Origin of the sequence: Sorangium sp. So ce693 (genome assembly GCF_051521375.1) — a bacterium.
GTDB lineage: Bacteria > Myxococcota_A > Polyangia > Polyangiales > Polyangiaceae > Sorangium > Sorangium atrum.
Genome location: NZ_CP150347.1, coordinates 3,282,570 through 3,325,000, shown reverse-complemented (window position 1 = coordinate 3,325,000; position 42,431 = coordinate 3,282,570). Strand labels below are relative to the sequence as shown.

Annotated in this window: 28 protein-coding genes and 1 pseudogene (1 of these 29 only partly in view); 17 read left to right on the top strand and 12 right to left on the bottom strand. The window is 70.6% G+C overall.

Annotated elements, in window-relative coordinates; translation table 11 throughout:
- The first annotated feature begins 464 nt into the window (after window positions 1–464).
- The 6 genes from WMF14_RS12810 (at window position 465) to WMF14_RS12785 (ending at window position 8,392) form a co-directional block, all read left to right on the top strand.
- Entirely contained in the window at window positions 465–1,478 is a 1,014-nt protein-coding gene (locus WMF14_RS12810; RefSeq protein WP_437801254.1) for a hypothetical protein, read from the top strand.
- Window positions 1,479–1,620: 142 nt separating this feature from the next.
- Complete coding sequence (locus WMF14_RS12805) at window positions 1,621–2,901, top strand: sigma 54-interacting transcriptional regulator (protein ID WP_437801252.1); 1,281 nt, start codon at window positions 1,621–1,623, stop codon at window positions 2,899–2,901.
- A gap of 1,443 nt (window positions 2,902–4,344) precedes the next feature.
- Complete coding sequence (locus WMF14_RS12800) at window positions 4,345–5,040, top strand: hypothetical protein (protein ID WP_437801250.1); 696 nt, start codon at window positions 4,345–4,347, stop codon at window positions 5,038–5,040.
- Window positions 5,041–5,240: 200 nt separating this feature from the next.
- A complete protein-coding gene (locus tag WMF14_RS12795) occupies window positions 5,241–5,645 on the top strand; it encodes a hypothetical protein (protein ID WP_437801248.1) in 405 nt (134 codons plus the stop codon).
- Between the two features lie 1,069 nt (window positions 5,646–6,714).
- Window positions 6,715–8,100, top strand: a complete 1,386-nt coding sequence (locus tag WMF14_RS12790; protein WP_437801246.1) for a CAP domain-containing protein — start codon at window positions 6,715–6,717, stop codon at window positions 8,098–8,100.
- Window positions 8,101–8,131: 31 nt separating this feature from the next.
- On the top strand, window positions 8,132–8,392 hold the full coding sequence (locus tag WMF14_RS12785; RefSeq protein ID WP_437801244.1) for a hypothetical protein: 261 nt from the start codon (window positions 8,132–8,134) through the stop codon (window positions 8,390–8,392).
- 327 nt (window positions 8,393–8,719) lie between these two features.
- On the opposite strand, the gene WMF14_RS12780 is transcribed toward WMF14_RS12785, so the two are convergent.
- Window positions 8,720–10,081: a twin-arginine translocation signal domain-containing protein gene (locus tag WMF14_RS12780; RefSeq protein ID WP_437801242.1), complete on the bottom strand. Its 1,362-nt coding sequence runs from the start codon at window positions 10,079–10,081 to the stop codon at window positions 8,720–8,722.
- 393 nt (window positions 10,082–10,474) lie between these two features.
- Complete coding sequence (locus WMF14_RS12775) at window positions 10,475–11,233, bottom strand: DUF3455 domain-containing protein (RefSeq protein ID WP_437801240.1); 759 nt, start codon at window positions 11,231–11,233, stop codon at window positions 10,475–10,477.
- 471 nt (window positions 11,234–11,704) lie between these two features.
- Between WMF14_RS12775 and WMF14_RS12770 the strand changes: the two genes are divergently transcribed.
- Complete coding sequence (locus tag WMF14_RS12770) at window positions 11,705–12,442, top strand: hypothetical protein (RefSeq protein ID WP_437801238.1); 738 nt, start codon at window positions 11,705–11,707, stop codon at window positions 12,440–12,442.
- Window positions 12,443–12,621: 179 nt separating this feature from the next.
- Window positions 12,622–13,215 carry an HdeD family acid-resistance protein gene (locus WMF14_RS12765; RefSeq protein WP_437801236.1) on the top strand — a complete coding sequence of 198 codons (594 nt, stop codon included), beginning with the start codon at window positions 12,622–12,624 and terminating at the stop codon, window positions 13,213–13,215.
- 43 nt (window positions 13,216–13,258) lie between these two features.
- Here WMF14_RS12765 and WMF14_RS12760 read toward each other — a convergent pair whose 3' ends face one another.
- The 3 genes from WMF14_RS12760 to WMF14_RS12750 form a co-directional block, all read right to left on the bottom strand.
- Window positions 13,259–14,377 (bottom strand): alpha/beta hydrolase family protein, encoded by a 1,119-nt coding sequence (locus tag WMF14_RS12760; RefSeq protein ID WP_437801235.1) that lies wholly within the window; start codon window positions 14,375–14,377, stop codon window positions 13,259–13,261.
- 447 nt (window positions 14,378–14,824) lie between these two features.
- Window positions 14,825–15,226: a YciI family protein gene (locus WMF14_RS12755; protein WP_437801233.1), complete on the bottom strand. Its 402-nt coding sequence runs from the start codon at window positions 15,224–15,226 to the stop codon at window positions 14,825–14,827.
- A gap of 159 nt (window positions 15,227–15,385) precedes the next feature.
- Window positions 15,386–16,300 (bottom strand): AraC family transcriptional regulator, encoded by a 915-nt coding sequence (locus tag WMF14_RS12750; protein ID WP_437801231.1) that lies wholly within the window; start codon window positions 16,298–16,300, stop codon window positions 15,386–15,388.
- Window positions 16,301–16,423: 123 nt separating this feature from the next.
- Here WMF14_RS12750 and WMF14_RS12745 point away from each other — a divergent pair, with 123 nt between their 5' ends.
- Window positions 16,424–17,032, top strand: coding sequence for an ATP-dependent Clp protease proteolytic subunit (locus tag WMF14_RS12745; protein WP_272103024.1), 609 nt, complete (start codon window positions 16,424–16,426; stop codon window positions 17,030–17,032).
- 84 nt (window positions 17,033–17,116) lie between these two features.
- On the opposite strand, the gene WMF14_RS12740 is transcribed toward WMF14_RS12745, so the two are convergent.
- The 5 genes and pseudogenes from WMF14_RS12740 to WMF14_RS12720 form a co-directional block, all read right to left on the bottom strand.
- Window positions 17,117–18,754 (bottom strand): basic secretory protein-like protein, encoded by a 1,638-nt coding sequence (locus WMF14_RS12740; RefSeq protein ID WP_437801228.1) that lies wholly within the window; start codon window positions 18,752–18,754, stop codon window positions 17,117–17,119.
- Between the two features lie 715 nt (window positions 18,755–19,469).
- A pseudogene (locus WMF14_RS12735) lies at window positions 19,470–19,571 on the bottom strand (DUF899 domain-containing protein); the annotation flags it as partial.
- A gap of 23 nt (window positions 19,572–19,594) precedes the next feature.
- On the bottom strand, window positions 19,595–20,086 hold the full coding sequence (locus WMF14_RS12730) for an SRPBCC family protein (RefSeq protein WP_437801226.1): 492 nt from the start codon (window positions 20,084–20,086) through the stop codon (window positions 19,595–19,597).
- Entirely contained in the window at window positions 20,083–20,412 is a 330-nt protein-coding gene (locus WMF14_RS12725) for an ArsR/SmtB family transcription factor (protein ID WP_437801224.1), read from the bottom strand. Before WMF14_RS12725 ends, WMF14_RS12730 begins: the two co-directional genes overlap by 4 nt.
- 123 nt (window positions 20,413–20,535) lie before the next feature.
- On the bottom strand, window positions 20,536–21,528 hold the full coding sequence (locus tag WMF14_RS12720; RefSeq protein ID WP_437801222.1) for a quinone oxidoreductase family protein: 993 nt from the start codon (window positions 21,526–21,528) through the stop codon (window positions 20,536–20,538).
- Window positions 21,529–21,619: 91 nt separating this feature from the next.
- Here WMF14_RS12720 and WMF14_RS12715 point away from each other — a divergent pair, with 91 nt between their 5' ends.
- The 3 genes from WMF14_RS12715 to WMF14_RS12705 are packed head-to-tail and all read left to right on the top strand — an operon-like array spanning window position 21,620 to window position 23,190.
- The gene (locus tag WMF14_RS12715) at window positions 21,620–22,588 is read left to right on the top strand and encodes a LysR family transcriptional regulator (protein WP_437801220.1); all 969 of its coding nucleotides are present in this window, start codon (window positions 21,620–21,622) and stop codon (window positions 22,586–22,588) included.
- A complete protein-coding gene (locus tag WMF14_RS12710) occupies window positions 22,585–22,713 on the top strand; it encodes a hypothetical protein (RefSeq protein WP_437801218.1) in 129 nt (42 codons plus the stop codon). Before WMF14_RS12715 ends, WMF14_RS12710 begins: the two co-directional genes overlap by 4 nt.
- Before the next feature lie 51 nt (window positions 22,714–22,764).
- A complete protein-coding gene (locus WMF14_RS12705) occupies window positions 22,765–23,190 on the top strand; it encodes an ester cyclase (protein WP_437801216.1) in 426 nt (141 codons plus the stop codon).
- Between the two features lie 1,272 nt (window positions 23,191–24,462).
- On the opposite strand, the gene WMF14_RS12700 is transcribed toward WMF14_RS12705, so the two are convergent.
- Both WMF14_RS12700 and WMF14_RS12695 read right to left on the bottom strand, forming a co-directional pair.
- Window positions 24,463–26,466 carry a bifunctional serine/threonine-protein kinase/formylglycine-generating enzyme family protein gene (locus tag WMF14_RS12700; protein WP_437801214.1) on the bottom strand — a complete coding sequence of 668 codons (2,004 nt, stop codon included), beginning with the start codon at window positions 26,464–26,466 and terminating at the stop codon, window positions 24,463–24,465.
- 202 nt (window positions 26,467–26,668) lie between these two features.
- The gene (locus WMF14_RS12695) at window positions 26,669–29,050 is read right to left on the bottom strand and encodes a glycoside hydrolase family 9 protein (protein ID WP_437801212.1); all 2,382 of its coding nucleotides are present in this window, start codon (window positions 29,048–29,050) and stop codon (window positions 26,669–26,671) included.
- Window positions 29,051–29,365: 315 nt separating this feature from the next.
- Here WMF14_RS12695 and WMF14_RS12690 point away from each other — a divergent pair, with 315 nt between their 5' ends.
- From WMF14_RS12690 to WMF14_RS12670, 5 genes are all read left to right on the top strand, one after another.
- On the top strand, window positions 29,366–29,632 hold the full coding sequence (locus tag WMF14_RS12690) for a hypothetical protein (RefSeq protein ID WP_272103018.1): 267 nt from the start codon (window positions 29,366–29,368) through the stop codon (window positions 29,630–29,632).
- Between the two features lie 52 nt (window positions 29,633–29,684).
- A complete protein-coding gene (locus WMF14_RS12685) occupies window positions 29,685–29,963 on the top strand; it encodes a hypothetical protein (RefSeq protein WP_437801210.1) in 279 nt (92 codons plus the stop codon).
- A gap of 119 nt (window positions 29,964–30,082) precedes the next feature.
- Window positions 30,083–35,902, top strand: a complete 5,820-nt coding sequence (locus tag WMF14_RS12680; RefSeq protein ID WP_437801208.1) for an AAA family ATPase — start codon at window positions 30,083–30,085, stop codon at window positions 35,900–35,902.
- A gap of 295 nt (window positions 35,903–36,197) precedes the next feature.
- Window positions 36,198–42,167: an AAA family ATPase gene (locus WMF14_RS12675; protein ID WP_437801206.1), complete on the top strand. Its 5,970-nt coding sequence runs from the start codon at window positions 36,198–36,200 to the stop codon at window positions 42,165–42,167.
- 111 nt (window positions 42,168–42,278) lie between these two features.
- Window positions 42,279–42,431 carry the beginning of an ATP-binding protein gene (locus WMF14_RS12670; RefSeq protein WP_437801204.1) on the top strand. It continues 1,596 nt past the right edge of the window, so the window shows 153 of its 1,749 coding nt (coding positions 1–153); it begins with the start codon at window positions 42,279–42,281; the stop codon falls past the right edge of the window.

The following is a 42,431-nucleotide window of genomic DNA, read 5'->3' as shown; positions in this document are numbered from 1 at the left end:
ATTTGGGCTCAAACAACTGCCCGTCTCCGCCCCGCGCGACGAGCCCCCTCCCCTCGGGCCTACGCTGGGAGCCGGGCGCGCGATCGTGAAGAGGCCCAGCGACGCCGCATGGTCGCAAGCCCGCCTGCCCGGACACCTGCCCGCCTCCGCCCCGCGCGACGAGCCCCCTCCCCTCGAGCCTACGCTGGGAGCCGGGCGCGCGATCGTAGAAGAGGCCCAGCGACGCCGCATGGTCGCAAGCCCGCCTGCCCGGACACCTGCCCGCCTCCGCCCCGCGCGACGAGCCCCCTCCCCTCGGGCCTGCCCTGGGAGCCGGTCGCTCGATCGCGATCGCGATGGGCAGCGCCGGGCGCGATCGCGATCGCGTGCGCGGGGCGAATCTCGGGTCTAAGTGATTGAATTTACATTGGATATTGTCGGCACACGGGCTGCTACGGGGGAGCTAGGAGAGGAGCCCGATGTCGATGATGAGCCGAAATACCTCCGATACATCCGTCACGTTCTCGCTCGCGGAGCTCGCGAAGCTCGAGGAAGCGCGCGTGCGGGAAGAGCACCTCCAGCGCGCGAGAGCGCGCGAGAAGGAAGCCCGCGAGCAGCGCGAGGAGGAGGCGCGGCGGCGCTCTGCAGAGACGACGCGGGCCGCCGCCGAGGCAGAGGCGCGGGCGCGGCGCGAGCGGGAGCAGGCCGAGACAGAGGCGCGCGCGGAAGCGCGGGCGCGGGCGGAGATCGAGGTGGCACGCATCGAGGCCGAGGCGAAGGCGCGCCTCGAGGCGGATAACGCGGCGCGCGAGCACGAGCTGGCCGTCGTCCGCGCTCGCGCCGAGGGCCGGCGCCGCAGCCTGGCGCACGCGCTCGCCGCTGCGCTCGGCCTCGTGGTGTGCGGCGGCGCAGCGGCCGCCTACGGGGTCGCGCGGCACGTGGCAGGCCTCCAGCAGGAAGCGCAGCAGCTCCGCGATGCACAGGCGGCAGTGGCAGCGGAGCGCGAGAGCGCGAGGGCGGCCGAGCTCGCGGCCCTCGACCGGCGCCACGCGGCGCTGCGAGGCCGGCCCCTCGCCCGCGACGCCGAGGAGGCACGGGCGACCGCGGAGGCGGCGCGGAACGCCCTCGATCCGCGGGCGCTGGACCACAACCGGCTGCGGGCGTTCGGGGACGCGCTCGATGCGCTGGAGACACGGCTCGACGCGCTCGAGAAGGTCGCGGCGCTCGATCGGCGCCACGCCGACCTCGCGGCATGGGCCGCCGAACGGCGGCGGCCCGAGGCCACGGCGGCGGCCCAGGTCGCCGCGGCGCGCGCGAGGACGCCGGGCGCCGACGAGGGCGCGATCCGCGCCTACGAGAGCGCGCTCGCTCAGCTGCGGGAGGCGCTCGCCCGGCCCGCAGCGCCGGGCCCGCGACCGCTGGTGGGGGTGGGATCCCGACAGCCGGAGTGCGCGAACCCGGGAGACCCGATGTGCGGGTTCGACGGGCGGCCTCTCTGAGGCGCTGAAGCCGCGATTCGCTGTGCGCTGAAGCCGCGATTCGCTGTGGGGAGCTGCGCTGCGCTGCGGGCGAACGACATCACCGTCGCCCCCCGGCGCGGCGCTTCCACGCTCCGGAGGTGCATGGCACCCTGCGAGGAGAATGGCCAAGGACGTGTCGAGCACCATCGAGCACCGGAGCCCGGTGCGGCCCGAGGCCGGGCGGCGACGGCCAGCGCTGGTGTGCGCGTTCCCGCGGCCCATGGCGTTCCCGCTGCCCGACTCGGGGACCACCATCGGCCGCACCTGGCTCGCCGAGCGCGGCCTCGCCGACGAGGAGGTGTCAGGCAAACACCTGCGGATCGATCGCGCCGGCGGCGCGCTGCGCGTCGCGGACGTCGGATCGCGCAACGGCACGTGGGTGAACGGGTCGAGGCTCGCGCCGCGCGACCTCACGCCGCTCGACGACGGGGCGGTGCTGAGGCTCGGGCGCGTCCTGTTCGTCTTCCGCGAGGAGCTCCTCGGCCCGCTCGATCCGGCGCCGCCCGTGGGCGGGCTCGTCGGGCCGTACGGCCTGCGCGCCGTGGCGCAGCCCCTCGCGGGCCTGCCGCGGAGCCGCCCCGGCAACGTGCTCATCGAGGGGGAGACCGGCGTGGGCAAGGAGCTCGTCGCGCGCGCCACGGCGGCGGCGCTCGGGCGCGCGGCGCCGTTCGCGGCGGTGAACGTGGCCGGCGTCGCCCGCGGCGTGTTCGAGTCCCAGATGTTCGGTCACGTGGCAGGGGCATTCTCGGACGCACGCAACGCCGCGCCCGGGATCGTCGTGGCCCACGACGGCGGGACGCTGTTCCTCGACGAGATCGGGGAGCTCGATCTCGATCTCCAGGCGAAGCTGCTGCGGCTCCTGGAGAACCGCGAGGTGCTGCCCGTCGGGGCGCAGCGGCCGGTCCACGTGAACGTGCTCGTCGTCGCCGCGACCCACAGGGACCTCGAGGAGATGGTGGCGCGCGGGGCGTTCCGGCACGACCTGTTCGCGCGGCTCGCGATGGCCCGCCTCCACGTGCCGGCGCTCCGCGAGCGGCGCGAGGACCTCTTCAGCGTGGCGTGCGAGCTCGCGCGGCGCGCAGGCGTCGCGCTCCCGGCCGATGCGGTCGAGGTCGAGGCCATGGAGCGGCTGCTGCTCGATCCCTGGCCGAGCAACGTGCGCGGGCTCGACGCGGCCCTCGCGGAGATGCGCCGCCTCGATCACGAGCCCGGGCTCCGGCTGTGGGCCGTCGAGGAGGTGCTCGGGAAGGCGCCGGACGACCAGAAGACCGCGCTCACGCAGGAGCGCGTCGAGTCCGCCCTCGCGGCCGCCGGAGGCAACGTGACGTCGGCCGCGGAGCGGCTCGGCGTCTCGCGCGGTAAGCTGCTGCGCTTCCGCAAGCGCACTCAACAAGGGGAGTGAGCGCGGCTGGCTCCGGGTGCCAGAAATCCGGCCAGAAACACCGGTCGGCAGCGAGCGGCGGCCGGGAACAGTAGCCATTTTCGTAGCTTCCGCCTGTTTCGTCGCGGAGGCCGGCTCCAGTGTGGCCCAACGGGGCGCCCTCCGCCGCCGCGTCGCCCGCGGTGAAAGGCCCGTGGCAACACCGAACCCACCGTCCGGCCACGCTGCACGCGCTGTTGACATAGAGAACCTTAAGCGACCCGCATCCCTCCTGAAAAAGTGACGCTGTATCAGCAACTTTATCATGCATTGAGGGGGCCGCGTTCACTCCACAGCCTGCGATGACCGCTGCGGCCCGGCGAGGACGTCGATCCCTGGGTGCGCCTCTGCTCCCTCGCTCTGATCGGCGTGCCTCGCCCCCCCTCGTCGACGGGACCGCAGGTGTCGTCGGAGGCGGGGTGGACGTTCCTGCTCCTGAGCGTCGCGGACCTGCTCGGGATCTACCGGGGGCCTGGATAGCCCCATGACCTTGCGAAAAGAGAGACGTCGCCGGTCGCTGCGCGCCCGGCTCCGGGGACCTCGACACGCTCGCGGTCTCGGGCATGGTCGAGGCCGATCACGTCGTCTCTCCCTGGCCGCATGACCCTGCGACGTGGCACTTCCCTTGCCGCCCTTGCGCCCTTGCGGTTGTCTCAGTCCCGTCTGGGCACCGATCTAGGCTACCCGTCCTCGAGCGAGGCGCCACGGCGGGGCGCCCTTCCGTTCTCACCGCTGCGCTATGCGGTGAGGGCCCCGCTCCCAAACGACCCGCGCTGCGCAACCTGCACGAGGTCGCCGAGGCGTTCCGCTGCGTCGCCGGCACCCCGATGCGGCCGGCGGAAGACCTGCAGCGCGCCGTGAGCACCGGGGCGGAGACACCGACCCGCGGCGCTTGATGCGCACCACATGACAGCGGATCGATGAAACCACCGCCGGCCGCGCGCGTAGTCACTTCAACAACAGAGGAGCGTGGGTCGCCGCGGTTCGGCCGACCCGCCGGGACATCACCAGCGGGTACGCCGGTGCGCCCGCGTTCCACCGCGTTCAACCCAGTATTCGCTGATGCTCCAATCGGCTGTGGTCGTATTCGGCGAATCGGAAGAAAGGAATCACCCATGTCAAGCCCCACGGGCCTCGCCCCCAATGCCTCGAAGGTCTACACGACGAGGATCGTCGGATCGGCTACCAGGCTGTACTTCGTCGTCCCGTCGCTCAACGAAAGTCAGCAAGGGATGCTGTCGTGGCATATCGAATTATGCTGTCAGGATACGCACCGCACGGTCGTCGGAACGCACGAGAGTTACCATGACATCTATGCCGCGGGTGCACTCATCACCGTTCGCAACATTGGATCTGTGCCTATCGTCGTCAGAACGGATTATCTCTAATGATTGGGCAGTTGCGATTGTATTCAAGGAGAAATCTATGCTGAACAGCGCTGCTCGTCTCGATTCCGACCCTGTGTTTTGTGAACGCGTCGTTGCACTCGATGCAACCGTCCCGCGAGACAACTTGCGCCCGCTGGATGGGATGATCGGCCACATGGAGCGCTTCGCCGCCGTTCGCCGCTGCGAGGTCCACGCGGCGCGCTTCGACGGCGCGAGTGGCGACGAGGCCGTGAGCTGGCGATCGCAGCGCGACGCCTTGCCCCAGGGGATTGCCGCTCTGATCGCAGCGATCGGCGAGCTGTCCGCGCTAGCCAGGATGCTTCGGCCGATCGTCACCCCGGCGCTCGACGATATCATCGCACTAGCCGCTGACCGTGACCACCCGCTTCGCGACGTGCTGTACGAGCTCGGGAGAACGCTCGGATTCGCCGACCTCGAGATCGACTGGGTGTTCAAGGAGCTGGCATCGATCGATTGGCGGCCAGTCCACCTCGTGTGCGCGGACGGCTTCGACGATCTCCTCGCTCTGCTCGAGGCGGTGTCCGTGGGTGAGTTAGGCCTGCTGGTCGCCGGTTTTGTCCGGCGGACTGGGGATCCTCAGATCGACGAGCGGGTGGAGAAGCTCATCATTCGTCTGCGATCGGTGAACGTCACCGCGAGCATCTTCCTGCCGCTGGTCATCGTCGCCACGGCGCACGTCGTCGCGACGCAGCACCTGCAGCCGCGGACGTGAGCCCCGACGAGCGCCGCACCAGCCCAGACCATTCACGAGGGTAGCGAGGAGGCGACCGTGAGCAGCGCCAGGAAGATCGCGGCCCCAGGGCGCGATCCTGAGCGCATTCTTTGAGGGGCGAGAAACGAAGCCCCCTCGGAAAACTTGGTCGAAGTCCTCCGAGGGGGCTCGCCTCCGAGTTGTCAGAAACGGAGGAGCCCTTGTTCGACCAATTCACGCTCAAGGGCGAGTTCTTCGCGACGTTGGAGGCCCTGGACCGGGCGATCGCGCAGCGGGTGGCGGCGAGCTGGTACCCGGCGTGCGGGGGCCCGCTGCACGCGGGCAACTACCCCCGCAAGCCGCGGAGCGCGCTCATCGCGGCGGAGCGTGACGCGTTCGTCGTCCGCTTCAGCTTCTGCTGCGGCCGCGAGGGGAGCCGGAGGCCTGCGGGGCGCTTCGGCACGCAACAACTGCGCACGGGCGATCTCAGCAGAGCCCGCTGGCGCTGGCGAGCGGCAAGGCTCCGGCAGCGAGTCCACGCGAGCGGCGAGCTCGACGTTCGGTCCAAGCTTGCTCATGCCTCCGGTGCCACCGGCAGCCCGAGCAGCCGACCGATCGCCCCGTGAACGACCCGGGCCGCCACCTCGTCCCCGAGGGCGATGGCGCGGCTCAGGGTGCTCGCGAGCGAGGCGACCACGGCCGCACGAGGCGACGGATCGGTCACGGCAAGCTCCCCAGGCCCGAGGCTTGACGCTTGGGTCCGGGTTGGGCCACGCGTTCCGAGGGGCTGCGATCCGTCGTCACCCCCTCCCAAAATCCCGGGGCATCCGACGGATCGCGACGGTTCGCCCCCGCGGAATTCTCCCGCCAGGAATCCCGGTGCACCACATGGGTCGCCTGCTTGGCAGCCTCTCGCTCGCGACCTCGCCGCGCATCGATTGGGCCAGGCTCCTTCGCCGGACGTTCGGCATCGACGTGCTCGCATGCGCAGTCGGCCATCACCGAACCGGCGGTGGCGCGGAAGATCCTCGAGCACCTCGGGATCTCAGCGACCGCGCAGGTACCTCGATATCGCCACCTAGCGGGGGACATCGGCACGGCGTGCACGAGCGCGGCGCCGGTGGCGAGGCTGGAGCGCACGATCTCCGGCTCCGATCCGACCTGACCATCGCGCGACGACCTAGCGCAAGCCAAGTTCGCGCCGCTGCAGGGCTCAGGGGCGTACATGTGTGCCCGCCTGACCGCCGACCGATGCCACGCGCCCGGCGGCCAGGCCCGATTGCAAAGGGGTCACGGGAGCTCACGGTGGTGACTTCGCTCGCAACAGGTCAGCTAACACATTGATTTTTCTAGGATTCCTCACGCGAGCGAGATCGCACGGGGGAGACGATGTCCACTCGACTCGGCCCAGAAGCAGGAGAAGCTGAAGCTTCTTGACATCCACAAAAGTGCTTGGGCCCGCTACCCGCTACCCGCTACGCGCTCACCGCGGTTGGGGAGGACCTTCGCCATCGAGCTCGACGATGGCGGCCGGACCGACCCGCGCGAGCGCCACGCGCGGCGCGTGGCATCGCCGGATTCGCCCGAGCCGCGCGAGAGGAAACGGGCACCGGAACGATTGACGCAGGAACGAAGGGTCGATTAAATTCAGCGCCAATGAAGAGCCTGGGGGGCTTCGGGCGCGCCTCGCGAGCGATGCAGGGGCGCTCCGTACAGAGAACCGCCGGGCACGCCCTGCTCGGCCTCATCTGGGTTACCGGCTGCGGGGCCGGCGCAGCCGTGATCCCAGGGCGCGTACTGCCGGAGAATGCAGCCGATCTCCTTCGCGCAGCGCCGGGCACCTACCAGCCGTCGCCCGCGCAGATGCAAGGATTCTCGGGCGGCAACGAGCTTGGCCAGATCCTCGAGGGCGCGGTGCCCCCTGAGGCGCACGCCAGACTGCGGCATGACCTGGCGCTCGACTGCCTCGCTGGCGCCACGGCCGAGGTGTACATCGAGGCGAACCGAGGACCGGTCGAATCGCTGAGACAGTGGCTCGCCTGGAAGTGCGGCGTGGCCTCCGCCATGCTCACATGGCGGGTTGACGCAACGCGCGGGCACGACAAGAGCGGGCGCCTCGATCGACGGCTCGCCGCGTTCGCGCGCCGGTTATGGGCGCTGCATCCAGCGGCTAGCGCCTACGGTGTCGCGCGGCGGACCCGGGGGCAATGGGGAGTCCAGGGCGTCGTGCTCGACAGTGGCGGGGTCGTGTTGGCCCCGACGCCGAAGCGTTTCTCCCCCGGAGACACCCTGGCGCTCGACCTGCGCGCCCCTCCCGGCCTGATCGATCCCGCGTTCTACATCGACGCGGAGGGGGGCAAGGTGACAAGACAGAGCGTCCAGCCCGGGCCGGACGGGAAGATCACGTTGCGTCACAAGCTGCCCATGAAGCCCGGACGCTACTTCGTCGAGCTGAACGCGGTTCAGGTCACGAGACCCGACGTGGCTCCCGACGAGCTCTGGCACCGGGCAGTCTTGCTGTTTCCCGTCCATGTCGGGGTCGCCGAGCCGGCGGCGCCCGACAGCTTCATCCTGAACCCATCGCCCAATCCGCCGGACCGCGCGACCTGGGCGGATGCGATCGTGGCCGCGTACAACGCGGAGCGGCGTCGGTTCGGCCTCGCGCCACTCGCTCTGGACCCGGCGGTGGGGGCGATCGCGGCGAGGCGGAGCGAGTCGACCGCGCGCGCGGACGAGGTGCTGCCGCCAGACGATACCCTCGCTGCACAGCTGAAGGCGAACGGGGTATTGCCAAGGCAAACCTGGCAGTTCACGGGGAGCGCTGAGTTCATCTCCGAGCACGTGGCCGTGATGCTTCAGAACCCTTCGTCGAGGTATGCTCTCCTTTCTCCCGGGGCGACCCGGATCGGGATCGGCATCACCGCCGGCGCTCCTCCTCCTCTCGCCGAAGATCCGTCTTCCGAGGAACCATCAGGCGAGGTGCCCAGCTGGTATGTCGAGCTGGTCGTGAACGAGAGACCGGCGCAACCAGGTGAAGCGCGACCAGCTCAACCAGTTGAATCGGCACGACCGGCTCAATAAGTGCAACCAGCTGAGCAGCGCTCCAGCAACGATGCGATCTCGCGCCGTGCATGGCGGCGGCCAGGAAGCTCAGGGGCACCTGCTGGAGCTCACGCGAGGCTTCGGCGCGCGGGCCCATCGCGAGGGGCATACGGCCGAGGAGCACCTCGAGGGGTGGCGGCTGCGCAAGCTCGCCTCGGGCGAGCAGCGCTCCCTGAAGCACCCGTTGGTGGAGGCCTCGAGTGGCGGGGTCGTGGAGGGGGCGGATCGGATGCGGCTGCTCCAGGAGGTCGATACTTTCGAGAACATGTAGTTCCCGCACACGCACGCGATCATCCGCCGCATCGTGCCGCGCGAGCGGCGCGGCGGGGTCGTGGCGGCGTTCTTCAAGAACCTGGAGCAGCAACCGGTCGGGCTCCGGCGCGGCCCGACGGGGCGCCCTGCGCCGCCGTGTCGCCCGCGGAGGCGGCCCAGCCTGTTCGCGGCGATCATCGTCAGGCGATCATCGTCAAGCGAGCCGTCGCGCAGACCGGGGCCAAGACCGCGGTCGACGAGCTGCTGCGGGCCCGAGCCCGGCGGCTGGCTTCAGGCCCGCGGGAGACCCTCCCCTACGCGGGATACGTGAAGCGCCTCCTGTCCTTCAGAGGCGGAACGCCTTCGGTGAGCCCGAGAGCTCCGTGTTGAGGTCGCCGGTGGCGTCGAGGCCATACGCGTGCAGCCGGTACTCGGTCCCGTTGCGCCACGCGTCCGGAATCCGGAACGAGAACCCGTGATGCCCCGCCATGTCGAGGTGGGTGTTCACGTCCAGCCGCGGCAGGTCCGCGCCCGTGCCGCCGACGAACTGGATGCCGTCGATGCCCGGTCCGCTCGCGTAGAAATGCACCGCCACGCTGGCCGGCGTGTCGGGGTCGGCCGCCCACCCCGAGGCCACCCCGGTCGTCGGATCGATGCTGTCGAGCCAGCCGACAGGGGTCTGCCGCAACCTCCCCGCGTTGACCCGCTGCGCATAGGCCGAGTCCCCTTCCCCGTAATACGCCGCGGCCCTGTCGCCCAGGAAGGGGTTGCCGTTGCCGTCGAGCTTCAGGTGGAAATAGCAGAATCCCCAGACGTTCCAGGGAAGGACAAGGCTGCTCTCGCCATAGTGCATGAACCCCGCCATGCGCTCTCCCTTCCGCGCCCTCGTCTCATCCGTGTGCAGGCCCACCTCGGTCATGATCCATGATTTCGTGGGCGCGTAACGGCCGTAGAGACCGTGCACCAACGGGAGATCTTGGCAGCGATACCAGGACTCGTCTACCCCGTCGCGCGTCCCGTTGTACGCGTGCACGGCGACGTAATCCGCGTTGTGAAGCGGGCTGTCCGTGCCTTGCGCGTAGATCTGCAAGAACCACTCGATATCGAGGTTGACGCGCGGGGCGAGCGAGCAGGTGACGATCTTGGCTTGAGGGAACCGCCTCCGGCAACGGGCGATGGCCTCCGCGAGATAGTACCGGTTCTCCCAGATGTAGCTCTCCTTCCACGCGCGGCTCTGGCCCGCCCAGAACGCGCCCGTGCCGTCCGAATCGTTCACCGTGTTGGGCTCGTTGCCCAGCTCGATGATGAGATCCCTCTTCTTCTCCTTCGCCGCGTACCAGGGGGCGATCTCCGCCTCCACCTCGTTCGGATCGACATGGTACCTGTCGCCGGTCTTCGTCCGGACGAGGGTGATGGGCGTCAGCGAGCAGAGCTCCGAGATAGTCGCCGGGTCGTAGATCGAGCGGTCGAGCAGCCCCCACCCGGTGACCACCTTCAGCATCTGATAACCGCCGCGGCGGATGGCGTCCTTGAGGTGGCCGATCGTCGCCTCCGTGAGCGTGAGGCCGGAGACGCGCGGCGTGAACGCCACCTGCGCTCCGGCTTCATGCTCGATCCCGGTCACGACCCCCGCCACGCCGGCCGCTGTCGCCGAGATGAAGGCGCGGCGCGACAGCGCGAATGAGTTCCCCTTGTCGATCCTACGCATGACAACCCTCTCCAATCGTGTTGGTTCAAGACGACAGCGCGCATCCCTCGGCAGCCGCTGGCCGAAAGCCGCCAGCGGATGGCTCGCGCGTCTCACCCGCGACCGATGCACGCGTCAGGCCAGGGAGCAGATTGCGCTCCGCTGGCCGCGCAGGCGCGCCCTCGATCCGAGGCTCCGGCCGCAGGCTGTAGGCGGGGACCAACACCTGTTGGCGTGCGCCTACGATCGCCTCCGCGGCTGCGCCGCGGCAGAGATCGCGCCGCTCGGACGGAGGGGCGATGAGCAGGTGCTGTTCGAGAGGATCGCAGCGAGCTCAGGGGTCGAGCGGGCTCAGGGATCGAGCGAGCTCACGGGTTCGCGTAGAACGAGCTCACGGGTTCGCGTAGAACGAGCTCACGGGTTCGCGTAGAAGTAGTAGGCCGCGCTGTAATCGACGCGCGCCTCGGCGCCATCGTGCGCTTTGTCGCAGCCGTCCGCCGGAGCCTTGCCGCCCACGGTCTGAACGCGCTGAATCCACGCGACGTGGCTGAGCACGCCTTGACCCTCGGTCGATTTGATTTCCAGGAGCAGCCAGGGGATCGCGGTGGCGTCGGGAGCATCGACCTTGGCCTTCATGGCGCCGACGACCTTGCTGCCGTCCGCCGCTTCCCACGTGGGGCCGCCGTAGTGCTTGCCCAGCGCTTTTCCTGCCTCGTCCGACAGCGTCGCGTCCGGGGCCTTGAGCGTCCATTCGAATTTCGCCTTGGGCTCCTTCTTCTTGCCGCACACATAGATCTGTGCGCCCTTGGCGTTCGCCTTCAATACGAGGTTGGCCGTGCTCGGCGCTTTGATGGCATCGGGTGTTTCGGGGGGCGCTGGCTTGGGGACGCTCGCAGTCGCCGCGGGCTCGGTCGCGGGCGTCGCTTGCACAGGCGCCGGTGCCGACGGCGGGGGCGCGACGGGCGCGGGAGCTTCGGCGCTCGCAAGCGGCTCGCTCGGCGGCGGGCTCGAGGGGCTCGGCGTCGACCCCGCGCAACCAAAACCAATGAAGACGAACCCAATCGCATAACGCGCATTCATGATGAATTCCTCTCTGATCGCGGCGGCACGGGGGTCAGGAAATCCAAACGCGATCCGAAAGTCAATCTCCTCGTAGTGGCCGTCCCACCGCACAGCCGCTCTGAAGGGCGGCCGTCCTCCGCGCTGGCAAGCGGCTCCGACGCCAGCGGCGGACGCGTGTTGCCGGGAGGCGGGCAACCTGGGGTAAGCCCGGGGGTGTGCATGGGGGCGCTCCGTGCGCTCGCGGCGCCCTCGCCAGCCAGAGGTGGGCAGGTGAAGCGCATCTCGTGGGCGAAATCGTCAACGACGGCGGAAGTCTTCACCTGCAAGGGTACCATCGGCCAGGCTGGCGACCCTGCTCGTGAGGGCCGGCGCGGCGCAGGCGGGGACTGACAGCCGACCGAGGTGCGGCGGAGGTGGCAGGAACACGATCTCGCCGGTGGCCGCGACGCTTGACGACGGGGGGCCGGACTCGATGTAGCGCGCATGGGGCGACCATCCACCGGGCGACGTCCGCAGTTCCCTTCCACGGTGCCACGACCGGTCCGGGCGCGCGCCGGGCGCACACCGACCGAGCAGACTCCGTTGGCGGTGCGGACCTTCGGCGTCGGCGTCGACGAGGCGACGAGAGCGCACGTGCGCCAGAGCCTCGGGGCGAAGCTCGGGCGGTTCGCGCGCAGCATCGAGCGGCTCACGGTGCGCTTCACGGACGTGAACGGGCCACGGGGCGGCGTCGACGTCACGTGCGACGTGAAGGTCGTCCTGAGCGGGCACCCCAGCGTCGTCTACCAGATGCGAGGCCACGAGCCGCGCGAGACGATCGACAGAGCCGTCCCGGGGATCGTACGGGCAGTGCAGAGCGCCCTCGAGCGCGCGCCGCGCGCCGCACCACGCGCGCCGGCGCGCGGCACGAAGCGCACGGCCCGAGCGGCGAAGCGCAGCGCCGCGGCTCCGGCGCGGCTCGGCCATCCGTCGCCCGAGGGCAGCTTCATCGGGCGGCGCGTGGGGCGCAGCGAGGAGAACCTCGAGAGCGCGCTGGAGCGGCCCGAGAAGTCGCGGCGTGACCTTCCGGTCGACACGGCCGCTCCGGGGCGGAGCGCGACCGACCGAAAGGCGGGCGGCGGCTCGACGGCGCGGCGTAACACGATGCGGAGGGCACGGAAGGCCACCGCGACGCTGGAAGACTCGGCGCAGGACCGCCCGTCGCGCAAGTCGACGCGCAAGAGCGCCAATCGCGCGAAGCAGGGCTCGAAGCTCCAGCGACGCCAGGTCCGGCAGGCGGCCACTCCGAGCGCCAGGGCCGCGAAGGCCACCGCCCGCTGATCCGGCGGTGCGCTCCTGGCCGCCCTCGGCCGTGACGCCTCCCACGAGCGCCAGGCACAATGTTCCCGCCGGCGCGCTGGCACGGACGATGCTCGAAGCGGACATGGTCCCGGCCACCTCGTCCGCGCGCGGCGGGCGACCGACGGGACACGCATGCTCCACGAACCAGAGGAGTGCCCATGGTCGGTCCGCTCGGAGAGTCCCCGAAGCCGCTGCGCTTCGCGCCCGTCGACGTTGCCACCGTGCGGGAGAACCGCGGTTGGTTCCTCGCGATCGGCGTGGCCTCGATGGTGCTCGGGGTGCTCGCGTTCCTCCTGCCCTTCGTCGCCCCTCGGGCCACCGCCATCGCCCTCGGCTGGTTGATCGTGCTCGCCGGCGTGGTCGAGGGCAGCCACGCCATCCAGAGCCGCGGCTGGGCCGGCGCCGGCGGGGAGTTCGTGAGCGCCCTCGTGCAGGTGGCGTTCGGGCTTCTCCTTGTGCTCTCCCCGATGACCGGCAAACTCGCGCTGATGGTGATCGCAGCGGCGTACTTCGTCGCCGAGGGCGCGCTCAAGCTCGTCCGCGCCTATCAGCACCGCGGGCTGCGGGGCTCGGGGTGGCTCGTGTTCGACGCCGTCCTGTCGCTGGCGCTCGGGATTCTGATCCTCACGGGCGGCGTCACCACCGCCGTGAGGGTGCTCGGCTTGCTCGTCGGAATCAGCCTCCTGACGGGCGGCATGTCGATGATCCTGATCGCGCTGGGCGCCGCTCGCGTGCTCCACACGCGAGCGTGACGGAGACGGGGATCATCGGACGCCAGCTCGAGGGCGATCTGCTCTAGGGCAGATTGGCAGAAGAGATGTTCCAGGTCCTGTCGCTGCAGAAGCGGCAGTTCGCGCCGACGAGCATGCCCTTGCCGGTGGCCGATTCGTCGCCCTTGAGCCACCAGTTGAGCCACGCCAGGCTGACCTGAGTGAACTCGCCGCCGTTCCGGGCCCACAGATCGCCGCCGTGGTCCGCGCCGACCTTGGCGAACATCATGACAGGGATATCACCCCGGGCGGCGATGTTCTCGAAGTCTCTCGCGCCGTTCGTGTTCGCGCCGAGGCTATCCGCGGTGCCCGTGACGATCAGTACGGGTGTGTGAATCGAGTTGTAGAAGGCCTGATTCACCGAGAAAGAGCCGCTGCTCGTGTGTCCCCAGGTCGTCATCCTGGGATCTGCGGCGGTCCCTGCCGCCATCAAGCCGCCGCAGGAGAAGCCGTTCGCGGCGACCTTCTTGGTGTCGATCCTCTGGTAGTAGGCGCTGCAAGGCTTGTCGTTCTCGGCGATCACCCAGTCGACGTAGGCGAGCAGCACGTCGCCTCCGCCCCCGAGCTCGCGGTTGGGCTCCTTGCCCCCCGGTGTCCCGTCCGCCACCACGAAGTAGCCATGCGAGGCGATCTCGGCCATGGCCGCTTCCGTCGCGAGCCCGTCTCGCGAACATGCGCCCTCTCCCCAGACGTAGATCGGATACTTGGCGTTCCCGTCGAGATCCGCCGGACGAAAGATGGTGCCCTGGTTGATGCCCGGGTCTGAATTCGTCTCGACGACCACCTTATGAGGGCCGCTCCCCGACACGTTTCGACCAGCCGATTTTGACGCGGTGCACGTGCCGGTGAAGGCGCCGCCGCTGCCGTCGCCCGAGCCTCCGTTCCCGCCCGCCATGTCCCCGCCGCCCGCAGGCGCGCCGCCCGAGCCGGAGGGCTCAGCCCCTCCGGCAGTGCTCTGTGAGCTGCTCGGGCCCGTGGGCAGAGGCCCTCCGGTGGTGCTCGCCTGCTCGCCGCCGGAGCCGCTCACGCTCCCTCCTGCGCCCGCCGTGGCTCCGCCGCTCCCACCAGGGTTGCCGTCGTCATTTGAACCGCTGCAGGCGCCGACGATCATGCCCAGCGCAGCGCAGGTGAAAGCCCAACTCAATTTGTTTTTCATTGCGACACCGTATTGGCTCGAACGACGGGGCACACGGTCATGGTCGTCAGGCGCCTTACGGACCCTGGCGGCACACCGTCGATCGACGAAGCAAAAGGATACCCCTCCACACAAGTGTGAGCGTTCACATTCTCGATGTCAATTCCAATCGACGGGCCTTCGACTGTCGTCGATCTCTGTTGACATCCACAAAGGCGCTTGGACTTCCCGCTCAAGGCTCGCGGCCAGCGTTGAGCCACCGCAGCTTGTCGGGATTGGCCACCGCCCGGATGGCGCGCACCACGCTGCCGTCGATCTCGAGCGAGCAGGTCGACCAGCCCGCGCAGGTCGCCCGAGCCCACGCTGCGGGCGAAGCGCGCGATCAGCTCGCGGTGGGCCTCGGGGGTGGGCGGAAACCGTGGCCGCTGCCGTTCGAGGTGCTCGCGGCACGTGAGCTCACAGGAGCTCTTTGGGGAGCTCGCTCCCGCTCATCACCTGCCGCACCTCGATGGCCATGTTGAGCGGCTCGCCGCCGGGCCCGGGCGCGGCGGACGCCTGCGCGGCGAGCTCGTAGGCGCGCTCGGGGCTGCCGACGTCCACCATCCAGAAGCCGGCGAGGAACTCCTTGGCCTCGGGAAACACGCCGTCGGTGATGGGCCTGCCGTCCTTGCCGGCGCGCACGAGCCTGGCCTGATCGGGCGCGGTCAGCGCTTCGATCCCCACGAGCTCGCCCGACTCGCGGAGCTTCTGGTTGAAGCTGTTCAGGAACGCGAGGTGCTCCTCCAGGTCCTTCGGCGGCCAGCTCATCAACTCGTAGGGCTGTCTGGTCGGCACGTGCATCATCAGGACGTATTTCATCGTCAGCTCCCTTTCAGCGGGCGCCCCTCGCGTCGGGCGCGCGTTCACAGACGAGTCGGAGCCCAGGCGGCGTTCTCGACATCGCGGAGGACGATACTCCTCAAAGGAGAAGTTCACGCGCAATCAAGGGCGCCCAGCCCAGGGAGCCGCCGTCTTGGCTCACGCCGCCGCGCGGACCGGCGGCAGGCGGAACGCTGCGCCCTCGGAGCGGCTGCGCCGGCGGAACGCGCCCGGCGCCTCGCCCGTGTGCCGCTTGAACGCGCGGCTGAACGCGAACTCCGAGTCGTACCCGACCTCGGCCGCCACGGCGGCCACGGAGCCGTCGCCCTCGGCGAGCAGCTCGGCCGCCCGTTGCATGCGGAGCTCGGCGAGGTAGCGGAGCGGCGGGACCCCCAGCTCGGCGAGGAACCGCCGCGCCAGCGCGGCGCGGGAGAGGCCCGCCGCCTTCGCGAGCGCCTCGACCCCCCAGCGCTCGGCCGGCTTCTCCTGCATGAGCCGGAGCACGCGCGCGACGCGACGGTCGAAGGCGCGCGCGCCGCGCCGGTCGAGCGCGCGCGCCGCGCGCCCTTCGCGCGCATGCTCGTGGCAGTGCAGCGCGTAGGCGAGCAGCGGCTCGAGGAGCGAGCGCGCCAGCTGGGCCTGCCCCGGGGAAGCATCCGCGAGCGCGGCGCGCAGCAGGCCCACGACCGCGGAGAGCCCCCGCGCGCGCCGCACCTCGCCGGCAGGCAGGTGGACCACGGGCGCGAGCGAGGCGAGCGCCCCGCCGGGCGCGGCGGCGTAGGTCGCCGAGATCAGCTCCGCGTCGGCGGGAGCGCGCCCGGGCGGCGGCGCGACGCAGCGGAGGCTCTGCTCGCGGGGCCCCGCGCCGCGCGGGCCGAACCCGAGGAGCACGACGTCGCCGGCGTCGAGCTCCAGCGCGCACACGCCGTCCTCCGAGAGGCGAAAGGCGCCCTGAACGACGACGTGGAGGCTCGGCGGATCGCCCGCGCTCGCGCGCCAGGGCGCGCCAGGATGGCCGTAATGCCGGGAGACCACAACGCCGCGGGGAAGCAGCCGCTCCATCTCGTCCGCCATGCCCCATGGTTGCCCGCGCCGAGGCCGCTCGTCCAGCGCTCGCTCGCGGATCGAGACGCGCGAGCATGACTCCGCGCCTCGCGGTCATGGCGCGCGGGCGAGGGCCGCCGGAAGCTCGGGGCCATGACGCGCCTCGATTCCACGCCGAACGATCCCACGCCGAACGACGAGCCGCACCCCCGCGCGCTGTCCGAGAAGGTCCAGAGCAGCCTGCTGAGGAGCCGGACCGTCCTGATCTTCGGGGAGATCACCAGCGAGCTGGCGCAGGCGACCACCGCGCAGCTCCTCGCCCTCGCGAGCGATGATGGCGAGAAGCCGATCCGGATCCTGATCCACTCGCCGGGCGGGCACGTGGAGTCGGGGGACACGATCCACGACGTGATTCGCTTCATCCGGCCCGAGGTCAAGGTGATCGGCACCGGGTGGGTCGCCAGCGCGGGCGCGCTGATCTTCGTCGCGGCGCGGCGGGAGAACCGGTTCGCGCTCCCGAACACGCGCTTCCTCCTGCACCAGCCGCTCGGCGGCGTGCGCGGCCCCGCGTCGGACATCGAGATCGAGGCGGCCCAGATCATGGCCGCGCGCGACCGGCTCAACCGCATCTTCGCGGAGGCGACGGGGCAGGCGCCCGCGAAGATCGCGCAGGAGACCGAGCGCAACCTGTGGATGACGGCGCGCGAGGCCCAGGAGTACGGCCTCGTGCATCGCATCGTCGAGAGCGCGCTGGAGGTCTGAGCGCGCCGACGTGCTGGTCGCGGAGGATGGGTATGCTGCGCCGCGCGCCGTGAGGGCGCGCGGCGCAGTCAGGGGCGGTATCCCTCAGAGGCTGCCGGAGCCGGGGAAGTCCACGCCCCACCAGGTGTGATCGCGGAACTCGTTCCAGAGCGCCGCGCGCGTCTGCCCGGTCTCCGTGACGAAGACGCTCTCGTCGTACGGGAGCGCGTCGTAGGGCGCGAGGCTCCTGTTAAAGGCCGGGATGAACCCGGGCTTCTTGAACTGCTCGATCCAGAGGAGGAACGTCGCCATCTCGCCGTCGTTCTGCACGAAGTCCCCGGCGGTCCGGACGGTGAGGTCGTGATGCCCGGCGCGCAGGCGCAGCGAGTCTGCGAGGCCCTCGATGATGTATCCGTTGCCGGTCCCCACGTCGTCGAGCTGATAGACGTGCGCGAGCTCGTGGTAGAGCGTGCCGATGATGACGCGCCGCACGTCGTCGCCGCTGTTGTACACATCGTTGATCCAGAACGCGCTGAACGACACCGTGGCCACGTCGCCGCTGTACTCCGCCCAGGCGTACCCCGGCTGGTCGACCACCCTGATGTTCAGGGTGTTCCTCCGCTTCCAGAAGGCGCCGGGCTGGGCATAGAGCCCCTCGACCACCTCGCGCGAGATCTCGCGCACGTCCCGCACGAGGGTGCTGCCGATCGCGTCGTTGAAGCGCTGTCCGCCCGTGGTCGTCGACTGGTTCTGGTACTGGACCGTCTGCGGGAGGACGGCGCGGTACGGATCGTCGGTCCGGAGGAGCTCGATCTCGCTGAGTTGCAGGACGGAGGTGTCGCTGGTGAAGTTGAACCGGTACTTCTTGTACGCCGTGGCGTTGTTGATGAAGTAATGGTTGCGCTGGAACCTGTTCGTGAAGCTCTGGCCCGCGCGGGTGTCGAGCGTCGTCCAGGTCACGCCGTCGTTGGAGCCCTGGAGCGTCCAGGACCTCGGGTCGCGCGCGGGGTAGTCGTTCGCAGAGGAGATGGCGTACCCGTCGATCGTGAACGCGGTGGGCAGCTCGTAGCGGATCCAGCCGGTGCTGCTGAACGTGAGCCACTTGCTGATGGGGCGGCCGTCGAAGGCCCTCGCCGCGGTCTCCTGCGGGCCGTTCTCTCCGCTCGCGGTGATCACGGGCGGCGTCGGCAGGACCGGCGTGCCCGGCGACCCGAAGAGCGCGAACTCGGAGAGCTGGATCTGGGCCCAGCCCCCGAGGTTCTGCTGGATCTCGAGGCGGAACTTCCTGTACGCCTGCGCGCCAGCGACCGTGTACGATTTCGTCTGGAAACGCGCCGAGAAGCTCTCGTTCGAGCGCGTGTCGAGCACCGTCCACGTCATGCCGTCGTTCGAGCCGAGGAGCCGCCAGGCGCGCGGATCGCGCTCCGGGAAATCGTTCGCCGAGGAGATGCTGTACGAGCCGAGCACGTACGCCTCATTGTTCGGCGAGTCGTACTGGAGGAAGCCCTGGCCCGCGAAGATGAGCCATTTCGTCCCGACATCCTCGTCGAAGGCGTTCTCGAGCCGCTCGCCCGCGGGAGAGTCGTAGGTGCTTGCATAGAAGGTGCCGCCCTCGAGCCGCGCATCCACGAGCGCCTGCTCGGCGGCCTCGATGTCGCCGTCGCCGAGCTCCTCGCCGAGGGCGCAGGCCGAGAGCGCCGCCATGGCTACCAGGGCCGCGGTGTGTTGAAGAATCTTCGTCATCGCGTTTGCCTTCCTTTCCTGTTCGGATCGCTCGGGGCCAGGGCGAGCGACATCGTCGCACGCCAGGCCAAGAGCGCCGGGCTGCCTCAGGTCAGCCAGACACGCCCCGCGGGCCGCACCGCCTCGACGAGGCTCGCAGATCGCGGGGATTGTCCCGTGGATGCATGCCCACCGGGCGCGACGAGCTTCAGCCGTCCCGTGTTCTCCCGGAGACGCCTCTCGAGCTAACGAGATGATCGCCGCGCCGCGCGAAGCGCGCTGTCCAACCTGGCAGGGCGGCAATATGGCACCTCTTGTCGGGGGCGCAAGGCGGCTCGGGCGCAAGGCTCGTTGAGCCACGATCTCGGCGTGAACGCGCGCCGATCCCCACGTCTCACACAGCTCTTAACAAGCCAGTTTCACACTTCTTAACGCGAGCACCAGATAAAGAGAGTAGAAGTCACCCGCCGTTCGGCGATACTCGGCGCCCTCATGACGCCGCTTCCTGGAAGAGAGTACCGCGCTCGACGAGATGTACGGAATCCGGGATCAGGGGAGGGCTGGACTCCGGCGCTCGCGGCGACGCGTCGCGGAGGAGCAGATCGCAGGGGCGAGAGCCCTCCCCCCATGGCGGAGAGCCATGGCGGGAGCGTCCGGCTCACCAGCCCGTGGTACTCGTGGATCGCTGCATATCCCCCGCTGTGGCCGCCGGCGCCTTGGCGATGCTCGAGCTCGCCCACAGGCCGTCCAGTCCGCGCGTATAGGCGGAATAGGTGCGGTAGGCGACGCCGTCCTCCAGCGCGAATGCTCTCAGGCCCGGCCTATCGCGCGAGTACGTGGGCGAACCCCGTGACGGTGATCCTATCCATTCGAGGCCTCCGCCGGCGCGGCGCCGTTCTCGCCGGTGATGGCGTCGATCTTCTGGAGAACCTTCGGCCATCCGCCGCTCATGTTGCGGAACGCATAGTCGTTCTTCGGGGTCTGGAAGCCGGAGTGCACGAGGCGCAGCCGGGTGCCGCCGCTGACCTTGGTGAGCGTCCAGGTAACGACCGTCTCCAGACGCGAGCCATAGTCGGCGTTGGCGACGTGTCCGCCCTTCCAGGTGTAGACCAGGCGCTCGTTCGGCGTGACCTCCAGCACTTCGCACTGGATGACGCCATCCCACTCGCCGGCCGGCGTGGTCTGGTAGGTGAAGCGGGCGCCCTTGGTCGGCTCGAAGCCGATCGGCTTCATCAGCCAGCGGCCCATCAATGCGGGCGTGGTCAGCGTCTTCCACATCATTTCGGGAGTGTGGGGAAACACCTCGTCAACGACGATCTCTCGGCTGTCGGCCACGATGGCGGCACTGTTCATGGATCAATCTCCTTCAGGAGGGTTCTGAGGTCGGCGAACCGCTCGCGCCAAAAGACGCCGTAGTGGCTCATCCAGTCGACCAGCGGCGCCAGCCCCTCCGGCTGGGCGCGGTAGTAGACCTTGCGCCCCTCGGGGCGCTCGGCGACCAGGCCGGCCTGCTTCAGGGACTTCAGGTGCTGGGAAATAGCGCCCTGGGTCACGCCGCTGCCCCGCGTCAGCTCCACCACGGTGATCTCGTCGGAGCTGACGATCCGCTCGAACACGGCCCGCCGAGTGGGATCGGCAAGCGCGCGCATGACGGCGTCGATCGCGGTGGCTTCGGCCATGCCTAATACATTAGTCACGACTCATCAATTAGCAAGAACTAATTGATCGTGTCGCACCCCAGAGCGCGGCCTGAGCCGGCACCTCTGCGCCTCGGCCCCCGGCGCGGTGCCTCCGTCGCCGCGTCAGGCAGCGCAGCGCAGCAGGATCTTCCCCTGAACAACGCGCGCCCGCAGCGCATCGAGCGCGTCGGCGACGCGCTCGAGCGGCCATGTCGCGTGAACGACCGGATCGAGCGCTCCGCTCTCGACGAGCGAGAGCACCTCTTCCATTGTGCGCGAGAACCGCTCGGGCGCCTCATCGACCACCGTGAACACGTCGCTCATGGCGAGCGATACGCTGCGTCCGAAGCCGTCCGCGAGCGCGGCGCCGAGCTCGACGCCTGGCGGCCCTTCGAGGAAGCCAAAGGACACGAGGCGGCCGAAGGGAGCGAGCAAGCCGAGATCGCGCGCGAGCGTGGCGCCGCCGGTCGCGTTGAGCGCTGCATCGACGCCGCGCCCATCGGTCAGCGCGCGCACCCGCGCCGCGACGTCCTCGCGGCCGTGGACGATCGCAGCGGCGGCGCCGTTGCGCGTCGCATGATCCACCTTGGAGGCGTCGCCGACGAGCGCCACCGCGCGCACGCCGAGGTGCCGCGCGAGCTGCAGAGCGGCGGTCCCAACGCCGCCGGCCCCGCCGTGCACGAGCACCGTCTCGCCGGGGGCGATCCCGGCGCGCTCGCGCAGGAGCACCCACGCCGTCGCGTAGTTGACGATCGACGCGGCGGCGCGGTCGAGCGGCACACCGTCGGGCACGAGCGCGGCGCGGCGCGCCTCGACGTCGGCGAGCTCGGCGAACGCGCCGGTGTGCGGCGTGCCCATCGCGACGACGCGCGCGCCCACCGCCGGCCCCCGCGCGCCCTCGCCAAGCGCCTCGACCGTGCCCGCGAGCTCGAGGCCGAGCCCCACGGGCCTCGGCGTGAGGGGGAGCTTCCCGTCAGCGAGGAGCAGATCGATGTGGTTCACCCCTGCGAACGCGACGCGCACGCGCACGTGCCCGCGTGGAACGGTGCCGAGCTCCCGCTCGCCGATCACAGCGCCGCCCGCGCCCGGGCCCGGCCCCAACAATGCAGCTCTCATCTGTGCTGTCCCTCCGCGTTGAACAGGCCCCAACGTGCGGGCACGCGGTCCGCCAGTCCAATGGATGCACCGGATGCTATGCATTCACGCCGTGAATCTCTCTGCGCTCGACCTCAATCTTCTCGTCGTCCTGGAGGCGCTGCTCGAGGAGCGCAGCGTCACCGCCGCCGGCAAGCGCGTGGGCCTGAGCCAGCCCGCGACGAGCAATGCCCTCGGCCGGCTCCGCGCGCTGCTCGGCGATCGCCTGCTCGTCCGGCGCGGCCGCGCGCTCTTCCTGACGCCCCGCGGGGAGCAGCTCCGGCGCGACGTGCGCCCGGCCCTGGACCGCCTGCGGGCGGCGCTCGCCCGCCGCCCGGCCTTCGACCCCGCGGCGCTCTGCGACGAGCTGCGGGTGGGCATGAACGACTACGCCGCGTACGTGCTGCTGCCGCGGCTCGTCCGGCGGCTCCGGGCGCGCGCGCCGAGGGCCAGGCTCGCGGTGCTGGCGTTCGAGACGCGCGACGCCGCCCGAGCGCTCGACGCGGGCGAGGTCCACGTCGGCCTCGCGGTGGAGGGGCCCGGGCTGACCGGGCTCGAGTCCCGGCCGCTCCTGCGCGACGACTTCGCCCTCGTCTGCCAGCCGCCCGCGCCGCGCACGCTGCGCTCGTTCCTCGCGCGGCCGCACCTGCTCGTCTCACCTCACGGCGGGCGCGTCGGGGTGGTCGATCGCGCGCTCGCCGCCCAGCAGCTCGAGCGCGACGTCCACGTCACGCTGCCGCACTTCCTGATGGCGCCGCACCTGCTTTCGGGCACCGACCTCATCGGCGTCCTTGCTGGCGAGGTCGCGCGGGACATCGCCCCGGCGCTGAAGCTCGTCGTCGCGCGGCCGCCGCTCGCTCTCCCGGGCTTCACGCTCTCGGCCGTCTGGCATCCCAGGCTAACGGACGATCCGGCGCACGCATGGCTGCGCGAGCAACTCGCGGAGGCCGCGGCCGAGCAGCAGGCGTCGCGGCCGGCCTCCGCGAGCTCCTTCGCGAACGCGAGGACCACGGGGCTGGTGGAGCGTTCGAAGAGTTCGTGAAAATCAGGCAGCTCGGCCATTTCCGCAACGCCGCGCCCGACACGATCCCGCGCGCGATCGAGCGCTACGAGATCATGGCGAAGCCGGCGGTCACCCGCGCGCTCGAGGCGAAGATCACGCCCTGAGAATGGCCGCGCCTCGGCGCGGGCCCCAGGTACAACCCGAGGAGCGGCAGCATGAAGGGCATTCACACGCTGGTGGAGAGGTGGGCGAACGCGTGGAGCGCGGGATCACCGGACGAGCTCCTGTCCCTCCTCTCGAACGATTCCATCTACGAGGACGTACCGACGCAGCACGTGAGCCGCGGCAAGGAGGAGATCGCTGCGTTCGCCAGGGTCACCAGGAAAGCGTTTCCGGACCTTCGCATCGAGGTGACCAGCAGCTTCGCCACGGATGAGGCGGCCGCCGCCGAGTGGATCGCGACGGGCACGCACGCCGGCGACTTCCCGGGGTTGCCCGCCACGGGCAGGCGGTTCCGGATGCGGGGCACCTCGATCCTGGTCTTCCGGGGCGACAAGCTGCGGCGGGTCAGCGACTACTGGGATCTCGCGTCGAGCGGGCTTCTGCCCGGGGCCCCATCCGGCCAGACCGGCTCGGGCTGACCTGCCGCGACACGCGCGCGGCGCGGAGGTGGGGCCGGAAAACGCGGACGGGCCGGCGCGGGGGCCGTGATAGAGGAGGTGCGCCCGATGCCCCTCCACAGGCAACTCTGGACCATCCGCCCCTGGCTCCACCAGTTCCGCGCGCGCCGACTGCCCGCCTCGATCCCCTGGGGCGCCACGGTGTCCGATCCGCAGCTCGGGGCCTACCGGCCAAGTGGGCGGCCAGGAGTGAGGACACGACAGACCCCGACCAAGAGTTTCCGGAGTTCTGCCTCGGGCCATGGTGCCAACCCTTTTCCGCCAGCTCATCTGCGATATTCCTATGAGTAATACCCACCCTCAACGTGCGTCTTGATCTGGTTGCCGAAGATAGCCGTACCACGGAGGGAAATCTTTTCCAGGTGGTTTTGAATCCACCTGACGACTTTGGCGATCTCGGGCGCGCCGCGCTTTCCGGAGCGCTCGGCTCTCGCGATTGCAGAAGGGCCGTCATGGAAGCTCCGCCAGGGCGTGCAGGGCGAGTAGCTCGATGCGCAGTCAGATGTCGTGAGGGAATCGGGCGCGAGATCGATCCGTTTGCATCCAGCTCCCTCCGCGGAAAACCGCGTCTGGCCTCTCGCTTTGAGCCGAACTTCCCGAGGGTGCGCCAGAAACACTGAGTGGCCGCTCCCGTGCCGGAACAGCGCAGGGCAATGTGCAGGAAGGGAACGATGGTCTCGCCCTCGATAGGCTCCAGGGAGGAGGTCAGGTCGGCGCAAGGGGGGTGCAGCAGGCAGGTATCCGCGAATCGTGACAAAGCGAGCACGGCTGTACCGGGAATGCGTACTCCGCTCCGCTCGGCCACCTGTTCCGGCTGCACCCGAGCAGCCATTCCGCTGCACTCGAGCACCTTCGGAGCGTAGCGACGATCCTCTCGCTTGCTGCCCGTACCTCCCGTTCACCATCCAGCCGTCTCCTCGGTTCACCGAGTCGAGCTCAGCGACGACTCTCTTGTCCTCCTGGCCACTTCACGTTCAGGTTTGTTCTTCATGCTTGTTTCCTTCTTTCATTTCTTCCCTCCAAATCTTCTTGTCTTCCGCTGCGATGGGCCGCGCAGCGCAATCACGTGAGCGTCGTGGACCAGCTCGGCCGTCGCCTTGAAGCGCCCGAGCCGACTTCGAGCGGATCCGCGCTCGAGGCCCGCCTTGCGCAGTCCTTCCTCTGCCGCGCAGGTCGGTCGCCTTGCGAGAAAGAAGCGGGCGAAGACGGCGCGACCAGCTCAGCGCCAGTAACCTACGGGTCCTTGGCGCAGCGGAAGCCGATGCTCCAGCCGCGCGCCGTGGAAGCGCTCGGGCGGCGGTGGGCGGAGCGCACGTACTGGCTCTCGACCGTGTCCCACCCGCCGCCGCGGAGCACACGGCGGGAGTCGTCGCAATCGTCCCTGTCGTAGGGGCAATAATGGCTCTCGGTCCACTCCCAGACATTGCCGGCCAGGTCCAGCGCGCCGGCTGGCGATTTCCCGGCCGGCGATCGCCCGACGGGGGCAGTCGCCGGGGCCGCGTCGCCGTCGTTGTACATGCGAGGCCACGGTCCCTTCCCCACCTTCTCGAGCCGCTCCGTCAGCATCCGGCTGCACTCCGGCCCGCAGGCGTTGAGGCGTTCGCCCGAGGGAGGCGCGTGGCCCCAGGGGTAGGTCCATGCGTCCTTGCCGCGCGCCGCGAGCTCCCACTCGGCCTCCGTGGGCAGCCGCTTGCCGGAGGCGGCGCAATACGCCTTTGCCTGGTACCAGTCGACGCAGTTGATGGGGTGGTCCAGCGCCTCGGGGCCGTTGCAGAACTGGCTCCAGAAGGAGCGGCCGTTGGGCGTGAGCCCCTCCGACTCGACGGTTCGCCGCGGGCGCTCGCAGGCCTGGCAGTCCCAGTAGGCCTTCACCGTCACCTCGGTGATGTCGAGGCAGAGCGGCCTCACGGTCACGCCATGCCGCGGCGTCTCGTCGCTGGGCGTCTCCGCGTCCGCGTCGGAGCCCATCTGGAACTCGGCGCCTTCGATGAGCACCATGCCGTCCGGGCAGCCGCCCGAGCCGGCCGACGGCTCGCGCAGGAACAGGAAGAGGACCCCCCCCGCGCCCGCAGCGCACGCCGCGGCGGCGAGCGGCGCGGCCCGCCGGAGGCGCGTGGCGCGCGCGCCCGAGGGGCCCCGCGCCGCGGGCCGCTCCGCGGCGCGCTGGTGGAGCACGGTGTGGCCAGCCCCGGAGTCAGGGGCAGGGCTCGCCGTCCCAGGATCGCCAGCGAGCGCGCCTGAGGTGACAGGCTCTCTCGCGAGCTCGTCGGCATCGTCAGCCGCGCCCAGAAGAGCGACCGGCGCGGCCACGGTCGTCGCGAACGCGGCCGGGTGATGGCGGCCACCGGGCGCGTCGACCTCCGCGGTCCGGGCCTCCAGGCTCGGAAACGCATCGACCATCTCGCGCGCCGACTGGAATCGGCAGGTCGGATCGACGGAGAGCGCCTTGGAGAACCAGTCGTCGATCGGCGCCGGCAGGCCCGGCCTCTGCTCGCTGGCGGGGCGGAACCTCCCCTTCAGGACCGCCGCGCCGACGGCGACGAACGAGCTGCCCTGGAACGGCAGCGCGCCGGTCAACACCTCGTAGACAATGACGCCGAGCGACCAGAGATCGGAGCGGAGATCGACGTCCTTGCTCCCCTCGAGCTGCTCGGGGCTCATGTAAGGAGCCGATCCGATCACCATCCCGGTCTCGGTGAGCGCGGGGTTCGCCGCCGGCACCGCCGCGTCGCCCGCGACCTTCGCGACCCCGAAATCGAGCACCTTGACGAAGAGCGGGTATCCCTGGCCCCCCTCCGTGATGAAGACGTTGTGGGGCTTGATGTCGCGGTGCACGATGCCGAGCTCGTGGGCGCTCTCGAGCGCGCTCCCCACCTGCCGCACGAGCGACCTCGCGGTGGCGAAGCTGAGGCGGCCGCCGCGCTCGAGGAGCTCGGCCAGCGAGAACCCGCGCAGGAGCTCCATCACGAGGTACGGCACGGCGCCGCCGACGACGCCGTAGTCCATGACCTGCACCACGTGCGGGTGCGCGATCCGCGCCGTGGCCCTGGCCTCGCGTTGGAAGCGCGCGACGAGGGCAGGACGCTCCGCCGCCCGCTCGGGGCGGATGAACTTCACCGCGACGTCGGTGTCGAGGGCGAGGTGCCGCGCCGCCCACACGACCCCCATCCCGCCCTGCCCGAGGGGCCGCAACAGGTGCAGCTTGTCCGCGATGACGAGGTCGGGTCGGAGCTCCACGAGGACCAGGCGATGGTACCACCGGCGCGCCGGCGGCTGCACCGCGGCCAGCGGAGCCTGCCGTCAGGTGGTGGGAGAGCTCCCCCTCCCTGCCGGAAGGATGAAACCGCCAAGGCGCCACAAGACGCCAAGATTTTTGTATCTCACTTGGCGTCCGTGGCGTCCTTGGCGGCTCAAAAGACCCCGCCTTCGGCCAGCGCGGCTACGGCTTCGCCTTCTCGTCGAGGAAGCCGGTCACCCACGCGAACGGCGCATTCCAGTTGATCGTGATCTCGTTCAGGCTCCAGGCCTCGATGTTGTCCACGAAGCACCGCTGCGGGACGCACCCCTTGAGGCCGGCGCTCTGGGCATAAGGATCCTGGAGCGAGGAGTTCGGCCCGCCGGAGACGGCGCCGGGCGGCGCCTTCGGGTACTTGCTGTTCGCCTGGTGCGCCCAGAACCGGTGGTGCGGGTTCTCGAGCGGCTTGTCGCCGTAGCCGGTCACGTACGACTGCCCGAGCGGGTTGCGCCCGAGGATGTAGTCCATGCCCAGCACCACGCCGTCGAGGTACTTCGGCTGCTTGGTGAAGTCGTGGGCGAGCGCCACCACGAGCATGTTGTTCAGCAGGCCCGAGTTCGAGCCCCAGTCGTACTTGCCTTCATGCGTCCGAGCGATGAGCGTCCGGTACCCCTCCTTGTCGGCGATGGCGAGGTACTGGTCGGCCGCCTTCGCGATGCGGCCGCGGATCTCCTTCTGCCACGCCGCGTCCACGTGGCCGGGCACGATCGCCATCGAGATCTGGCCAAGCGCGTCGGTGACCCGCCAGTTCATCGACGCCGCGCCCCCTTCGACCTCCGTCGGGAACCGCGCGTTGAGCGGCGAGTCCTGAAGGAACTTCTTGTACTCCGGCTTCCCCGTCGTGACGAAGAGCTCCGCCGCCGCCCAGTAGAACTCGTCCTTGACGTCGGTGTCGTCGTAGGGCCCGCCGCCCTTGTCGCCGCCGGGCGGCGCGTAGAGGGCCGGGTTCTGCTTCGCCGCCGCCCAGGCGCGCTCGGCGGCCTTCAGGCACTTCGCCGAGAACGCCGCGTCCACCGTCTTCCAGATGCGCGCGCACTGCGCCCCCGTGGCCGCGACGTTGAGCGTCGCCGCGGTGCTCGGCTTGTGGAGGAAGCGCGCCAGCTTGTCCTCGTGCGGCGCGAGGCCGACGCCCGTCCACGACTCGTCATGCATCTTGTGGTGGACCATGCCGGCGAGCGGCTTGCCTTCCGGCACCTGCATGCCCATCAGGAACTCGAGCTCCCAGCGCGCCTCGTCGAGGATGTCGGGCACGCCGTTCTTGCCCTCGGGGATGTTGAGCTTGCCGTCCGCGAAGTCGGCGCTCGAGGCGCCGAGGTGCTTCGTGCGCTCGTACCAGTTGAGCAGCGTCCACACCGAGATGCCGCCGTTGACCACGTACTTGCCGTGGTCGCCGGCGTCGTACCAGCCGCGGGACGCGTCGAGCGCATAGTCGCAGCCGCTGTCCTTCAGGCAGCGCGTGCTCTTGTCGCTGAGGTGCCCCGCCGGGCGCGCCAGCTCGGGCTTGCCGGCGAACGGCATCTTGATCTCGATGCCGCTCCGGTTGTGGTAGAAATACGCGAGCGCGTCGTACTTGAGCTTCTGGTAAAGGCCCGTTCCGATGTCGAACGGGAAGCTCTTCTCCTCCCCCACCTTGAGCACGTAGCCCTGGCCCGGCGCCTTGACGGCCGTGAAGTCGACGAGGTGGACGTGATCGCCGGAGGCGCCGTCCTTTCCGAAGACCTTGGTCTGACCGTGGGCAACCGGCTTGCCGGAGGCGTCGAGCAGCTCCCACGCGACCGGCGCTGTCGCCGCGCTGTTCACGCTGGCGATCTTGATGGCGCCGGGTAGATACCCGACCTGGTTCACGGCGACCTTCGGCGCCGCCGACTCGGTCACGGGCGCGGCGGCCTTGAACTGCGGGTCGTCCAGGCGGATGTCGTCGATGCAGACCTCGAACGGCTCCTTGGCCGACGCCATGGCGCCGCCGATGTGGAACGCGAGCTCCGCCGTGGCGTCATCGGCCTTCCCCATCGTGAACTTGCCGGAGAAGGTCTTGGGCTCGGTCCCGAGGATCACGGTGTCCGACCAGTACTCCTCGTAAGGCGGCCCCGACATGCCGACCTTCGGGCGCGCCTTCGTGGGCGAGGACGCCCACGCCTTGTACTGGATGGTGTAGCTGTGCCCCTTCTGGATCACCATCTCCCGGTGGCGGAACTGGGCATCCCAGTTGTTTGACCCCTTGTTCGTCACCGTGACGCAATAGGCCCCCTTCTTCACCTCGGCGCTGCCCGCGCCAGGCGCGGTGAACGAGGTGTTCCAGGGCAGGCTCTTGTTGTCGTCGAAGTCGGATGCCTTGAGCAGGTTGGTCCGCGCGGGCTCGGAGCCCCCCGAGGCGCTCGCGTCGGGGCTCGCGCCGGCGGGAGGGGCGGCCCCCGCTCCGGGGCCCTGCGTGACAACGCATCCAGCGCTCAGCCCGAGCGCGAGCGCGAGCGCGGACACCCGCCCCGCTCGGCGGAGGATCGACTGCTTGAGAAAAAGGTCCTTCATAAGTCCTCGGTTCACGACTGGGAGCAATCGGCGCATAGAAAGCGGCGATTCTGTCCGTCTTGTCAAGCGCAATCCTTACGGACGCGCGGGTTCGAGGCGTCGCGGCGGCCGTCCCGTCGACGTTCGCCAGCCAGCGATGCGCAGCCTGCCATCACCCGCCATCCCGCGCGGCCCTGCGGCGCGCAGCGATTCCGCGCGATCTGCGGCGCGCGGAAGGCCCAGCAAGTTCGCGCTGGTACCCGTGGCGAGGCCGCACTAACCTCCGCCGCACCTCGCGCCGTACCAGGATGGCGATCGAGCACCCCAGGAGACGACATGGCAAAGCACAGCTTCTCAGTCCCCTTCAGCGGTTCCTCTCAAGACATCGTCGCGAAGGCCAAGGCGGCGATCGAGAAGGCCGGCGGCAAGTTCACGGGCAACGAGGGCAAGGGCGACTTCTCGGTGCCGACGCCGGCGGGGACCGTGAAGGGGACGTATGCCGTCTCGGCTCAGAGCTTCTCCGTGGACATCACGGACAAGCCCTTCATCGTGCCCGGCAGCGCGATCGAGTCCCAGGTGCGCAAGTTCCTCGAGACGGCCTGAGCCCTCTCGGGGCGCACGCCGGCGAGCGCTCCCGCCCCGGAGCGGGAGCGCTGTGGCTCGGAGCAGGGGCGGCGAGCGCGGCATCGAGGACCGCTGCCTGCGCCTGCCCGACGGGAGCTGGGTCGACATCGAGGTGGTCGACCGCCTGGGCCCGGAGGGCCCGAGGATCACCGACATCAACCTACCGGGCCTCGTCGTGCCAGAGGCGGCGCTCTCGCGCCTCGTGGACGAGCTCGACGCGCTCGCCCGCGACAGCCGCTGGTTCGTGCTGGCAGGCAGCGTCCCGGCCGGCGTACCCGACGATATAGAGCCTCTCGACGACGCCGCGTGATCCCTCGCTGCGTGCTGGAGGCGAGAACGCAACGCGAGGCACCATAGAAACCAGCGCGTGCGATCGAGCTCATTCACGATAACGAGTGACAAGCGCCATCGCATCGTCGAGAATGAAACATGGACCACGTTACGGGGGAGGTCCTGCAGGCGGATACGTGCGTCGCTCGAGCGGCCGAGTCCAAGAGCTGCGCGCCAGCGATGCAGAAAGCTCTCTGCGGCGAGCCGCCGAGTCCGCGCGCGCTCGCGAAGCCTGTCCTCGTGCTGGAGCCCTGGGGCGATACCTCGCTGGCGCGCGTGCTCGACCAGGGCCCGCTGCCGGTGGGGGGCGCGCTGCGCCTGGGCGCCGCGCTCGCGCGCAGCCTGGGCGAGGTGCACCGGCGCGGCGTCCTCCACCGCGACATCAAGCCGCACAACGTCCTGGTCGACGCCGAGCGGACGCGCGCCTGCTTGATCGACGTCGGGCTCGCGACCTCTTGCGCGCCCCGGCTCGCCGCGCAGAGGTCGCCGGAGGCGGTCTCCGGAACGCTGGCGTACATGGCGCCCGAGCAGACGGGCCGGATGAACCGAGCGCCGGACGCCCGGGCGGACCTGTATGCGCTGGGCGCCACGCTCTACCAGCTGCTGACCGGCGCGCTGCCCTTCGACGCGACCGACGCGCTGGAGCTGATCCACGCGCACATCGCCCAGGCGCCCGTGCCCCCGCACGAGCGCGCGCCCGAGCGAAACATCCCCGAGGCCGCGAGCGCGATCGTGCTCAAGCTGCTGGCCAAGAGCCCCGAGGACCGCTACCAGACGGCGAGCGGCGCGGCCTGGGATCTGGAGCGGGCGGCGCGGGCCTGGGTCGAGACGGGAACCGTGGCGCCGTTTCCGCTGGCGAGGCGCGACTGGGACGATCGGGTCCGAGCGCCCTCGCGCCTGTTCGGCCGGGAGCGCGAGGGCGCCGCGCTCGAGGCGCTGTTCGACCAGGCGTGCGGCGGCGCGACGGTCCTGGCGCTGGTGGCAGGGCCCTCGGGCGTGGGCAAGTCGGCGCTGGTGCAGGCGCTGCAGGGCCAGGTGCGCGCGCGGCGGGGGATCTTCGCCGCCGGCAAGTTCGACCAGCTGCAGCGCAGCACGCCGCACGCGGCGCTGGCGATGGCGCTGCGGTCGGTGGTGCGGCGGCGGCTGGCGGATCCGGCCGAGGTGCTCGAGCGCTGGAGGCAGGCCTTTCAGGGAGCCGCGGGGCCGAACGGGCAGATCCTCGTCGAGCTCATGCCCGAGCTTGTGCACATCCTGGGCGAGCCGAAGCCGCTGGTCGAGCTCGGGCCGATGGAGGCCAAGCTCCGCTTCCAGACGACGGTGCTGCGCTTCGTGCGGACGCTGGCCACGGCCGAGCACCCGCTGGTGCTGTTCATCGATGACCTGCAGTGGGCGGACGCGGCGTCGCTGGCGCTCCTGGGCGAGCTGCTGAAGGAGCCTGCGGGCCAGCACCTGCTCGTGGTGGGGGCGTACCGGGACGAGGCGGTGAGCCCGGAGCACCCGTTGAACGCGCTGCTCTCGGCCTCCGCGGCCCCGGGCGCCGTGACCGGACGGATCGCGCTTTCGCCGCTCGGCGCGGAGGCGGTCGCGGCGATGGTGGCGGACATGCTCGATCGGCCCGCGGCCGAGGTGGAGGAGCTCTCGCGGCTGGTCAAGGACAAGACAGAGGGCAGCCCGTTCTTCGTCGGGCAGTCTCTGCAGCTCTTGCACGAGCGGAAGGTGCTTTCGCGCGACGCGGAGACGGGGCGATGGCGATGGCAGCGAGAGGCGATCGAGCGGGCGGGGATCACGGACAACGTCGTTGCGCTGCTGACCCGCAGGCTAGAGCTGCTGTCGCCCGAGCTGAAGCGCGCGCTGCAGACGGCGGCGTGCGTCGGCGACCGGTTCGACGCCGAGCTCTTGGCGCACCTTTCGGGGCAAGAGGCGGAGACGGTCAGCGCCCTTTTGGCGGAGGCGGCGCGCGAGGGGCTCTTGGTGCACGAGGCCGAGCGCGGGCACGAGGCCTACGCCTTCGTGCACGACCGGGTCCAGCAGGCCGCCTACGAGGCGCTCACGGCAGAGCAGCGGCTGTCGCTGCACCTGCGGATCGGCCGAGCGCTGCGGGCTCGGCACGGCGTCGCGTGCGCCGATGGGGAGCTGTTCGCGACGCTCTACCACCGCAACCGGGCCGCCGAGCGGCTGACGGACGCCCAGGAAAAGCGCGATCTTTCGGAGCAGAACCTGCGCGCGGGGCAGCGGGCCAACGCCAGCGCGGCCTACGCGCAGGCCGCGGCGTTCCTCGGGACGGCGGCGTCGCTGCTGGGCGAGGAGGGGTGGACCGAGGCCCCGGAGACGACCTTCGAGGTGCACCTGGTCATGGCCGAGGCCCTCTGGCTCGCGGAGCAGGTCGACGAAGCGGAGCGGCTCTTTCAGCGCTGCCTGGAGCGATCGCGGGACCCGCTCGAGCGCGCGCGCGTGGCCAGCGTCTCGATCGTGTTTCTCCATGTCACAGGCCGCTCGGCGCAGGCCATCGAGCTCGGCCTCTCGGCGATGGCGTGGCTCGGGCGGCCGCTGCCGAGGACCCCGGAGGAGCAGCAGGCGCTGTTCGACGCGCTCATCACCGAGATCGAGCCCGCCCTGCATCGCATGACCGTCGAGGACTGGGAGGCGCTGCCGATGAGCGCCGACCGCGCCCACGCGCTGCGGTGCAAGATCCTGGAGGTGCTGGGGCCCTGCGCCGCCTTCTGGATGTCCTCGCTGAGCCGGTGCTGCTGGCCGATGATCGTGCTGGAGACGCTGCGGTACGGGCTGACGAAGAGCTCGTTCGCGGGCTGCGTGTGCACGGCCTTGCTCCTGGCCTACCTCCTGGGGAAGCTGCCTCTGGCGCGCCAGCTGAACGAGCCCATGCTGGCGCTCATCGATCGGTACGACGTCGCGCGCGCCACCGCGCGCTTCAACGCCACGGTGGCCGCCATGTACTGGACGCCGCCTCCGAAGATGAGGGAGCTGTACGCGCACGCGGCGCGCACCGCCGCCGAGGAGCGCGACCCTGTCGCCGAGGCGTTCAGCGAGATCCAGGGGGCGATGTTCCAGCTGATCGCCGGAGGTGACCTCGATCGCGTCGCGCGCGACCTCGACCGCATGGCCTACCGCGACCCGATGGCCATGGACTTCCGGAACATCATCGCCCGCTCGGTCGCCGCGCTCTCGCAGGCCCAGGCCGCGCGCGCCGTCGAGCGGACGCTCGCGGAGATCGCGCGACCCGCGCGGGACGCGACAGCGATGGCGCTCCTGACCGCCACGATGGCCCTGGCGGGGTGGACCGGGGTCCATTTCGGCGCTGACGCGTGGGCGGTCGAGGCGGTCCTCGCCGTCGAGCCGGAGTGGCAGGTCTCGTGGGGAACTCCCATGCTCATCGCCCTGACGTCCGCGCTCTGCGTCGCCGGAGCGCACGCCCTCCCCACCGCCACCGCCGAGCGGCGCGCGCTGATCGAGGATCGGCTGGCCTTTCACGGCGCGCGCCTCTCCCTCTGGGCCCAGGGTTGCCCCGAGAGCTTCGAGGCCGCGCGCCTGCTGATGGAGGCGGGCCGCGCTCGCGCCCGGGAAGAGCACGAGGAGGCCGGGCGGCTGTACGACCAGGCCATCGAGCACGCCCGCGACCAGGATCTGGTCAGCACGGAGGCGCTCGGCTTGCGCTTGGCCGGCGAGCACCGCCTCGCCCGCGGGCACCGCGCGCTGGCCCGCGCCTATCTCTCGGCCGCGCACGACGCCTACCTGCGCTGGGGGGCACGCGCGGCGGCCGCGCGGCTCGCACGGCGCTACCCGGACAGCATCGCGGCTCCGGGCCGCCCGGCGCTCGCCGCGGACGAGCCGCCGGAGGGGGCGTCCGCGCCGACGAGCACGATCATCACCGACCGCACGCTCCACGCGTACCTGGACATCGCCTCCGCGCTGCGCGCCGCGCAGGCGCTCTCCGGCGACCGAAACCTCGGCTCGCTCGTCGGCCGCATGCTCCGCCTGCTCGCCGAGTACTCCGGCGCCGAGCGCGCCGTGCTCGCCCTCATGCAGGGCGGCGAGCTCGTCATCGCCGCGCTGCTCACCGTCAATCCCCGGCAGGTCAAGCTGGCGCTCGACGAGCCCGTCGCCGGCTCGACGCGGCTGCCGGCGACGCTGGTGCAGTACGTCGCGCGCAGCAAGGAGCCGGTGGTGCTCGGGCAGGCGGCGAGCGACAGCCGCTTCGACGAGGACCCCTACCTGCTCGCCCACCGGCCCGGCTCGGTGCTCGCCGTACCGCTTGTGCACCAGGGGCGCCTGTCCGGGGTGATGTACCTGGAGCACCCGCGCGTGGAGGACGCCTTCCCCCAAGCCCGCGTCGAGCTGGTGACGCTCCTCGGCGCGCTGGCGGCGACGGCGGTGGAGAACGCCACGTTCTACACCGAGCTGTCCGCGTACAACGAGCGGCTGGAGCGCGAGGTGGCGCAGCGCACCGGCGAGCTTGAGGCCGCCAAGGAGGCGGCCGACAACGCCAACCGCGCCAAGAGCGAGTTCGTATCCAGCATGAGCCACGAGCTGCGCACCCCGCTCAACAGCATCCTCGGCTATGCCCAGCTGCTCGGCCGGATGACCGATCTGCCCGCCAAGGCCGCCGACTCGGCCCGCATCATCCACACCGCCGGCACGCACCTGCTCAGCCTCATCAACGACGTGCTCGATCTGGCCAAGATCGAGGCCGGCAAGATGGACCTGCACCCGACCGCGGTCGACCTGCCCACGCTCCTCCGGACCGTGGCCAACCTCTGCCGGGTGCGCGCCGTGGAGAAGGGTCTCTCGTTCGCTTACGAGCGTGTCGGCCCCGAGCGGCTGGTGGTGCGCGCCGACGAGAAACGCCTCATGCAGGTGCTGCTCAACCTGCTGGGCAACGCCATCAAGTTCACCGAGCAGGGCGGGGTGACGTTGCGCGTCGAGGTGCTGGAGCCGCCGGAAGAGCGAGGGCGCACGGTGCGCTTCCAGGTCGAGGACACCGGCCCCGGGATCGCCCCCGAGCACCTGGGGCGCATCTTCGAGGCCTTCGAGCAGGTCGGTGACGAAAGGCGGCACGCCGAGGGCACGGGCCTCGGGCTGGCGATCACGAAGAGGCTCGTCGAGCGGATGGGCGGCAGCATCGAGGCCAAAAGCCAGCTCGGCCACGGCTCGGTCTTCACGGTGACGCTCCGGCTGCTCGAGGTGGCCGCGGCCAAGGCCAGCGCGGGGCTGTCGTGGGAGGCGATCCTCGGGTACGAGGGCGAGCGCCGCACGATCCTCGTGGTGGACGACAAGGCCGAGAACCGCGCGCTCTTGCGCGACTTGCTAGAGCCGCTGGGCTTCGAGCTGCTGGAGGCCGACAGCGGCGAGCGCGCGCTCGCGCTGGCCGTCGAGCGAACACCGGACGTGATCGTGTTGGACCTGGCCATGCCGGGCATGGACGGCTGCGAGGCGACACGGCGCTTGCGGCAACGGCCCGAGCTCGCCCGAGTCGCGATCATCGCCTCGTCCGCCAGCATCTCGGAGGCCGAGCGACAAACGAGCCTCAGCGCCGGATGCGACGACTTTCTGCCCAAGCCGGTGCAGGCCGGCGCACTCTTGGAGCTGCTCCGAGCGACGCTCCAGATCGAGTGGAAGCGCCAAGCAGGGCCGGGCGCGGCCGTGACCCCTCCCCCCATGACCGATGCGGAGATCGGCCTGCTCACCCCCCCATCGGCAGAGGAGCTTTCGCGGCTCCTCGATCTGGCCGACCAAGGGCACGTCTCCGGGGTGCTGAACGAGCTCGGTCGGCTCGAAGAGGCCGATCCGCGGCTCGGAGCGTGGATCGAGCAGGTGCGCGCGGTGGCGCGGAGCTTCCAGATCAAGCGGCTCCGCGCCCTGCTCCGGGCACAGGTCGCGAGCGTGTCACGGCAGCTCCCCTGACCGCACCTCTGGAGTCCGCTCACGCGGCCAGGGACTACCAGCAGCTCGACGGCAATGGGTCGCACATCCAGTACCTCTACAACGTGCAGCCCGCGAGGGGGGAGTTCGGCAAGGGGAGCACGTACGACGGGTACGATGATTCGCCCTTCATATCCTCGAATCGTTTTGCTTTCCTCCCCCTCTCTTCCCCGTGCTGTGCGGGCGAGCCCAACGAGCTTTTTTTAGGGATGGCACGAGCGAGCTCGTACACGATGGGGCATGACGCTCGTCAGCTCATGAGCGAGAATTATGCCCCATGGAGTACGTTCTCGGCGAGGTCCTGCACTCCGGAGCGGACATGTGCATCGTGCGAGCCACCCACGCCAAGACGGGCGGCAAGGTGGTGCTCAAGCTGCCGCATGGCGAGCCGCCGAGCCCGCGCGCGCGGGAGCAGCTCAAGCACGAGCACGCCGTGCTGCGCGCGCTCGATGTCCCCGGGGTCATCCGGGCGCTCGGCCTCGAAGAGCACGACCGCAAGCCGGTGCTCGTGCTGGAGGCCTGGGGCGACACCTCGCTCGCCCGCGTGCTCGACCAGGGCCCGCTGCCGCTCGGGGTCGCGCTGCGCCTGGGCGCCGCGCTCGCGCGCAGCCTGGGCGAGGTGCACCGGCGCGGCCTCTTGCACCGCGATATCAAGCCGCACAACGTGCTGGTCGACGCCGAGCGGACGCACACGTGCTTGATCGACTTCGGGCTCGCGACCTTTTGGACTCCCGAGCTCGCCGCGCAGACGTCGGTGGAGGCAATCTCGGGGACGCTGGCGTATATGGCGCCCGAGCAGACGGGCCGGATGAACCGAGCCCTGGACGCGCGGGCGGACCTGTACGCGCTGGGCGCCACGCTCTACCAGGTGCTGACCGGCGCGCTGCCCTTCGACGCGACCGACGCGCTGGAGTTGATCCACGCGCACATCGCCCGGGCGCCCGTGCCTCCGCACGAGCGCGCGCCTGAGCGGAGCATCCCCGAGGCCGTGAGCGCGATCGTGCTCAAGCTGATGGCCAAGAGCCCCGAGCACCGCTACCAGACCGCCGACGGCGCAGCCTGGGATCTGGAGCGGGCGGCGCGGGCGTGGGTCGAGACCGGGACGGTGGCGCCGTTTCCGCTGGCCAAGCGCGATTGGGACGACCGGGTCCGCGCGCCCTCGCGCCTGTTCGGTCGGGAACGCGAGAGCGCCGCGCTCGCGGCGCTGTTCGACGAGGCGTGCCGCGGCGCGACGGTGCTGGCCCTCGTGGCGGGGCCGTCGGGCGTGGGCAAGTCGGCGCTGGTGCAGGCGCTGCAGGGCCAGGTGCGCGCGCGGCGGGGGATCTTCGCCAGCGGCAAGTTCGACCAGCTGCAGCGCAGCACGCCGTACGCGGCGCTGGCGCAGGCGCTGCGGTCGGTGGTGCGGCGGCGGCTCTCGGACCCGGCCGAGGTGCTGGAGCGCTGGAGGCAAGCCTGGCAAGAGGCCGCGGGGCCGAACGGGCAGATCCTGGTCGAGCTCATGCCCGAGCTTGTGCACATCCTGGGCGAGCCCAGGCCGCTGGTCGAGCTCGGGCCGATGGAGGCCAAGCTCCGCTTCCAGACGACGGTGCTGCGCTTCGTGCGGACGCTGGCCACGGCTGAGCACCCGCTGGTGCTGTTCATCGATGACCTGCAGTGGGCGGATCCGGCGTCGCTTTCGCTCTTGGGCGAGCTGCTGAAGGGGCCTGCGGGCCAGCACCTGCTGGTCGTGGGCGCCTACCGGGACGAGGCGGTGGGCCCCGAGCAGCCGCTGAACGCGCGGCTGGATGCCTCCGCAGCTCCGGGCGCCATGACCGGGCGGATCGCGCTTTCGCCGCTCGGCGCGGAGGCGGTCGCGGCGATGGTGGCGGACATGCTCGATCGGCCCGGGGCCGAGGTGGAGGAGCTATCGCGGCTGGTCAAGGACAAGACCGACGGCAGCCCCTTCTTCGTCGGGCAGTTTCTGCAGCTCTTGCACGAGCGGAAGCTGCTTTCGCGCGACGCGGAGACGGGGCGGTGGCAATGGCAGCGAGAGGCGATCGAGCGGGGAGGGATCACGGACAACGTGGTCTCGCTGCTGACCCGCCGGCTAGAGCGGCTGTCGCCCGAGTTGCAGCGGGCGCTGCAGACGGCGGCGTGCGTCGGCGACCGGTTCGACGGAGAGCTTTTGGCGCATCTCTTGGGGCAGCAGGCGGAGACGGTCAGCGCCCTGCTGGCGGAGGCGGCGCGCGAGGGGCTCTTGGTGCACGCGGGCGAGCGGGAGCACGAGGCCTACGCCTTCGTGCACGACCGGGTGCAGCAGGCCGCCTACGAGGTGCTGACGGCGGAGCAGCGGCTGGCGTTGCACCTATCGATCGGCCGAGCGCTGCGGGCGAAGTACGGCTTCGCGTGCGCCGACGGGGAGCTGTTCGCGACGCTCTACCACCGCAACCGGGGCGTCGAGCGGCTGACCGAGGCCGAGGAAAAGCGCGATCTGGCCGAGCAGAACCTGCGCGCGGGGCAGCGGGCCAACGCCAGCGCGGCCTACGCGCAGGCCGTGGCGTTCCTCGGGACGGCCGCGTCGCTGCTGGGCGAGGAGGGGTGGACCGAGGCGCCGGAGACGACGTTCGAGGTGCACCTGGTCATGGCCGAGGCCCTCTGGCTCGCGGCGCAGATCGACGAAGCGGAGCGGCTTTTTCTGCGCTGTATCGAACGAGCGCGGGAACCGATCGAGCGCGCGCGCGTGGCCAGCATCTTCATTGGCTGTCTTCATACCGTCGGCCGCTTTGCGCAGGGCATCGAACTTGGCCTTTCGGCGATGGCGTGGCTCGGGCGCCCGCTGCCGAGGACCCCGGAGGACCAGCAGGCGCTGCTCGGCGCGATCATCGCCGAGATCGAGCCCGCGGTGGAGCGCATGACCGTCGAGGACTGGAAGGCTCTGCCGATGAGCACCGACCGCGCCCACGCGCTGCGGTGCACGCTCCTGGAGGTGCTGGGGACCTGCGCCGCCTTCTGGATGCCCTCGCTGAGCCGGTGCTGCCGGCCGATGATCGTGCGGGAGACGCTGCGGCACGGACTGACGAAGAGCTCGTTCGCGGGGGTCGCGAACACGGCCTTGCTCCTTTCGTACGCCCTGGGGAAGGTGCCTTTGGGGCGCCGGCTGACCGAGGCCATGCTTGCGTTCATCGATCAGCACGACGTCTCGCGCGCCGTCGCGCTCCTCAGCGGCGCACTGGCCTCCATGTACTGGACGCCGCCTTCGAAGGTGGGGGAGCTGTTCGCGCGCGCGGCGCGCACCGCCGCCGAGGAGCGCGATCTGTCCTATGAGGCCTACAGCGAGCTCTGTGGGGTGATGCTCCGGCTGTTCACTGGAGCCGACCTCGATCGCGTCGCGCGCGACTTCGACCGCATGTCCTGCCGCGACCTGATGGCCACGGCGTTTCGAGACATTCTCGCCCGTTCGGTCGACGCGCTCTCGCAGGCCCAGGCCGCGCATGCCGTCGAGCAGACGCTCGAGGAACTCGCGCGGCACGTGCGGGGCGTGAAACCGCAGCTTTTCTACGCCGGTACGATGGCGGGCTTTACCGGGCTCCACCTTGGCGCCGACACGCGGGCGATCGAGGCGGCCCTCGCCATCGAGCCGGACTGGCAGGCGTCGTGGGGCACCCCCCCGCTCCTCGCCTTCACCTTCACGCTCTGCGTCGCCGGGGCGCATGCCCTCCCCACCGCCTCCGCCGAGCAGCGCGCGCTGCTCGAGGACCGGCTGGCCTTCCACGGCGCGCGCCTCTCCCTCTGGGCCGAGAGCTGCCCCGAGACCTTCGAGGCCATGCGCCTGTTGATGGAGGCGGGCCTCGCCCGCGCCCGGGAAGAGCACGAGGAGGCCGAGCGGCTGTACGATCGGACCATCGAGCAGGCCCGCGATGACGGCCTGATCGACGCGGAGGCGCTCGGCCTGCGCCTGGCGGGCGAGCACCGCCTCGCCCGCGGACAGCGCGCCCTGGCCCGCGCCTATCTGTCGGCCGCGCACGACGCCTACCTGCGCTGGGGCGCGCTCGCCGCCGCCGCGCAGCTCGTTCAGCGCTACCCGGACAGCATCGCGGCCTCGGGCCGCCCGGCCCTTGCGGCCGGCACGTCGGAGGGCGAGCCGCCGGACGGGGCGTCCCTGCCGACGAGCACAACCATCACCGACCGCACGCTCCATGCCTACCTGGACATCGCCTCCGCGCTGCGCGCCGCGCAGGCGCTCTCCGGCGACCGAAACCTCGGCTCGCTCGTCGGCCGCATGCTCCGCCTGCTCGCCGAGCACTCCGGCGCCGAGCGCGCCGTGCTCGCCCTCATGCAGGGCGGTGAGCTCGTCATCGCCGCGCTGCTCACCGTCAATCCCCGGCAGGTCAAGCTGGCGCTCAACGAGCCCGTCGCCGGCTCGACGCGGCTGCCGGCGACGCTGGTGCAGTACGTCGCGCGCAGCAAGGAGCCGGTGGTGCTCGGGCAGGCGGCGAGCGACAGCCGCTTCGACGAGGACCCCTACCTGCTCGCCCACCGGCCCGGCTCGGTGCTCGCCGTACCGCTTGTGCACCAGGGGCGCCTCTCCGGGGTGATGTACCTGGAGCACCCGCGCGTGCAGGACGCCTTCCCCGAGGCGCGCGTCGAGCTGGTCACGCTGCTCGGGGCGCTGGCGGCCACGGCCGTGGAGAATGCCACGTTCTATACCGAGCTCTCGGCCTACAGCGAGCGGCTGGCGCGCGAGGTGGAGCAGCGCACCGCCGAGCTGGAAGCCGCGAAGCAGACGGCCGACCACGCCAGCCGCGCCAAGAGCGAGTTCCTGTCCAGCATGAGCCACGAGCTGCGCACGCCGCTCAACAGCGTCCTCGGCTATGCCCAGCTGCTCGGCCGGATGACCGACCTGCCCGCCAAAGCCGCCGACTCGGCCCGCATCATCCACACCGCCGGCACGCACCTGCTCGGGCTCATCAACGACGTGCTCGATCTGGCCAAGATCGAGGCCGGCAAGATGGACGTGCGCCCGACCGCGGTCGACCTGCCCACGCTCCTTCGGACCGTGGCCAACCTCTGCCGGGTGCGCGCCGTGGAGAAGGGTCTCTCGTTCGCTTACGAGCGTGTCGGCCCCGAGCGGCTGGGGGTGCGCGCCGACGAGAAGCGCCTGATGCAGGTGCTGCTCAACCTGCTGGGCAATGCCATCAAGTTCACCGAGCAGGGCGGGGTGACGTTGCGCGTCGAGGTGCTGGAGCCGCCGGAAGAGCGATGGCGCACGGTGCGCTTCCAGGTCGAGGACACCGGCCCCGGCATCGCCCCCGAGCACCTCGGGCGCATCTTCGAGGCCTTCGAGCAGGTCGGCGACGAGAAGCGGCACGCCGAGGGCACAGGGCTAGGGCTGGCGATCACGAAGAAGCTCATCGAGCGGCTGGGCGGCAGCATCGAGGTCGATAGCCAGCTCGGCCGAGGCACGGTCTTCACCGCGACGCTCCGGCTGCTCGAGGCGACCGCGCCCCAGGGGAGCGCGGGGCAGTCGTGGGAGGCGATCATCGGGTACGAGGGCGAGCGCCGCACGATCCTCGTGGTGGACGACGACGCCGAGAACCGCGCGCTGCTGCGCGACTTGCTGGAGCCGCTCGGCTTCGAGCTGCTGGAGGCCGACGGCGGCGAGCGCGCGCTCGCGCTGGCCCTCGACCGGACGCCGGACGTCATCGTGATGGACCTGGCCATGCCGGGCATGGACGGGTACGAGGCGACACGGCGCTTGCGGCAAAGGCCCGAGCTCGCCCGAACCGCGATCATCGCCTCGTCCGCCAGCACCTCGGAGGTCGAGCGGCACGAGAGCCTGAGCGCGGGATGCGACGACTTTCTGCCCAAGCCGGTGCAGGCCGGCGCGTTCCTGGAGCTGCTCCGAGGCACGCTCCAGCTCGAGTGGCAGCGCCGAGCGGGGCAGGGCGCGGCCGTGACCATGCCCTCGATGACCGACGAGGAGCTCTGCACGCTCCCCGCCCCACGGGCCCAGGAGCTGGCGCGGCTCGTCGAGCTGGCCAACAGAGGGCTCGTCTCCCAGGTGCTGAACGAGCTCGATCGGCTCGAGGAAGCCGACCAGCAGCTCGGAGCGTGGAGCGGGCAGGTGCGCGCGGTGGCCCGAAGCTTCCAGGTCAAGCGGCTCCGCGGTCTGCTCCAGGCGCAGCTCCGATACGGCATCACGGCAGCTCCCCCGACCGCGCAGCCCGAAAGACGGCAATGGCGGGCGCGCCCAGGCGAAAAATTTTAGTGGAGGGGACGTGTTAGAAGATTGTCGCGACCGGTTCACGCAGGCGCTACGTTGCCATCGTCTCCGATGAACAGAACCTCAGAGCCTGGTGTCCCGTCGTATACCATCCTGATGGTCGACGATGTGCCGGAAAGCATGGCCGTGACAGCCGCTCAGCTCGAAGAGCGAGGCTTTCGGGTGGCGGTCGCTCAAGATGGTGAAGATGCGTTGGAGCGGGCCGAGCTCCTCTCTCCCGATTTGATCCTGCTCGACGTATTGATGCCG

Coding starts and splice junctions, on each gene's coding strand:
- WMF14_RS12810 (WP_437801254.1), top strand. CDS start 465: ATGATGAGCCGAAATACCTCCGATACATCCGTCACGTTCTCGCTCGCG.
- WMF14_RS12805 (WP_437801252.1), top strand. CDS start 1,621: ATGGCCAAGGACGTGTCGAGCACCATCGAGCACCGGAGCCCGGTGCGG.
- WMF14_RS12800 (WP_437801250.1), top strand. CDS start 4,345: ATGCTGAACAGCGCTGCTCGTCTCGATTCCGACCCTGTGTTTTGTGAA.
- WMF14_RS12790 (WP_437801246.1), top strand. CDS start 6,715: ATGCAGGGGCGCTCCGTACAGAGAACCGCCGGGCACGCCCTGCTCGGC.
- WMF14_RS12785 (WP_437801244.1), top strand. CDS start 8,132: ATGCGATCTCGCGCCGTGCATGGCGGCGGCCAGGAAGCTCAGGGGCAC.
- WMF14_RS12780 (WP_437801242.1), bottom strand. CDS start 10,081: ATGCGTAGGATCGACAAGGGGAACTCATTCGCGCTGTCGCGCCGCGCC.
- WMF14_RS12765 (WP_437801236.1), top strand. CDS start 12,622: ATGGTCGGTCCGCTCGGAGAGTCCCCGAAGCCGCTGCGCTTCGCGCCC.
- WMF14_RS12755 (WP_437801233.1), bottom strand. CDS start 15,226: ATGAAATACGTCCTGATGATGCACGTGCCGACCAGACAGCCCTACGAG.
- WMF14_RS12750 (WP_437801231.1), bottom strand. CDS start 16,300: ATGGCGGACGAGATGGAGCGGCTGCTTCCCCGCGGCGTTGTGGTCTCC.
- WMF14_RS12745 (WP_272103024.1), top strand. CDS start 16,424: ATGACGCGCCTCGATTCCACGCCGAACGATCCCACGCCGAACGACGAG.
- WMF14_RS12740 (WP_437801228.1), bottom strand. CDS start 18,754: ATGACGAAGATTCTTCAACACACCGCGGCCCTGGTAGCCATGGCGGCG.
- WMF14_RS12730 (WP_437801226.1), bottom strand. CDS start 20,086: ATGAACAGTGCCGCCATCGTGGCCGACAGCCGAGAGATCGTCGTTGAC.
- WMF14_RS12725 (WP_437801224.1), bottom strand. CDS start 20,412: ATGGCCGAAGCCACCGCGATCGACGCCGTCATGCGCGCGCTTGCCGAT.
- WMF14_RS12720 (WP_437801222.1), bottom strand. CDS start 21,528: ATGAGAGCTGCATTGTTGGGGCCGGGCCCGGGCGCGGGCGGCGCTGTG.
- WMF14_RS12705 (WP_437801216.1), top strand. CDS start 22,765: ATGAAGGGCATTCACACGCTGGTGGAGAGGTGGGCGAACGCGTGGAGC.
- WMF14_RS12695 (WP_437801212.1), bottom strand. CDS start 29,050: ATGAAGGACCTTTTTCTCAAGCAGTCGATCCTCCGCCGAGCGGGGCGG.
- WMF14_RS12690 (WP_272103018.1), top strand. CDS start 29,366: ATGGCAAAGCACAGCTTCTCAGTCCCCTTCAGCGGTTCCTCTCAAGAC.
- WMF14_RS12680 (WP_437801208.1), top strand. CDS start 30,083: ATGGACCACGTTACGGGGGAGGTCCTGCAGGCGGATACGTGCGTCGCT.
- WMF14_RS12675 (WP_437801206.1), top strand. CDS start 36,198: ATGGAGTACGTTCTCGGCGAGGTCCTGCACTCCGGAGCGGACATGTGC.